This window comes from Anaerobiospirillum sp. NML120449 (genome assembly GCF_023051105.1).
In the GTDB taxonomy this organism is placed as follows: Bacteria; Pseudomonadota; Gammaproteobacteria; order Enterobacterales; family Succinivibrionaceae; genus Anaerobiospirillum.
Map to the genome: position 1 here is coordinate 230,686 of NZ_JALKIL010000001.1, position 57,671 is coordinate 288,356.

The 57,671-nt window shown below is 43.6% G+C and carries 44 protein-coding genes; 38 read left to right on the forward strand and 6 right to left on the reverse strand.

Going from position 1 to position 57,671, the window contains the following annotated elements; translation table 11 throughout:
• The first annotated feature begins 73 nt into the window (after positions 1-73).
• The 6 genes from MXE41_RS00545 (at position 74) to MXE41_RS00570 (ending at position 7,718) form a co-directional block, all read left to right on the forward strand.
• Positions 74-2,296, forward strand: coding sequence for a hypothetical protein (locus MXE41_RS00545; protein ID WP_247098991.1), 2,223 nt, complete (start codon positions 74-76; stop codon positions 2,294-2,296).
• 85 nt (positions 2,297-2,381) lie between these two features.
• Positions 2,382-3,416: a DUF3991 domain-containing protein gene (locus MXE41_RS00550; protein WP_247098992.1), complete on the forward strand. Its 1,035-nt coding sequence runs from the start codon at positions 2,382-2,384 to the stop codon at positions 3,414-3,416.
• 10 nt (positions 3,417-3,426) lie between these two features.
• Positions 3,427-4,479, forward strand: coding sequence for a ParA family protein (locus MXE41_RS00555; RefSeq protein WP_247098993.1), 1,053 nt, complete (start codon positions 3,427-3,429; stop codon positions 4,477-4,479).
• A 9-nt stretch (positions 4,480-4,488) separates the two neighbouring features.
• Entirely contained in the window at positions 4,489-5,607 is a 1,119-nt protein-coding gene (locus MXE41_RS00560) for a ParB/RepB/Spo0J family partition protein (protein ID WP_247098994.1), read from the forward strand.
• A 201-nt stretch (positions 5,608-5,808) separates the two neighbouring features.
• On the forward strand, positions 5,809-6,378 hold the full coding sequence (locus tag MXE41_RS00565) for a hypothetical protein (RefSeq protein WP_247098995.1): 570 nt from the start codon (positions 5,809-5,811) through the stop codon (positions 6,376-6,378).
• A 2-nt stretch (positions 6,379-6,380) separates the two neighbouring features.
• The gene (locus tag MXE41_RS00570; protein WP_247098996.1) at positions 6,381-7,718 is read left to right on the forward strand and encodes a relaxase/mobilization nuclease domain-containing protein; all 1,338 of its coding nucleotides are present in this window, start codon (positions 6,381-6,383) and stop codon (positions 7,716-7,718) included.
• 785 nt (positions 7,719-8,503) lie between these two features.
• Here MXE41_RS00570 and MXE41_RS00575 read toward each other — a convergent pair.
• From MXE41_RS00575 to MXE41_RS00590, 4 genes are all read right to left on the reverse strand, one after another.
• Entirely contained in the window at positions 8,504-9,109 is a 606-nt protein-coding gene (locus MXE41_RS00575; protein ID WP_247098997.1) for a replication protein, read from the reverse strand.
• Between the two features lie 217 nt (positions 9,110-9,326).
• The gene (locus MXE41_RS00580) at positions 9,327-10,289 is read right to left on the reverse strand and encodes an ArdC-like ssDNA-binding domain-containing protein (protein WP_247098998.1); all 963 of its coding nucleotides are present in this window, start codon (positions 10,287-10,289) and stop codon (positions 9,327-9,329) included.
• Positions 10,290-10,306: 17 nt separating this feature from the next.
• Positions 10,307-10,573 (reverse strand): hypothetical protein, encoded by a 267-nt coding sequence (locus MXE41_RS00585; protein WP_247074114.1) that lies wholly within the window; start codon positions 10,571-10,573, stop codon positions 10,307-10,309.
• A gap of 75 nt (positions 10,574-10,648) precedes the next feature.
• On the reverse strand, positions 10,649-12,061 hold the full coding sequence (locus tag MXE41_RS00590) for a replicative DNA helicase (RefSeq protein ID WP_247098999.1): 1,413 nt from the start codon (positions 12,059-12,061) through the stop codon (positions 10,649-10,651).
• A 533-nt stretch (positions 12,062-12,594) separates the two neighbouring features.
• Between MXE41_RS00590 and MXE41_RS00595 the strand changes: the two genes are divergently transcribed.
• The 29 genes from MXE41_RS00595 (at position 12,595) to MXE41_RS00735 (ending at position 46,090) form a co-directional block, all read left to right on the forward strand.
• The gene (locus MXE41_RS00595; RefSeq protein ID WP_247099000.1) at positions 12,595-13,191 is read left to right on the forward strand and encodes a lytic transglycosylase domain-containing protein; all 597 of its coding nucleotides are present in this window, start codon (positions 12,595-12,597) and stop codon (positions 13,189-13,191) included.
• A 173-nt stretch (positions 13,192-13,364) separates the two neighbouring features.
• A complete protein-coding gene (locus MXE41_RS00600) occupies positions 13,365-13,655 on the forward strand; it encodes a TrbC/VirB2 family protein (RefSeq protein ID WP_247099001.1) in 291 nt (96 codons plus the stop codon).
• A 469-nt stretch (positions 13,656-14,124) separates the two neighbouring features.
• Complete coding sequence (locus MXE41_RS00605) at positions 14,125-14,418, forward strand: hypothetical protein (protein WP_247099002.1); 294 nt, start codon at positions 14,125-14,127, stop codon at positions 14,416-14,418.
• A gap of 24 nt (positions 14,419-14,442) precedes the next feature.
• Complete coding sequence (locus tag MXE41_RS00610; RefSeq protein WP_247099003.1) at positions 14,443-16,869, forward strand: VirB4 family type IV secretion/conjugal transfer ATPase; 2,427 nt, start codon at positions 14,443-14,445, stop codon at positions 16,867-16,869.
• A gap of 10 nt (positions 16,870-16,879) precedes the next feature.
• A complete protein-coding gene (locus tag MXE41_RS00615) occupies positions 16,880-17,572 on the forward strand; it encodes a type IV secretion system protein (RefSeq protein ID WP_247099004.1) in 693 nt (230 codons plus the stop codon).
• Positions 17,573-17,580: 8 nt separating this feature from the next.
• Positions 17,581-18,903 carry a type IV secretion system protein gene (locus MXE41_RS00620; protein WP_247099005.1) on the forward strand — a complete coding sequence of 441 codons (1,323 nt, stop codon included), beginning with the start codon at positions 17,581-17,583 and terminating at the stop codon, positions 18,901-18,903.
• Positions 18,904-18,947: 44 nt separating this feature from the next.
• Positions 18,948-20,186: a hypothetical protein gene (locus MXE41_RS00625; protein WP_247099006.1), complete on the forward strand. Its 1,239-nt coding sequence runs from the start codon at positions 18,948-18,950 to the stop codon at positions 20,184-20,186.
• 240 nt (positions 20,187-20,426) lie between these two features.
• A complete protein-coding gene (locus tag MXE41_RS00630; protein WP_247099007.1) occupies positions 20,427-21,509 on the forward strand; it encodes a hypothetical protein in 1,083 nt (360 codons plus the stop codon).
• A gap of 80 nt (positions 21,510-21,589) precedes the next feature.
• The gene (locus MXE41_RS00635; protein WP_247099008.1) at positions 21,590-21,817 is read left to right on the forward strand and encodes a hypothetical protein; all 228 of its coding nucleotides are present in this window, start codon (positions 21,590-21,592) and stop codon (positions 21,815-21,817) included.
• Between the two features lie 303 nt (positions 21,818-22,120).
• Positions 22,121-22,402 carry a hypothetical protein gene (locus MXE41_RS00640; protein WP_247099009.1) on the forward strand — a complete coding sequence of 94 codons (282 nt, stop codon included), beginning with the start codon at positions 22,121-22,123 and terminating at the stop codon, positions 22,400-22,402.
• Between the two features lie 257 nt (positions 22,403-22,659).
• Positions 22,660-23,406: a VirB8/TrbF family protein gene (locus MXE41_RS00645; RefSeq protein WP_247074087.1), complete on the forward strand. Its 747-nt coding sequence runs from the start codon at positions 22,660-22,662 to the stop codon at positions 23,404-23,406.
• Entirely contained in the window at positions 23,406-24,257 is an 852-nt protein-coding gene (gene virB9, locus MXE41_RS00650) for a P-type conjugative transfer protein VirB9 (protein WP_247099010.1), read from the forward strand. The genes MXE41_RS00645 and virB9 overlap by 1 nt, the downstream gene beginning before the upstream one ends.
• A 5-nt stretch (positions 24,258-24,262) precedes the next feature.
• A complete protein-coding gene (virB10, locus tag MXE41_RS00655) occupies positions 24,263-25,480 on the forward strand; it encodes a type IV secretion system protein VirB10 (protein ID WP_247074082.1) in 1,218 nt (405 codons plus the stop codon).
• Between the two features lie 51 nt (positions 25,481-25,531).
• Positions 25,532-25,810 carry a hypothetical protein gene (locus MXE41_RS00660; protein ID WP_247099011.1) on the forward strand — a complete coding sequence of 93 codons (279 nt, stop codon included), beginning with the start codon at positions 25,532-25,534 and terminating at the stop codon, positions 25,808-25,810.
• A complete protein-coding gene (virB11, locus tag MXE41_RS00665) occupies positions 25,803-26,900 on the forward strand; it encodes a P-type DNA transfer ATPase VirB11 (protein ID WP_247074078.1) in 1,098 nt (365 codons plus the stop codon). Before MXE41_RS00660 ends, virB11 begins: the two co-directional genes overlap by 8 nt.
• A gap of 100 nt (positions 26,901-27,000) precedes the next feature.
• Complete coding sequence (locus MXE41_RS00670) at positions 27,001-28,506, forward strand: hypothetical protein (RefSeq protein ID WP_247099012.1); 1,506 nt, start codon at positions 27,001-27,003, stop codon at positions 28,504-28,506.
• 162 nt (positions 28,507-28,668) lie between these two features.
• Complete coding sequence (locus tag MXE41_RS00675; RefSeq protein ID WP_247099013.1) at positions 28,669-30,231, forward strand: hypothetical protein; 1,563 nt, start codon at positions 28,669-28,671, stop codon at positions 30,229-30,231.
• 228 nt (positions 30,232-30,459) lie between these two features.
• A complete protein-coding gene (locus MXE41_RS00680; RefSeq protein WP_247099014.1) occupies positions 30,460-31,983 on the forward strand; it encodes a hypothetical protein in 1,524 nt (507 codons plus the stop codon).
• A gap of 264 nt (positions 31,984-32,247) precedes the next feature.
• Positions 32,248-34,320, forward strand: coding sequence for a type IV secretory system conjugative DNA transfer family protein (locus MXE41_RS00685; RefSeq protein ID WP_247099015.1), 2,073 nt, complete (start codon positions 32,248-32,250; stop codon positions 34,318-34,320).
• A gap of 74 nt (positions 34,321-34,394) precedes the next feature.
• The gene (locus tag MXE41_RS00690) at positions 34,395-34,814 is read left to right on the forward strand and encodes a single-stranded DNA-binding protein (protein ID WP_247099016.1); all 420 of its coding nucleotides are present in this window, start codon (positions 34,395-34,397) and stop codon (positions 34,812-34,814) included.
• A gap of 11 nt (positions 34,815-34,825) precedes the next feature.
• Positions 34,826-35,401: a hypothetical protein gene (locus MXE41_RS00695; protein ID WP_247099017.1), complete on the forward strand. Its 576-nt coding sequence runs from the start codon at positions 34,826-34,828 to the stop codon at positions 35,399-35,401.
• A gap of 12 nt (positions 35,402-35,413) precedes the next feature.
• On the forward strand, positions 35,414-37,249 hold the full coding sequence (locus MXE41_RS00700) for a DNA topoisomerase 3 (RefSeq protein ID WP_247099018.1): 1,836 nt from the start codon (positions 35,414-35,416) through the stop codon (positions 37,247-37,249).
• Positions 37,250-37,464: 215 nt separating this feature from the next.
• Positions 37,465-38,769, forward strand: a complete 1,305-nt coding sequence (locus MXE41_RS00705) for a hypothetical protein (protein WP_247099019.1) — start codon at positions 37,465-37,467, stop codon at positions 38,767-38,769.
• 69 nt (positions 38,770-38,838) lie between these two features.
• Positions 38,839-40,158, forward strand: coding sequence for a hypothetical protein (locus MXE41_RS00710; protein ID WP_247099020.1), 1,320 nt, complete (start codon positions 38,839-38,841; stop codon positions 40,156-40,158).
• A 16-nt stretch (positions 40,159-40,174) separates the two neighbouring features.
• On the forward strand, positions 40,175-41,308 hold the full coding sequence (locus MXE41_RS00715; RefSeq protein ID WP_247099021.1) for a relaxase/mobilization nuclease domain-containing protein: 1,134 nt from the start codon (positions 40,175-40,177) through the stop codon (positions 41,306-41,308).
• Positions 41,309-41,430: 122 nt separating this feature from the next.
• Positions 41,431-42,117 carry a hypothetical protein gene (locus MXE41_RS00720; protein WP_247099022.1) on the forward strand — a complete coding sequence of 229 codons (687 nt, stop codon included), beginning with the start codon at positions 41,431-41,433 and terminating at the stop codon, positions 42,115-42,117.
• 235 nt (positions 42,118-42,352) lie between these two features.
• Positions 42,353-42,631 (forward strand): hypothetical protein, encoded by a 279-nt coding sequence (locus MXE41_RS00725; protein ID WP_247099023.1) that lies wholly within the window; start codon positions 42,353-42,355, stop codon positions 42,629-42,631.
• 66 nt (positions 42,632-42,697) lie between these two features.
• The gene (locus MXE41_RS00730) at positions 42,698-43,855 is read left to right on the forward strand and encodes a hypothetical protein (RefSeq protein ID WP_247099024.1); all 1,158 of its coding nucleotides are present in this window, start codon (positions 42,698-42,700) and stop codon (positions 43,853-43,855) included.
• 636 nt (positions 43,856-44,491) lie between these two features.
• Positions 44,492-46,090 carry a hypothetical protein gene (locus MXE41_RS00735; RefSeq protein WP_247099025.1) on the forward strand — a complete coding sequence of 533 codons (1,599 nt, stop codon included), beginning with the start codon at positions 44,492-44,494 and terminating at the stop codon, positions 46,088-46,090.
• Between the two features lie 317 nt (positions 46,091-46,407).
• Here MXE41_RS00735 and MXE41_RS00740 read toward each other — a convergent pair whose 3' ends face one another.
• Both MXE41_RS00740 and MXE41_RS00745 read right to left on the reverse strand, forming a co-directional pair.
• Positions 46,408-47,904, reverse strand: a complete 1,497-nt coding sequence (locus MXE41_RS00740) for an integrase family protein (RefSeq protein ID WP_247099026.1) — start codon at positions 47,902-47,904, stop codon at positions 46,408-46,410.
• Between the two features lie 162 nt (positions 47,905-48,066).
• Entirely contained in the window at positions 48,067-48,393 is a 327-nt protein-coding gene (locus MXE41_RS00745) for a helix-turn-helix transcriptional regulator (RefSeq protein WP_247073968.1), read from the reverse strand.
• Positions 48,394-51,580: 3,187 nt separating this feature from the next.
• On the opposite strand from MXE41_RS00745, the gene MXE41_RS00750 reads away from it, so the two are divergent.
• From MXE41_RS00750 to MXE41_RS00760, 3 genes are all read left to right on the forward strand, one after another.
• The gene (locus MXE41_RS00750; RefSeq protein WP_247099027.1) at positions 51,581-54,970 is read left to right on the forward strand and encodes an ATP-binding protein; all 3,390 of its coding nucleotides are present in this window, start codon (positions 51,581-51,583) and stop codon (positions 54,968-54,970) included.
• A 611-nt stretch (positions 54,971-55,581) separates the two neighbouring features.
• Positions 55,582-56,274: a response regulator gene (locus MXE41_RS00755; protein WP_246978417.1), complete on the forward strand. Its 693-nt coding sequence runs from the start codon at positions 55,582-55,584 to the stop codon at positions 56,272-56,274.
• 398 nt (positions 56,275-56,672) lie between these two features.
• Positions 56,673-57,077, forward strand: coding sequence for a hypothetical protein (locus MXE41_RS00760; protein WP_247099028.1), 405 nt, complete (start codon positions 56,673-56,675; stop codon positions 57,075-57,077).
• The last annotated feature ends 594 nt before the right edge of the window (positions 57,078-57,671 follow it).

A 57,671-nucleotide genomic window follows, 5' to 3' on the forward strand; every position in this document is an offset into this window, starting at 1 on the left:
GCATAACGGTCAGATCAACCTGCAGAACTGGCTCATCTCACGTCGTCTTGACTCATTAATCACTCCACGCAATGTGGGACGTCACATCCATGCCCTGAAAGAGCAGGAACTCATCAATATTGAGTTGCGAGATGGTAAGCGCTGGATCAGCGTTAATGCCAATACCAGCAGCAGCTTCATTCCTTTTATCTTCCTTGATAACAACACTATGACTTATTCAGAGGCCCTTTTTCTGTCAGGGCTTCTGAACACCTCATGCACCTTTGCCAGGGCTGGTGTTGACTTCGTCCTTCCTAATAACTCAGTCAGAGCCCACTGCGAAAACCTCATTTCTCAAAAGGTATTCTCCCAGGGCAAAATTCACCGCATCATAGACAGCCTTGAGCACAAAGGGCTTATTCTACCTGCTGGTGCTGCTGGTGGTGGCGTTGCCATATCACCTGACATTACTCAGCCTTATGCAAGGCTTTTAAAAGTCAGGGAGTCTCAGAAGGCTTCTGACATTCTTAACACCAGGGCTGTTGCCGAGGTTGTTAAGTATGTCGACACTCCTCTCACCAGAATCATGCGTGCCCAGAAGCTCGATGCAATCCCAGGGTATATCCACAATCCAGTTGACGTCATCGACACCATCGAGGGGATCACCTTTATTGATAAGGATGACCTTAACCAAGACATTCCTTTTTACGAAGAGTCACTGGCTCAGAGCAACACCCTTTTGAACAACGAGCACTTTACTCCTGCATGCGGAGGAGCAGAGTACAACGCCTCGCGCAAACTATCTGAAGTAAAGCGCAATGAGTTCTACAGCATGTCTCAAGAGCAGCAGTGGCAGGTAACTCTCACTGACGCATTCAACAGCACAGAGCTCGCCTGTGAAAGCAGTACTGCATTCAAACTCTCCTCAAACCAGCTCAGGACCATTTTAATTGATGGTATCGCTGGACAGGATGACAGAGATAACCTTGAATCACGCTTGAAGACAGCTGTCAGAGCAAGCCATAACAACAACTTACAGAAGGTAAGAGCCTTACAGTCCTCAAGCCCTAATACCATGAGAGAGATGGTCAATGCCATAAAGATCTATGAGCATCGTTATGGCGACCGTGAGCTCGCTGCTGTTATTAAGGAGCTGCAGGCTCTGACAGATCCGGGCAACACAAATGCGCACACCCCATCTTCAAACGCGCACACTTCTGCGCACACCAGCGGTCAAGGTGCGGACTCTATTTTATCAAATGCGCACACTAATTTTTCAAATGCGCACACTTTGTCTCCAAACGCGCACACCCTGGCTCCAAACGCGCACACATATAAGAACGATATAAAGAACGACTCTAAGAACGCATATACCAACGACAATAAAAACGAGCTAAGTAACGACGCTGTGCCCGGCGCCGGTGGCGCGGACCACAGCGCCGCCCCAGTATCTGGCCTTGGGCAGGCGCTCTCTGAGCTGCAGGAACTTGATTCCATCCAGACAACTCCTCAAGACACACCTCTGTTTGGTGTGGACGAGGCTTTCATCTGGGCAGACAACTGTCAGGCTGCGTTGAACAATCGTCCTGATGAAGTCACTGTTTCCAACGACTATTTAGGCGAGGTGAACGGGTACGTAATCTCTTTCGGTGAGTACATTGCACGAAGGATGACCCTCATAACCAGACATGAAAAGATCCAGGCAGAGATGGACAGCCTGGAGCAGACTCCTGCAACTTATGCCAGAGACAGGGGAATTGAGCTTATTAAGGAAATCCAGGTACTTCGTGACTTATGTCCTGAAGTTGGACCATGGCAAGCCCCTTTCGACATTCCTGGTTATGGCAGAGGCACCGCTATAACGGTTCAGGAGTACAAAGACACTGTCTTAACCAGTCCGAAGACTTTCTGCACATCAGAATCAGTAACAGCTGGCGGAGAGAGGTCAGTAAACCTGCAGCAGGCGAATGAACATGCCATTGCCAATGACACAACTGAATCGATGGTTAATCCATTGCCTGCCAATCAGTCCTCAGTAACAGTTGCTGACACTGAGACAGAAGCTGTTGAACAGCCGTCAATCAATAAAGTCAACTCATTACTCTCCAAACTTGACGGGTTTTACCAGGCTGCACTTGAGCATGAACAGGGCTACCGTGATGACCACGAAACCTGCACTGACATGCATGCGGAGGAAGATGATGTTGGTCATGGACGGGTAACTTCTCCTGATGAATGTGAGTCGATGACCGGCATGGACTTTGTCAGCATCATGACCGGGTTACAGGCATCATCCCACAACAACAGCAAGGACTAGCATTTAATCCGGCGTGGCAGCAGAGCAGCGGGATTAAAACTTCTTCCCGCAGGCATGAATCTGCATATGCTGGAAAGGAGTACAAATGACTAAACTCACACAATCTCAGATTGATATGGCTAACTCAACTGATCCAAGAAGGCTGATAGAAAGTCTGGGATATGTATGCAAAGGTAAGGAGCATGCTTTCAACGTTTACAGCTCCTCAAGTTCCAAAAGTGAGCTTTATAGAGTAGACCGGAATAGAAACACTGGTCGATACGTGTTCTGTGACAAACATGCCAGCCGAGGCGGTGACATTATCAAGCTGATTATGGAACTTTCAAACATGAAGTTCCCTGAAGTAATTAAGGCTCTTTGTCCTGATGCCATAACTGATAAGTCGGCGCTGTCTGAGTTTGTCAGTAAAAGAGCAGCTGAATCTGCTGTTCCGAAACCAGCATTGTATCCACGTATTCCTATGACAAGGGAGCAAGACAAGGTAGATGGGAGAAAGTACCTTACTGATATACGTGGGATAAGCGGCAAAACGCTTCAGATAGCTGAGCAGCAGGGATTTGTCAGATATATAAAAGGCGCGGTCTTATTTTGTGGCTTTGATGAGAGTGGGAAAGTCAGAAATGTAGCCAAAAGAGGGTACTTAAATACAGACATGAACCCTAAAACAAACTTCGCTAACAGCGACAAACAATTCGCAGGGCTGATAAAAGGAGACCCGAAGAGCGTATGGGTTGTTGAAGGCGGGGTTGATGCTCTGGCGTTAATTGATATGGCTTACATGCAGGGACATCCACAGCATCCAACCATCATCATATCCAATGGAGCAGGCGAGAAGAAATGGATTGATACGCCACACCTGTCCAGCATTATCAGGTCTGCTGAAAAGGTGACCATCGTATATGACAACGAAAAAGATGCCCAGGTGGAGGCCGGTACCAACCGGGCACACCAGGGTCAAAAGGAAAAGATAGAAGCTCTGATTCAAAGAGAAGTCAATACTTACAGACCGCCTGCCAAATATGGCAAGGACTTGGCGGATATGAATTTATGTAAAAAGAGAGGTATGGCTGTATCACAAACACCGCAGCCAACCAGGACCTGCAGCTTAGAACGTAGTTAAAGGAGTTTTTATGGTAGCTAAGGTACTTACCATCAGTAATGAAAAAGGCGGAGTAGGCAAGTCATTTCTTGCTGTGCAGACTGCCTTTTATGCCGCATATCAGTGCGGGTGCAAGACCCTCTTCATTGATCTTGACAGTCAGGCTAACGCCAGCAGAGTGTTGATCAAAAACGAGATGGTTACTTTGTCCAACATCAAGCCAGCTGATCTCTTCTTAACAGGTGAGGAGCGAGACATCAATCCAGAGGCAGAGATCGGTGGCGAAGAAAACAGCAATCTTCAGCTTATCTCAGCAATTAACTCAAAAGAAGAGCTAATCAGTCTTCAAGAGAATCAGGAAAGTGAGCTGATACAGATGTACTCTAACTTCGTTGAAGCAATAGGTGTCCTGAAGAGTCAGTTTGATCTTATTGTGATTGACAGTAACCCTAATGCGGATATCAGGAGCAACAGTGCTGTTGGCGTTGCTGACATCATCATCTCTCCAATCCAGCTCTACACAGAGTCGATCCAGGGTCTGGAAGGAATAGTAAATCGAGTCGGGCAGCTTAATAACACTGCGAGAGTTTATTTCATTCCAAACATGGTTGACCACTCGGAACTCCAGGTTCGGACTGCGGAGAAGCTGGTTGCAATGAACAAAGACATGCTACTGCCAATCCATGAGATAAGCGTAACCAGAAATGATGACCAGATTGTTATAGAGGAGTGTGAACTGCATTACGGCGTCATTAAAAGACGCAACTGTTTTGCAGTGGCTCAGGATATAGGCAAAGGAGTATGGATAGTAAATAACAATAAAAGTGGTTGGAGAGAAATCAGAAGGGTGTTGTTCACCATCATGGAGGCGATTGACGTTGACAAAGAGTTCTCTGCTGCAGATGAAGTTGTATTTTCACTTGAGAAGCTTAAGCAAGCACATCCAGATAAATGGAAGCGCCTGCTGAGACACCTTTGGATGTGTGGACATACTTTCGGCTTCACACTGCCTGGCTTGAGCCAGGGCGATGTACAAAACCTCATTGGCCTTAAAGAAACATCACCTATTTCATTAGTTAGCTAAGGAGTACCCATGGATTTATCAAAGTTGAATCTGGACAGAAAGGAAGTAGTAGAGCAAATAGAACTGTCCAAAATCATCAGAGACAGCAAACAGCCTCGTAAGGATTTTAACGAGGACAAAATGCAGGAGCTTGCTCGTGATATTGAAGCAAATGGCCTTTTGCAGCCTATTATTGTGCGAAAAGACAGCCTTCAGTACGTAATTATTGCAGGTGAAAGACGCTATCGGGCTTTCCAGCTTCTGGGCAAAGAGAAAATCCCGGCCATCGTCAGGAAAGTAGAAGACGACAGCAAAATCGGCTATCTGCAGATGAGTGAAAACATCAAGCGTGACGAACTTAAGTACTATGAAATTGCTGACTTCATAACCTCCCGTATTGAGCTGGGTGAAAAGAAGGGTGAGATAGCAGAGAAGCTTGGCATGAAAGCTCAACGTATCTCTGACTACCTTACCTGGTCAGAAGCCCCTGATTGGCTCAGGTCTTACAAGGAAAACTTCAAGACAATCCGCACATTTTCCGAGTTCGCTAAAGAGGCTGAAAAAAACGGCGAGGCACTCAAAGAGTTCATGGCCTTGCAGGCTGGTTTTAATGATGACAGTGCCGAGCTATTTACCAGTAGCACATTAAAGGCATTCAGAGAGAAGCTGTCATCTGGCGGCAGCGAAACCCCATATGAAAACAGCTCAAACGAGCATACGGCAGAGGCCGATGCAGAGCCAGCGGGGGAAAACTCTGGTTATGACAGCAGCTGGTACAGTGAAGAAGGAGTGGGGATGGGACATGACCCTCAGGAGGCAAGCGAGGGAGAAGACTCCTCCAGAGATGATGTTGATGACTATGAAGATGCATTTTCAAACAACGAAAGCAACTCTTCCCCGTCAGCCAGCTCTGATGACGGTGAGGGGCCAGACCTGGAACGCGAAGCCGATGAAATTCTGAGTAACGATGATGCAAAGACTCGATATCGCAAGCCACTCATCCTTGGTACTATTGATGGTAGAAATGTCGAGTTCCTCTACAAGGTAGTGATGCCAGACGGCTTTATCATGGTTAAGTTTGAGGACTCAGGCGAGGAAGAAGAGCGCCTTGCAGAGGAGATAAAGATAAATAGAGTAATAGAGGGGTAGCAAAGAGAAATTTCCCAATTGGGAAATTTTTAGGCTAGGGCAGGATAGGCAACCTGCGGAAAAGGGCGGCCTTTTCCTTATGGTTGCCCCCTGCACATCCGTGGGACACCAGGGCAGTCATCAACATGACTACTGCTGGTGTGTAAGACACTTTAGCTGGCTAAAGTCGCTACAAGTAGCGGTCACATAAAAGGATATGAAATGGGAGACTCTAAATCTAAAGAGCGCTTACGTCTTTCAGTGCAACTTGGTGAAGGTATGCATCGGCAGTTTGTTGAATATGCGTACAGCAAAAATAAAAAACCCAACACTCTGGCCAGAGAAATACTGACAAGGGCATTAAAGAACAATGAAGTTAAGGCAGAGCCCGCGCGTGAATCTTCCGATTCAGTAAGCCTTCATGTCAAACTGAACAGCGAAGAGGTAAGGGCCTTAGACTTTGTGGCTATGCATTACAACGTATCAAGGCCAAAGGCAGTACTTATCATAATCAGGGGAATGTTGATGGATATGCCGACATTCACCGGCGAAGATAGAGATGTTCTTTCAAGGTCCAATGTGGAGCTTAAGGCTATAGGTACCAACCTTAACCAGCTGGTAAAAGAGTTGAACTCTTTCCGAAAGCATCGCCTGCTTATAAACGAACATAACCTTAAAGAGGAAGTAGCTTATTTTAAAAAGCTAACGCATAACAGGTCTCTGGAGAAGTACATTAAGGAGCATGTAGAGGTCGTCAGACAGATGATTAAAAAAGCGGCTCGGAGGTTCTGAGTATGGATGTTGATAAAAATACGGCTATAAAAATAGCCCGGGAACATCGCGAGTATGTCAGAAGATTCAGAGAGGCTGAAAAGCTGATTAGCAGAGTACTTCCATATCCGGATGAGCCAGATATTTTTAAACCAATAAAAAGGGTCAAGCTAAGGAAGCAGGCGGGGGGAGGTGGTAGTTTCACATATCTCACCAGGGGCTCGGGATGGCGTTCAGGATGGGGGTACAGCTCGTCTAAATCTGCAAGCACCTCTGCCAGATCAGTCTCAGAAAAAAGGCGTAGCCGCACAGTAAATTCAAACTATCGTAAATCCCATATATATAAGAAAGGCACTGGGATTTCAGCAGTACAAAAGGCAAAAGGCATTGTCAACAGCTACAAGGAAGCTGTTATCAAGATAGACAGAGCTTCTAAAGGCATAAAAACTGCCAGTCATCTACATAAGGCCGCCAGCTACATTATTCGCAATGGAAAAGTGCTTCCTGAAGGTCCAGATGGTTCAACTCTATCAAAAGAGCGTTTATACGACCTTATAGACGAGTGGGCTAATGATATGGCTATAGCAGAGAGTAAGGACTCTATTGAGTACGATAATAACGCTCCAGCTGCAGCTCGCCGTTTTATCTTATCAGCGCCTCCGGGGACGAATCACGATGCTATGATGAGGACGGCACGACAATTTGGGCGGGAGTTCTTCGGGGAGAATGGTTTTGATTACGTATATGTTATGCATGCTAAGACTGAAGATACTCCTAATGAACCTGACCATCCACATGTCCATTTTCTTATCAAATCTGTTAACAATCAGGCGCAGAGACTTAACATTAGAAAAAAAGACCTGAAATTTATGAGAGAGCGTTTTGCGGCATTAGCAATGCTTAACGGCATATCAATGAATGCAACGGACCGCGCTGTAAGAGGTGTAGCGAGGTCAAATACTTCTATTGAAAAACACTATATAAACTTAAAGGCCAAAACAGTAAAAGAGGAGCCTGTGTGGACAAATGGTCAACTTGCTGCGAGAGCAAGGATTAAACAATCAGCAGACTCTGCAACCAGAGAGATGATTGAAATAGACGACCCCTCCATAAACAGCCTGGCTAAAGGGCTCCAAGAGCATTTCTCTACATTCTCGAACGAACTCCCGGACGAGATAAGTACAGGAGAATTTTATAAAAGCTTTATTGCAATGAAAAAGAAAGCAGCAAAGGAGAGCAAAAACATGAGGGAAAATACAGAGATTAGAAATAAAGAAAGTGCTCAATCTCAGGCTCAAAAATGGGCAATCGAGCGTCGAAAGAAAGAATTATCCCGCAGGGAAAAAGAAAGGCTGAGATAAGCGTTCTCCCCTGATCATGGCATGACAGCCGTACCAGCCCACAAAGTAATTCTTTTCCCGCCAGCTTAAAGCTACGACTGCTGCGGGAACCCTCCTGTCAGCACCAGCAGCACCATCCACCTTATACTTTTAGACAGGCAAGCTTAGTCAACAGCAGCCTTAAATTAATGAAGGCTCATCTTAGGGCCAACGGGTAAGAGGTGTACTGTAACTGACCAGCTTCGTGTCTTCCCGTGTCAGGATGTCAGTTCCACCAGAAAAAGAAAGCCCTGTACTCGGTTAAGAGCACAGGGCTTTCTTGTAGCGGCCATTTCTTGCCGGGCCAAGGTAGAGTTCTTTATGTTCTGAACTCTGGATAGCGCGAGCGATTATCTCCATCAGTACAGCGTAATAATTCTGGGTATCATTTTATTGCTCATATTAACCCCCTGGGATATAATAATGGGACAAGGGCATTGCCCTATTATTTTTGTTATGTGGCAGGCTAGGGCCTGCAGTTGAAACCCTACTTGAGGTTACACTCAGTAGGGTATTTTTTTATGCCTATAATATCAACTTAATAAATCTGCAGCAGCACACCCTCCTTATGCTTTTAGCCAGGCAAGCTTAATCAACAGTAGCCTTAACTTAACGAAGGGCTCCTCTTAGGGCCAACGGGAAAGAGGTGTATTGTAACTGACCAGCTTCGTGTCTTACCAGTGTCAGGATGCCAGTTCCACCAGAAAAATAAAGCCCTGCACTCGGTTAAGAGCACAGAGCTTCCTTGTAGCGGCAGCGGGCAGGCCTTAGAACGGTATGTCTTTTTCGTCAAATGACAGACTGGCCTTAGGTGTAGAAGTGTCCTTACTTATATTATTATCGATCAGGTTATCCATCCAATCCAGCCATGTAGCGTGAGCATCAGTAAGTGGCTTCGTTGGTTCATTATTTTCATTACTTACATTATTAGCTGGCTGTGTTTCCAGCTCTTTAAATTGATCCTCAGGAAGTACGTCCCGCTCAGGATTATAATTGCTTTTCAGAGCCTCAAGAGCCCTATGTCTGTTGAAGAGATTGCCTTTGTAATAGTACTGAGGGTTGACGGTGAGCTTCTTGCCATCCTTTATCACCACACCGTGCTTGATAAGCCTTTTAAGGGATTTAGAGAGTTTTGGCTGTTTAATACCAACTAATTCAGCGAGCTGCTGCTTAGTCATTTGAGGGACTTCGTTGCCGTAGTCCATGATATTGGTAAGCTTTGTTAACACACAGATATCAGTCTTTGTGATATCAGGAGTCTCAAGTAAGGCATCTAAAGAATCATAAAAAACATAACAGAATGACTCATAAGGTTGTAAGTTGTTTTTGAACATGTTGCTGTAGTCCATAATCTGAGTAATAGTGTCTACCACAAAGAAATCAGTCTTTGTGATATCCGAGGTGGGCTAAAATAATTGTTAATGTGTTATAATAAAGCCACTATATTTCATAGAATAAAAAGGTCCCACGGGAGGGGCCTTTTTTATTGGCTTTTTATGGAAAGGTATTTATTAGGATTTTAAAAAAGCCCTGGCTAATTGAGTCAGGGCTTTTTTATTTATTAATGAGAAACCAAGGTAAATACAGAAACTATCTTGTCAATTCCTTAGGCTTTGCACGAGTGCGTGTTGATTTATCTGGTGCGGTATTTTCAGGAGCAGTTGCTCTCTCTTGCTTCTCTTTTGCATTAGAGCCTAAAGTACGTTCTTCCTTTTGAACCAAATCAGAAGCTCTTGCAAGAGTCTCGCTTTTGATCCCCGCAGTTGCGGCATCCTCCCTGTTTGGTACTCGCTCTTCCTTAACTTTATCTTTAATAGGCTCGTGCTTAACATCTTTAACTGGGTCGAACTGCATTTGATACTTAAACTCTTTAAATGCATCATTGCTGATAAACACAGCCTCCCTTTGTCCCTCAGGAGTCTTCAGGAGATCGAGCCATTCTTTAGCAAATTGCTTATTTGCCTCAGAAATCTTACCTATAGAGGAGTCACCAATGCGTGACATGGTCATCTGATCGCCAATCTCTTTGATTAAAGCAACTCGAGACTCATGACTAAGCTTAGAATATTCATTCTTCGCGAACTCTCTTGGATTTGAGGCCTCATGGTCGGCCTTTGCAGAAGCGAACTGGCTTTGCCTGTCTGCGAAGGGCATATCATTCTTTTCAATTGGAGGAAGATTCAGGCCTTTAAACTGATTGGCATTAAAGACATTAAAATACTTGAATGTCAGTCTGCTCGATCCATCTCTATCCAGAATAAGCAGCTTTGTTGCTTTTTCTCCTTTCATTACAGTGCCACCAAGCTCTTTACCCTCATTGAAGGTAAGCCAGCGAGGATCATCATAACCTTTCTCTCCGGACACCATTTTCAACATAACATTGTTACTTCCACCATAGGGGTAACCAGTTTTTGGGTTAAATGGCTCTTCCATACTGTTTTTGGAGAATGGCAGGTTATCGTTTTCGATAGCGTAACTGAGTTTTTTTGCAAACTCCGCAATAGCTTCCTGAGTTTTGTTTTCCTGAGTTGTTTCTAAATTAGTATCGCTCATACTTAGTTTCTCCTGAGTTAAGAGCAAATATTGTCAACTGCATAGGCAATTTCCTGAGCTCTCTGATTAAGCTCCCAGTCGGCAAGACACTCCTCCTTGTACTGATCAGGATAGATATCGAAATCGGAGAAGAGCTTTTCATACTGCTCGCCTTCAACCTTTACTCCCACAAATGCTTCTTCATCCTTATCCATCCTCAATCTTGCACTTTCAGCAAGAATCATGATGCTTGTCTGCTGGATTACAGCTTCCTGCATAGGGGTGTATTCTCTTTTAATTGGCATGTGTACCTCACTAATGACTAGATTAAAAAACGCAGCCTAAATGGTTCTGTCAGGCTGCACAACGTGTTAAAAGTGTCAGCTATTATCCACAAACTGATAGTACTGACCGACATATCCGAGTATAAGTGTTGCTCCTGCAGGTCCAGATCTATTTTTCTCTACAATTACCTGAACCTGATTAGAGTCATTGCTCTCTTTATGCAATAAAAGCATAACATCTGAGGCTCTGTGAATACCTGTAGAGCCAGCTATATTTTGTGCTGTTGGTGTGGTATTACGCCTGTCGACTGACAAGCCAACCTGAGAAAGAATAAGAATTGGAACATCATATTCTCTCGCAATATTCTTTAATGCATAGCAGACATCATTATAGATTTTAGGGAGATTCTCAAAATCATTCGGTTCTGATGTCATTCTCATTAACTGTACATAATCAATTATTACCAGAGATGGGGGGGCTCCAGTAGTAGAAATTGAGTTGCGGACATACCTCCTTATATCATTAGGCGTGGTTATGGCCTTTTTAGGAGTTATGACATTGAGAAGACTATAGTTTTCAGAAGAGTCAGAGGCATTCTCAGGCTTACGTTCGTATGACTTAATTCTTTGAATTGCCTTAGCCCAATTAGAGGAAGACACAGATGACATGTCTCTTCGCTGTATAAGCCGGTAATCAATCTGACCAACAGAGCTGATTAGACGATAGAACACCTCGTCCATGCTTAACTCAAGGCTGACAAAAAGGACCTCGCCTTTATTTTCAGGTTTGGCCATATTGTGATCAGCAATGTTTAATGCAAAGGCAGTCTTTCCAACACCTGGTCTGGCAGCCAGAGTGTTGAGTGTCCCTGGTACAAAAGCAATGTAGTCATCAAGCTTTTTGAAACCTGTAGGAATCAGCCTTGGAGCTTCTACCTCCTGTAGTCTTCTAAGAGAGTCTACCAGCTCAATTACACCACCTGATTCAAGTGGGGTTTCAGAATTGCTTGTTTTGATAGCCTCCAACCTGTCTTCAGTCTGCTGAATAACTTCATCTAGATTGCGTCCATTAAGTTCAATAGTATCGTGTCGGAGTGATTCTGAAGATTGGATTAGGTTTCGTCTTAAAGATAGCTTTTTAATGCTTTTAGCAATCTCAATTACAGCAGATTCAGGAAAAATTTGACATATCAGGATAGATGAAAGAAATGAATTGTTAGAAAACAACTTTGCTGGGTGTTTTTCTGTAATAAACATTTGGAACGTCGTCGTGTTAAGTTGTTCTACCCCCGTAGACTCTGCAAAGTTATTTATCTCCTCAAAAAATAAACCTGCCTTTTCTCCAGCAAAGTCATCTTTATTTAGATTCAACTTTAAATAGTCGGCGTTATTAAGTAACGAAGGTGAGTTAAGAACATTGCAGAGAAACGTTTTCTCTGCCTCTATATTTACAAGAGTGGCAGATACGTTGACATTAGCGGAATTCTGCTTGTTGTGAAATAGAAACATGGCTATATCTCATAGAAACTATGGTTAATGATCGGATGAATCAAAGTGGTGGACGGGGCTACTTTGGATTCATGTTGATGGCGTGGGCATCTGTGGAATTGCACTTGTGGCGAGGCCGCATCATGAACAGCTCGCGTAAGCTGCATAAGTGCTGCTCGCTAATCAGTGATTGGCAGACGGGAAAGAGCGTAAGGTTAACTGCTGGGCTGCAGTAGAAGAGGTTCTTAAAGGTGGGGGGAACTTCGATCGGGCAGTCATATTTCATAGATTAGACCTGTGAGGACATAGGGCCTGCGAAAAGCGATACGTATCTGTTGCGTAAGGCTTTAGTAATTTATACGTATAAAACGGGAACCAAATTGGTAGCGACAGCATAAGTTGACTATTCGTGATTCTTGATCAAAGCACTCTGCTGCGGCAGGCTGTATCCATTATTTATGCATAAACCTTTGATGCGAATTGGATTTTCTAAATGTGAACCGGCTCAGAGCTCTTGCTCCCATAAGTCACTGCGCCGCATATTTATAGGGTTTATGCTTCTGATTGTGTGGGTACTAATCTCAGATACAAATGCTAGAGAGATTGGACGAAGTGAATTTGAGCAGCTTGCCAGCAAGTGTGCACCAGAGATAGCGCCCGACACTATGGCATCTGTCATTGAAATTGAGAGCGGTTTTAGACCATATGCCATTGCTGTAGTAAATGGTCCGTCTTTTTACCCGGAAACATATGAAGAGGCCCTGTTAAAGATCAACGAGATTGCAACGCAGAATGTATCTTTCTCCGTTGGCCTTGGGCAGATCAATAACAGGAACTTTGAAAGGATGGGAGTAACACCTGAGCAGATGCTTGACCCGTGCTTCAACATTAAAGCCTCTGCTCAAGTGCTGGGGGAATGCTACAGACGTGCGATAAAAGAGCATGACAGTCAGTCAGACAGTCTGAAAGCAGCTCTTTCCTGTTATTACTCAGGAAATTTCATAACAGGGATTAAAGAAGGGTATGTGGATAAGGTGGTTAGAAAAGGAAAGGAGAGAGTACCTTCGATCAAAATAATTCAAGATTTTAATGATAAGCCACAGAGGCCTCTGCTGGAGCAAGCCAGCCAGCCCTCTGGTTTGATTTTGTAGAATTTTTTATACGCAAAACCTGCATATACATAAGTGTTCGTTGTATGAGAAACTCACATATAGTTGTAGTTCTCCGCATAAATCATAGTGTTCAGGTAGTACGTCTAAGATATTCAATCATTACAGACAACATACGCAAATACGAATCGAACTCATTTTTCAGGAGATTTGAGATGATACGCAATTTATACGCAAAAAATTCACTTTTAGTTATTGGTGCATTACTGTCCTCACCGGCTGCTTTTGCTGCTTCCGGAGGAAGCGGCGCTAATGTAGAAAGCATGTTTCAGCAAATTCTTGACATTCTTCAGGGTGTATCGGTTGTCGTAGTTACTGTAGCCGTAATCTGGGCTGGCTATAAGACCTTATTCAAGGGTGCAGGCCTTATGGAGGTTGCCGGTCCATTAATGGGTGCAATCCTCATTGGCGCAGCTCCTTGGCTGGCTCAAATTCTTGTAGGGTAATATGGTTCAGAAGACACCTTTATTTAAAGGAGCTACGCGCCCAGCCTGTGTATGGGGAATACCTATTAAACCCTTTCTTGGATGTTGCGGGGTATGCCTTCTTCTCGCATTCTGGATATACATGCCGCTGCTGCTCCTGGCGCCGCCTATTCTATTTGTGATGAGGCAGATAGCCATAAATGACGATCAGAAGTTCAGACAGCTTTTCTTAAGCTTTCGTACCAACTTCCTTGGGAGTGGAAATAAGCTCCACTGGAAAGGTGTTTCATCCTTTGGTCCAAGTATTTACAGTGACCAGATTAAGAAAAAGCTATACAAGAAATAATTTATGCAGGTGCCTGTAAGGGCACCTGCTCATATCACATAAAAGACCAGCATATTGCAGAGATTTTAGAATCTGCTCTTGACAAGTACCTTGAAAGAACCTGTCGCTGAAAGCTCACATTCAGGCAGGCCGGAGAGGAAGATTATGACAGTTCCAGAAAAAACACCTGTCAAAGAAATCATGGACCGTTTAAAGGAGCAGTCTGAGAACAGCCCTTTGGTTTGCAGAAGTAAAGGGCACTCTAAGAGTATTACTGGCATACAACAACAGATAATCGACTCTATCGAAGCCAGAATTGCTCAACACTCGGCTAAATCTCGTGGAAATAAAGACTCGCCTGCTGCAATCATATCCTCCCGCCTGCAAAGGCAACTTGAGCAGGGGGCGATAGTTAAAAGAAGCATGAGTGCTAAGAGTAATGAATCGAGAGAAAGGTAGATAAACTTGGTAGGAAATTAAAGAATGGGTGCATCCAATTTTAAAGAAAGTATTGACATGATGCGAGCAGAGGGGGCGATCAATAATTTTATTCCCTTGTCTTCTGTAGTTGCACCTGGCGTTGTTATGGGCAGGGATGGTGAGCTTATCAGCTCCTTCATTGCAAAAGGTATTACTTTTGAGACAGCTGATGATATAGAAATTGACCAGGGAATTAACAACCTAAACATCCTGTACAGAACTATTTCTAACAGCAATTATGCCCTCCAGCTGCACCGCCTCCGCAGGCCCATGCAGGATGAGCTTAACTGCTGTTCAGAAAAGGGATTTGCTCATGAGTTATCAAAAAAGTATAACGAAACAATCGGCAAATCTCGTCTGGTGGCTACTGAGCTCTACCTTACCCTCATAATGAAAAGAAGAGGTAAGCTGACTTCCAAATACAGGTCTAAGGATGAAATTGAAGCTGATATAGCAAAGCAACTTGAAGAGTTTGAAAATGTCTCCTCGCAATTTCAAAGATCATTGAGCAGATTTGACGTGGTAAAGCTTGGAGAGTATGAGTCAAACGGTAAATTATATTCGGATCAGCTTGCATTTTATAACTTTCTTCTTACAGGTAAGATGCAGCCTGTAAGAGTTCCTTATGCTCCATTGCATGAGGCTTTAGGTGCAGTACAGATTTTTGCCGGTGCTGATACCCTTGAAATCCAAACAGCAGATAGTAAGGCATTTGCTCAGTGTATTGAGTTAAAAGACTATACACAAGATACCTTTTCAGGAATTCTTGATGGTCTTCTTTATCCTGATAAATCACATGTTAAGCCTTATGTTTTTATTGAGACGCAGACATTCTGCTTCCTCTCCAAAGTAGAGGGACAGAAATTTCTGCAGATTCAACAGAAACAGCTGCTCGCATCTAATGATGCTGGTGTAAGCCAGATACAGGCAATGGACGAGGCTATCGACGGAGTTATCAATGGCGACTTCTCCATAGGAGAGTACTCATACAGCCTTATGGTATTTGGAGATTCTGTTGATATTGTCAAACAGAATACTCAGGATGCGGTTAAGAAGCTTCAGGACGAGGGTTTCCTTCCTATCGTGTCTACACTGGCTTTACCAGCTGCCTTCTTCTCTCAGTTACCTTGTAACTTTGACTATCGACCTCGTATTGCCAGAATTACCTCGAAGAACTTTGCTCACCTGGCACCCCTTCATAACTTCGACTCGGGTAAGCGTAATGGAAACCCATGGGGCGAGGCACTCGCGCTTCTGACAACTCCTTCCGACCAGCCCTACTACTTTAATTTCCACACTTCACCTGCTGGCGAAGACTCCTTTGATAAGAAGACACTTGCCAACACAACCATTATTGGTACATCCGGCTCCGGAAAAACCGTGTTATTGAACTTCCTGATTGCAATGGCACAGAAGTACCATAATGATGGCTATAAACTCACAACTGTCTTTTTTGATAAGGACTGTGGTGCAGAGATTGCCATCAGAGCAATGAAAGGCGGCTATCTTTCAGTTAAGAATGGTATTCCAACTGGATTTAATCCTTTTTATCTGGAGAAGACAGAGGCAAACATTCAGTTTCTCATCTCCTTCATGAAGCTGCTGATAAAAATGGATGAGCAGCCTATTTTAATCAGTGACGAGCTGGCTCTTACAGAAGCAGTGCGTGCTGTTATGGATATGCCACGTGAATTAAGGCGTATAGGTATCATCCCGCAGTTTCTGCCTCAGGGTCTTACCAAGGAAGAAAAAGAGAACTCTTTGGCAAAACGCCTTTACCGATGGATTGGCAATGGTGATCTTGCATGGGTGTTTGATAACCCTGTAGATACTTTAGATTTCGACAGATACCCTAATTTTGGTATTGATGGTACAGACTTCCTTGATAATCCTCAGGTGAGGACTCCGCTGGGTTTCTATCTGCTGTACAGGATGGAAAGTGTACTTGACGGCCGCCGCTTCTTCTTTGTAATGGATGAGTTCTGGAAGTGGCTTCTGGATGATGCATTCAGTGACTTTGCCTTCAACAAGCTTAAGACCATTAGAAAGCAAAACGGATTCGGTGTTTTCGCCACCCAGTCACCATCAGATGTTATCTCCAGCCCGATTGCAAAAGCTGTAATTGAGCAGTCAGCAACGCAGATATTCCTGCCGAATCCAAGAGCTGACAGGGATGATTATATAAACGGATTTAAGGTAACTCCGTCCGAGTTCTATCTTATTTCTCAGCTTGGCGAAGACTCCCGTCTTATGTTGATTAAGCAGGGCCATAAATCCGTGGTTTGCAGGCTTGATCTTTCTGCGTTCCGTAAGGAGCTGAAGATACTCTCCGGCTCTACAGATAATATCCTTCTTGTCGAAGAGCTCATCAAACAATACGGTGAAGCCCCGGATAATTGGCTACCTCACTTCTATGAAAACAACAAATAGGAGAATCATTATGAAGCTTAAAAAACTTGCTGCCGCAGTAGTTGTCTCGGCATCCCTGTCACTCTCCTCCCCGCAAGCCAGTGCTGACGGTATTCCTACCCTAGACCTTTCGGCTATTGCACATATGGTTGATCAGCTTAACCAAATGAAGGCTCAGTATGCAATGCTTGAGTCTCAATACAAACAGCTTCAGGCTATGACTGAAAAACTCGAGGGCTATAGCGGTACCGGTGAAGACATAATGATGAATGTACTCGAGCAAGTATTTCCTGAAATTGCAGATGTAATATCTGATCTGGAAAACGGCCAATATCCTGACAGGATTGATGAAATATTCAAAGAAAAAGGCTTTGATAAAGCCTGCACTATCAATGGGTTTGCTGGTCCAGACAAAAGTTTATGTGAGCAGCATTATAAAACTATTGCAGCAACAAGATACCTTTTTGAGGAGAGCGCTAAAAATGCCAACAAGCAATCTTTAGAGCTCACGCGTCTTGCTGATGAAGTAAAGAATGCCAAAAGCGTGAAAGATGTCGCAGATTTACAAATACGCATCTCCGAGAAACAGGGACAAATTCAACTAGCTCAGTTTAAAGCTGATCAGTTAGCTCGCCAGATTGACGCAGAAAGAGAGGCAAGAGCAGAGCGTGTTGGTAATCAGCTGCGCGATGAGCTATTTCGTAGTTACAGGAATACAAACTAGGATCTGATATGGATGCATTTTCAAATTTTGGTGCAGAAATACAGCTGCTTATTTCTGATTACGGTTCTAAAGTAAGCTCATCGCTAATAGACTTACTGACTCCAGTAATTTCAACTGGCATTGTACTGTTTTTTACTGCACGAGGATTTCTTGTACTTAGTGGCAGAGCTCAGGGCACAATCCCTGATGTTATTGTTGATGCCGGAAAAATTAGCTTAATAGCTTTTTTCGCCCTTACAGGCGGTAATTACCTCTCATATGCTGTGAGTTCAATGCAGGGACTTGAGACCTTTCTGGCAAAAGTTTTAAGTGATGGAACAGAGACTAGCCCTTGGGGCGTTATTGATAAATTCTTCCAGCGAACATATGAATCATGGCAGGCAATGGAGGATTATACGTCCTCAAAGTATTCTGGATTTGACTACATTAGGCATGCTGATGTTACCCTCCCTTTATTGGGAGTTGCCGGAGCCTTTCTTGCTGCAGGTACAATTTTATGCATTGTTATAGCATTACTGCTGGTAATCGCTAATTTTTCATTTGCATTAATGGTTGGCTTTGGTCCGTTATTCATATGCATGTTAATGTTTCCAGTTACCCGTTCATGGTTTGATGGATGGTTTAGGACAACTATCAACACCCTTTTTGTCGGTATATTTGCTAATGCAATTGCTGTTTTATCGGACACTGTATTAAAGAGTTACACATCTAAAATATTTAGTCTTGTAACATCCGGTTCTAAAACAAGCGCCGGTCAAATTATTCAAGAAGTCCTTATCTTTATATGTATTATTATTGCTATTATCTACCTTGTAAAAAATGTAAATAATCTGGCAAGTTCGTTAACCGGTGGCTCTCAGCTTGCTGTTCCAAACGCGCGCGATTTCACTCAGGCTTCTAGAGATTTATCTAACATTTCTAAGAATCTGAGCAAAGGATTAGGAGGGGCAGTTGGCGCAGGCGGAAAGGTACTTGGTGCTACAGGCAGATCTATAGCTAAAAGAGGTACTAATGCAGACGGAGAGAAAGAGTGGCAGGCTGGATGGGCAACTAAAACTGCAGGATGGGCAGCAGGACATGTTGTAAATAGCATTTCAACGGGATTAGGGGGGCCTCAGTTGTTCCATAGAAATGCCAAATCCTCATCAGATTCCTCAAAAGATGAATCCAGCACAACCCCTTTGGCAACTAGTATTAACAGGGGCGGTACCGGTGGAGGTGCAGCTAATGACGAAAGCAGCTTTAACTCCAGTCCTTCGACGAGCTTACAAAATCACATACGAGGCAGCTGGGGACTTGGATCAAGTAATAAGAATGACAAAGCTTCATAGACTGGCTGACACCACAGCAAGATAAGCATCCATCCCCGCAAGCCATGACAAAACAGCATTTGCCGCTGCTGCTGGCTCAAGCTGCAGCGGTCAGTGCAAACATCAAAACGCTAACTTCAAACAGGAAATTTGATATGACCTCTTCAGATACAAGATTAGAAGACAAGGAAATTCAAACCCATAACGACCTCTGCTTGACTCGCTTCTTGGTTTCAAATTATGCCGATTTTAATAGATATGGTATGAACCAAAATGTTGTGTTTGGAGATATTGGTCTTGAATACAATTCTTTAGATAAGAACTTTTTTAAATATTTTAAAGATGAGCTTAAGACACATGACGTCTTTGGCGAGCCTGATTTGGCTACTCCATCATTTCATTTAGATGATGACATGATGCATATTGCTTTTTCGTTATCTACATTTGATGGTAAAGAGCATAAAGACTTCCTTAAAAGAGCCAATAATCTTATTGAACAGATGCCGGAGGAAGTAGATAAGTTCTGCCAGGCATATGGACATAATTCATTTAATCCTGATAACCCAAATGCTCCGGTTACTCCAGAAAGGCTTCAAGATGCAAGAAAAGGCTGGTTTTTTATTACTGAAGAATGCAGACAGATGGCCATGCTTGATACCCTTTTGGACAGATATGGCCAAAATTTTGTTCGTGCAGCAACAGAAGTAATGGACGGCCTTGATAACGATAAACCAATGCGCAATGAAGATTGCTCGCGTATCAGATCCATTGAGAACGTTGGTGAAATCTTTGCTGCAAAGGCAACTGAGGTCGAAAAACAGATAGACATTAGATATGCTGCTTTTAACGACATTCCTGCTCATGAAACTCAGGGGTTTGCCGATTTTAAAACAGATCCTGTTGCTGCTTTTGAACGCATTAACAAAACTGTAGGAGGTTCCAGCGAACTACTTGAAGTCTCCCTGAAAAATCTAACCAGTAAGAATGCTACAGAAGATGATAAAAAGTCTGTCAAGTACTTAGAGGACCTTTTATTATCATATGCTCGTCATGATGTTGACCGACCATCGGCAGAGCCTGGTCTGAAGAATAATGTAGATTTTGATTACCGTACTCTTCAGGTCTATGAAAATACTAAAGAGTTTCTGCAGGAAAGACGTCTGGAAAGAACTGCCGAAAAGGGCTCAGCCACTCAAGAGATTACTTCCTTCAGCGAATTAGCTAAATCAATTGCCAGCAGAGCTGATAATGCACAATCTGGAAAATCAGTATCATCAAAGCAAGAGTCCAAATTAGCAAGATAAGTCCAGGACTTGAAGTGCAGACAAAGCCACCTCCTCCCGCAGGCAGTGAAGAATACCTTCATTCATTTAAAGGAAGTTACCACTGCTGCAGCTGGCGCAGCTACAGAAGTCTGCTGCTGGACAGGATGGCAGGCGGGAAAGAATCGCCCGCAAGCCATAACGAGGCTATAGCCCTAAGATATATATAGAAGCTGCTACTACTTGAGAAGCAGCTTCTTCTGTATGAGTTAGAGGTTATTTATGAGACCTGTTTATTTTGATATTGACACTTTAAAAGAAAATAAGACGTTTCAAAATTTCGCTAAGGAGGCTTTGGACAACTCTCCAGAGCTTTCTTACTTAAAAGGATTAAAAGATACAGATACTTATAAGAGTTTTCCTGATGAAAAATTTCTCAATAAGTTAGGTGACGCTGCTGCTGGCTACATCGTCAATACTGAAGATGGTATTGAAACACTACCCTATGATCACTTTAGTATTCATAGAATAGAGAATATTGCTACATGGAGAGATTTAGAAGCAAAAAAACATCTCGGTCTTAATAATTATCAGGATCTTGTTGACAGATATCCTATAGATTTACCCTCTGTGCAAGCTGATGAGAGAGGAAGACAAATTGAGGCGGATACTTTAACGCCTAGCGGGTATTTGATTGATAAGGCAGTTGAAGACTGGATGAATATCACGAATCAACTGATTGTGGATGCTGCAAAGGGTCATTTCAAAGATATTTTTGGGGACTTTATTATATATCTCTCCGCAAAAAGTCCACCTCTAACTGAATTAACAGATAAGCGAGATGAGCATGGATTTCCAACTTACTATCGCGATAGGGTTGAAACAATGGGAGAGGCCGGCCTTCATCTTCCAATGAAGAGCATTTCTTCATTAAAACGTGAGCTTGTTTTAATGTTTGCTGAATGTGATGCAAATGTCGCTAAAATTACTGGAGAGTTTACTGACCCATACAAGCTTTTAGAGCCGGGCAAAACCAGGACAGATACCGATAATGTACTGGCAGAGGTTTTTGATAAGGCTGGAATTAGACCGACTGTAGTTGAAGATTTATCAAAGGGTACAAATGACTCTAAATCTTCTAAACCCCTAAATTCAAATAGTGGCAGAACCCGTACTTATCTTAAAGAGTGCTTTACTGCTTATTTTAAGGAGAATGCCGGGCTTTACAGGAATGAGGACAACAGGGAAAAGCATGACTCCAGGATTGCCAGTTTCAGTGACCTCGCGCAAGCTATTGTAGATAAGAAGTTTGGAGGGGCTGACAAGTCTGATGTGGTACAGCCAGCGTCAAGTAGAGAAAGGTAAAGACAGAGCGGTTATGTTTAACAGGTTTGGCTATGCTGGGAAGCCCCTGCTGAAAGAACATATGTATTGAGTGATTTTATATGTTTACATTAAATGATATTTACAATGATGATGCTCGTACCTGTATTAATGATTACGTTTCAAAAAGAATTGACATTGTTAAGAACTTCAGGAAGGAAGTCCTGGATTCTATCAACTGCGGGGCAAAGCCTTTTGCTTTTATTGATGTGCAGCACAACCATAAGTTAGCAGGACAAGATACTGTTTTAAAAGCAAACATGCGACGCGTGTCAACGATGGAGCGTTAATGTTTGCAGTTCAATATCTGGGATAGTTAGGTCAAGGGTGGTAATGCTCTGCATTTACCGCCCTTTTATTACATAATGCATATAGTAAATGTAAGGAGTTGTTTGTGCATTGGCAAATGCCTGACGACTCCTTTTATGTCTACGCTACCTGACATAACCAAAGATGTGATATCTGATACAAACCGGAGCAATCACGTAATTATATCAGCCGTTTAAAACTCAGAAACATTGATTAATAGTCGGTATATGAAATACAATAACAAGCATAAGGTTATTTTCTTTTCGTAAGCACGGTAATTAAAAATGAATAAACTACCACCAGAAACGCAGGAGGCTTTTGAGAAGCTTGCTGTGTACAACAAGGCCTTATTATTCTTAAGTTCATGCGCTCTTGAAAGAATTAAGAACGATCATGCTGCTTTCAAGATGTTTACAAGGTATGTGGCTGACACAGATGTAACAACGCTTCTTGCCGATTACAAAGAGGGTGTACTGAGTGAAGAAGAGTCGACAGAATTACGTAAATTACTGGCCGATTTTGAGATTGATATGAGAGCTCTTGATGCTAATGGTATTGTCTATTAATTCGACCAGTCTGAATTTTTTGGCATAAATTAGTGCAGAGCTAATAATGGCTCTGCTTTTTTACAACATGTATATACGTAATTAAGGAGCTTAAATTGATTAAGATGTTGATACCGTTTATTTTTCTGGCAGGTATTGCCGTAGCTGGTTGTTCAACTTCCCCTCCACCACCACCTCCTGAACCGGAGGGTGACAAGGTTGACATAAATCCGGTTGAATTCCAGCAGCAGTACAACAACTTTCTATGAGTATGACATATGGGTATTTTCACTAAAGGTCAAAAGAATATCGAAGAGGTCTCCTCCCCGCAGGCTTTACCTTCTGTCTCAGACAATGGAAGAGATATTATTAAAAGTGGTTACACATGGGAGACTTCACGACTTCATGAAGTTTACAAGTCAGAGCAGAGAGCATGGACTGTTGCCAAAGTGATGGGAGCAGGTTTCGTGCTGTCCTGTATCAGCATTATGTTGCTTATGCCTCTTAAGACTGTTGTCCCGTACGTTATTAAGGTAGACAACAGTACTGGCATGAGTGAGATCCTGAAAATCGCAAACAAGCGAGACATACCAGCCAGTGAAATGATGCATAAATACTGGCTTTCTCAATATGTTCTGGCAAGAGAAACATATGATTGGAGAACCCTGAATCAGGAATATACTAAAGTACGTGAACTGAGCCTGCCGAATGTGTTTCAACCATACAGTTCACAGTTTGGAACTCATGAGGACAGTATAGAGGTTCGTCTTAAAGACAACTATCGTATTCTTGTCAAGCTTAATTCTATCGTTATCAATTCTGACTCAATTGCTACTATACGTTTTGTTAAAACTGTCTTTAATAACAAAACTAATACTGAGGAGAGTTCTCAAACATGGACAGCAACTATCGGATTTGAGTACTTCCCTACATATGAAGTCAAAGAAGAGAATCGCCTGATTAATCCATTCGGATTTAAAGTTACTTCATACAGAGTTGACCCTGAAATAAGTGGAGTTAAGTAATGCTGAGACTAAATACTATTATTGCAGCCTGCTCCACTGTACTGGCTCTTTCTTCCCATTCAGCTGTTGCTCTACAGGTACCAGAGCGATCTGCACTGGACCATAGAATTCAGCACATAAAGTACTCTGATCAGAATGTTACCAGGATCAATGCAGCTAACGGCTTTATCACTACCGTTATCTTTGCCCCCGGAGAGAAAGTAGTTAACTACGGCTCTGGATACTCCACTGCATGGGAGTTTGCGACTGCTGAAAATCAGTTCTTTCTTAAGCCTAAAGATAAGGAGGGAACGACAAATCTTGTTATAGTCACTAACAAACGCATTTATAACTTCGATGTTTATCTGGTCAATGACAGCAAAAAGGCCACTTATAAACTTACTTTTAAATACCCGGAAGAAAATAAAAGCCTCTCTGAGCAGGAGATGAAGAAGAACAGATTGAAAGAGGCGCTGAAAAAGCCAGACCCTAATATTGATACCAACCCTCATCTTAAGAACTGCTATTACTCAATGAATTTTGGTACCACTAAAGGGTCAAGACATATTGCTCCTGTAATGGCTTTTGATGATGGCCTTTTTACCTATTTCAAATTTAAGCCTAATACCGATTTTCCTGCAGTGTACAGCGTCAGCTCTGATGGTGAAGCTCTGTTGAACAGCCATATTGAGAACAACACTCTAATTATTCACGGTGTGTACCCTGAGTATCGTTTTCGAGCTGGTGCCGATGTTGTGGGCGTCTATAACGAGCACTTCGATAAAGGTCTGGTTCACACATCTACAAGGCATGACAGCACTGTTGAAACTAACAGCACTGTAAACGGCGTTTCAAGGACAATCGTGGAATAACTTATATGAGTGATGTTAATAAGGATCAGGAGGCTGCCAGCTCCAAGTCCAATGGGGTGCCTTCTGTAGCTGGCCGTCCAAAGGCTGCCAGGGGATTGAAATTGGTTTTGATCTGTGTTGCTTTACTTCTCCTGGTCGCGGTTATCGCCTGGGCTACCCATATGAAAGGCTGGTGGGGCACTACCTCGATTGAGGAGGCTGCAGAGAAAAATTCTGACGCCAACACTGCAGGTCTAACTGCAACTAATAGTTTGACCCGTGTTAATGTCAAGGACATTCATCCAGATCCGGAACCGGAGCCAAAACCAGAGCCTGCTGAAACAGCACAGCAGGCTACAGCCAAAAAGGAGCTGCCAATGCCATTGCCAATGCCTGCTCCTGAAACAGCCAATATTGGCCCTGATGGTAAACCAATACCAACACTTGAAGAGCTTAAGTTTGCAGCACCAATGATGGGTACTATAGATTCTGCTGAAGCTGCTGTAAGGCCTGCTGGTGGATACCCTGGAGCTGCCTCAGCTGTTCCTCCTGTTCCAGCGGTACCAGGTGCCGGAGCATTACCGGCTCCTGCAACACCTTCATTGAGCTCAATGATGGACTCTGTATCAACCCCTTCCAAGACAGCCAGACTGATCAAAAACCAGAGCCTGACTCTTTCTAAAGGAACTGTTATTGAATGTATTCTGGAGACCAGAGTAGATACTACAGTTCCAGGTATGACCACCTGTGTTGTACCACGCAATATTTACTCAATGGATGGAAGAACACTTCTCATTGAAAAGGGTACTAAAGCGATAGGTGAATATCAGGGCGCTGTACAGAACGGTCTTGCCCGTATTTTTATGTTGTGGACTGAGTTACGTACCCCTAAAGGTGTTTCAATAGCAATTAACTCCCCTACAACAGATAATCTTGGCGGAGCTGGTATGGGTGGTGCTGTAGATTTTCACTGGTGGGAACGATTCGGCAATGCCCTTCTGTTTTCTATGGTGTCGGATGGTTTCCAGTATGTAGTTAATACAGCTAATCGCAATAGTAACAATGGTGATGTAACATACAACAATACCACTGATGGAATTGATGAAATTATTAAAGAGGCGATGGCTCAAAGTGGCAATATTCCTCCTACCTTGATTAAAAACCAGGGAGAAAGAGTAGCCATTTTTGTCGCTCGTGATCTTAATTTCTCAAACGTTTACAACCTCTCTCTTTCAGATAAGTAGCAGCTCTGTCTTTCCTGCTCATCTGAAATATCATTTTCTTAAGGATTATATATGTCCCGTGTTATGACCAAAGAATCAATTAACCAGAAGATTGTAGCTCTCAAGGAAAAGGAAGCTCGCTTCCGCGCTCGTGCTGATGAGATTGCCAAACAGATTGTGCAACTCAACAACAAGCTTAATGACGTTGATGCAAAGCGTATTTATGATGCCCTCAAGAACTCAGATAAAAGTGTCGAAGAGGTACTGAATTTTATGGGAGTACCATTAGATTATGACTCTGAGTTTAACGAGGACGCAGAGGGCGAGGAGGGTGATAACGAACATGAATAAGCCCGCAATCGAACTCCCAGGCTCTCCAGCGGCAGCCAAACGTACTGCCGTTGATTACATGCTTGCGCCTCTGCATGAATTTTTTAACGATCCGTCCATTACAGAAATCTGCATTAATGAACCTTATATCGTCTTTGTGGAGAAGAGTGGTCGTTGGGAGCAGCATCGCGTAGATGCTCTGAGCTACGACTTTCTTAAACGTATGGGTGTGGCTGTTGCCACTTATGCCAACACCATGTTCAGCGATGCGTCACCAGTTGTATCTGCTGTTCTTCCAAATGGTGAACGTTCACAGTTTGTTATGCCTCCTGCCTGTAAGGATGACACTGTATCAGTAACAATCAGAAAGCCAGGTAAGACTGTCAGAGCTATGGATGACTATATTTCTGGCAGCTTCTTTGATCATATTGTTCCTGTTCAGGAGATGAATGATGTAGACGCCAACCTCTGCAACATGTATCACCAGGCAATGATTTGCAACGACCCTGAGGAAAAGGCCAGATTAAGGGCCAATTTCCTTATCAAATCAGTTGAAATGGGTAAGAACATCGTTATTGCAGGTGAGACTGGTTCAGGTAAGACCACCTTCATGAAGGCTCTTATGCAGGCTATCCCAGTTGAAGAACGCATTATTACTATCGAAGATGTTCCTGAACTCATGTGGGGCCTGCCTAACCACAAGAACCAGGTAAACCTGTTATACCCGTCAGAAGCAACAGAGAGCAGCACCATTACTGCTGCTTCCCTTATGAGGTCCTGTCTGCGTATGAAGCCAGACCGTATTCTGCTTGCAGAGTTACGTGGCGGTGAGACGTTTGACTTTCTGAATGTGTGCCTCTCAGGCCATGGCGGAACAATTACCAGCTGTCATGCCGGTACGTGTAAAGGAGTGTTTGATTATCTTGGACTCAAGGTAATGCAGTCTCCGGTGGGACAGTCTTTACCATTTGATGTCATTATGAAGCTTCTGTCGGATGTTCTTGACATTGTTGTATGTATTCATAATGACAAGAAGAACGGGCGAGGACGCCATATTACAGAGCTCTTCTTTAATACTTACGAGCAATTAAATAAGAAGCAGCGTACCTAGTAATTCAACTTACCCGCTACAATCTGACCTGGCGTATCAATGCGTCAGGTCGAGGCGGCGGGCTGAGCTGTCTTCTACTAAATATACAACAGGAGATATTATGCTAGATGACAATAAATATGGTTATATTCATGTAAGAGATCCTCTCTCGCCAGAGAAAGGTGGTTTTTTGGAAGCTTTAATGGAAGGCTACAAGCCTTTTAAACTTAATAAACGGTTTGAACGCTATTGTGAGCAAGTTGGTTTTTCAGGAGCTGAAGATCTTGGCTTAGATCAGGATATACGTAAGATTAATGTCTCTAATAAATATAAATTCGAATTCCCTGTTGCTGATTACAGCGATGGGAGGACCAGAGATTTACGTGTAATAGCATACGATATTGCCATGCAACGCGGACTAGATCTTAAATATGGTAATAATTTTGAAGATAGAGCAGCCGCAATAATGAATAAGGACTTCAGGGTCGCGCATGCAATTACTAGAAATTTAACCACGAGACCTGGATTAAGGCGCGAAGAAGATTTCTTTTTAATTTCTCTTGATGAGTTACAAGATAAATCATTAAGCAAAGTTCTCGACCATTTTGGCAGAGAGTATGCCTCTGCAAAGAATGCCATGCCTGTCTTTAATGATGATAAATATGCTCCAGTATTTGAAAGAACTGAAAAACTTCTTAACCACTTTGAGATAAAGTTACATCATTCTATTTTAAAAGATAAACACCCTGGCTCGAAGGCTATTACTATCGACAGAGATGAAGTGTTATACAGGGCACGGTACCGTGAATATAAGGCTCTTTGTGACTCTGGGCATGACATTATGTACGTAACGTTCTATAAAACCAACCCTTATGGTAAAAGCAATGTAAACATGCCTTATCCAATAAATTTTCGTTCAACAGATGATTATTTAAAAGCCTGCTCACATTTAGTGGGGGATCGTGCTCTAAGATCAAGCTTAGAAAAAAATAATAACAACCCCCTTATCAAGATAAACAAAGATGAACTTGCCTCCTTACAGGAGACTAGATGGAAAGATGTCGCAATTTATGCCGCAGGCCTCATGATTGCCGCACAGGCTGGTATTCCCTTATCAAGAATGGATCGCCGAAGATTTCATGAGTTCAGGATAGATACTGACAATAGCAACTATAACTATACAAGAGATCAGCTTGGACTAAAGAGCGCTTTCGATGTTGCTGCCAGGGTTGCGAATGCTGTAAGGGATATTGACCTTACAAAAGATCAGCACACTGAGCCACTTAATAAAGGTCTATGGGATTTCTATAAACAGGACCATGAGAACCTGGCTATTCAAAGGCATACGCCCACATTGGCTTTCGTTGACTCCGTGCTGGATAAGCTCCAAGGAGTGAAATCTGAGGATGTTCTTAAAACAATTGACAACCTTGTACAGACACGTGTTGCTGCTGTTGCTGAAAATAAGAAGGACGCAATAGATATTGTGTATACGAGTCAAGACCTGAGAAATGACCTTGCCCAGGCTACAGGAAGAAAGATTGATTATAACTTTTATAAAGATGTATCTAACCTATCCGATGCTCTTAGAGAACAAAACAATTCTTCAAACACCAGGGAAAGATAACTTGCGTGTATCTTGACCTCTCTCCCCGCCTGCCGTGATTACCTCTTCTGGCATCTTATTCTTAATCAAAATTAAGACAGCATGCGGAGGTGGCGAGCAGCTACTGCTGGCATAAGATTAAGGCAGCCATTGTACGATGACAAACAGGTTAAAGGATATGTTATGAATGATTACGTTTCTGAGCTGAACATGCCTGTTCATGTAGAGGAACCTCTCTCACCAGAGAAAGGTGGTTTTTTGAAAGCTTTAATTCACGACTACATACCTAGTACAGATAATGAACGAATTAAAAACTATTGTCGGCATTATGGTGTTACAAGTATTGACGATCTTGGCTTAAACCCGGATATACCTAAGATTAATGTATGTACTGGAATGAAAGTCGATTTCCCTGTTGCTGATTACAGCGATGGGAAGACCAGAGATTTACGTGTAATACCATTCGAGATTGCCTGTCAACGCGGAATGATCGGACAACACTCCATCTTGCGTCTTAAAAATAAAGCAGCCAAAGTAATGAATAAGGACATCAGGGTCGCGAATGAATTTACTGACTGGTTCATGACGGATAGATTAGGACGCGAAGAAAATCTCTTTTTAGTTTCCCTTGATGAGATAGAAGATAAATCATTAAGCAAAGTACTTGACCATTTTGGCAGAGAGTATGCCTCTGCAAAGAATGCCATGCCTGTCTTTAATGATGATAAATACGCCCCAGTATTTGAAAGAACTGAAAAACTTCTTAACCACTTTAATATACAATTAGAGCATTCTATTTTAAAAGATAATCCCCCTTTCAGGGGTTTTAATGGATTTGAAACAGACGCGGTATCCGAGGCTCGGTATGATCAATACAAGGCTCTTTCTGACTCTGGGCATGACATTATGTACAGTGCTTTCTATAGTCCAAAGACTTCCTACTTGCCTTATCTAAAGGCTGTAAAAATGCCTTATCCAATTAATTTTAGTTCAACAGATGATTATTTAAAAGCCTGCTCACATTTAGTGGCCGATCATGTAGTGGCCGATCATGTTCTAGGATCAAGCTTAGAAAAAAACAATAACAAACCCCTTGTCAAGATAAACAAAGATGAACTTGCCTCCTTACAAGAGACTAGATGGAAAGATGTCGCAATTTATGCTGCAGGCCTCATGATTGCCGCACAGGCAGGTATTCCCTTAACAAAACGTGACCGCGCAAGATTTCATGAGTTTAGGATAGAAACTGACAATAACAGCGAAAACTATAAAAGAGATCAGCTTCGACTAAAGAGCGCTTTCGATGTTGCTGCCAAGGTTGCGAATGCAGTAAGAGATATTGACCTTACAAAAGATAAGCACACTGAGCCACTTAATAAAGGTCTATGGGATTTCTATAAAAAGGACCATGAGAACCTGGCTATTCAAAGGCATACGCCCACATTGGCCTTCGTTGACTCCGTGCTGGATAAGCTTCAAGATGTGAAATATGTGGATGCTCTTAAGACACGAGTGAATCCTGAGGAAGTTTTTAAGACAATTGACAACCTTGTACAGACACGTCTTGCTGCTGTTGCTGAAAATAAGAAGGACGCAATAGATATTGTTTATACGAGTAAAGACCTGAGAAAAGACCTTGCCCAGGCTACAGGAAGACAGATTGATTATAAATTTTATAAAGATATCTCTAAGCTAACCATTGCTCTTAGAGACCAAAACTATTCTTCAAACACCAGGGAAAGATAACTTGCGTGTATCTTGACCTCTCTCCCCGCCTGCCGTTATTACCTCTTCTAGCATCTTATTCTTAATCAAAATTAAGACAGCAAGCGGAGGGCAAGTAGCCGCTGGATGGGCCGAAGCGCTCCTTAACGTTGTCATGAGGCTGCCAGTCACCACAGGTGGCCAGCAGCTGCTGCTGGCACAAGATTAAGGCAGCCATTGTACGATGACAAACAGGTTAAAGGATATGTTATGAATGATTACGTTTCTGAGCTGAACAGGCCTGTTCATGTAGAGGAACCTCTCTCACCAGAGAAAGGTGGTTTTCTGAAAGCTTACATGCAGAATTACAGTTATTTAGGGCATTCAGCAAATTATATTACTGGATATAATCCACCTATATTTGATCTCGGGCTTAAACGAGAGTTACCTAAAATTAATGTCGTAAATCAAGAACATGTCATGTACCCCCTGGCTGATTATAGCGATGGCAGTACCAGGGACCTGCGTGTAATACCATTTGTTATGGTTAAAGAGCGTAATCTGGAGTTTAAAGATGAAAAAAAGCTTATCTCTAAAATCGGTGAGTTATTATTAGAAGAACCAAGAACACACAAAGATATTATCAACGAGAGTGGATCGTCCGTATTTTTAGTATCACTTGATGAAATCAAAGATAAATCATTACGGACTGTACTTGATCATTTCGGCAGGGAAGCCGCCTATGAAAATAAAGCCATGGCTGTCTTCGATGATGACAAATATGCTCCTGCGTTTGAAAAAATAGAAAAACTACTTAACCACTTTGGTATAAAATTAGAACATTCTTTTATAAACGATAAAGACCCTTATAAAGACAAAGATGAAAAGAGCTGGTCTGCTGACCATCGCGAGCCTTTAACATCAGGACATGCAAACCTTTATAAGAAGTTTCATGATAGCAACTTTCCTGATAATAAGACTGTAAAGATGCCTTATCCTATTAATTTCCGCTCAGAAAATGATTATTTAAAAGCCTGCGCGCATTTAATAGGGGACTGCATTTTTGAGTCAAGTTTAAAACAGGCTGCCAAGGAATTAGATAAGTCAGAGAGTAAACTGCTGTTTGTTAACAGCAGCCCTCTGCAACAACCTCCTGAGCAGCCTCTTATTAAGATAAGCAAACATGAACTTTCCTCTTTAAAAGATAATCAATGGAGGAATATGGCATGTGATATTGCAGGCACCATGATTGCTGCACAGGCTGGCGTACCGGTGACACAGAATGATATAAAGCGATTCAGTGTTGCCAGAATAGAGATGGATGAGAGTGGCAGAGACTATAAAAGCGATCAGCTCGGAGTAAAGCGGGCCTTTGACGTGGCTGCCCGGGTAGCGAAGCTGGTAAGAGATATTGACCTTGCAAAAGATCAGCAGACTGAACCACTTAATAAAGGTCTATGGGATTTCTATAAACAGGACCATGAGAACCTGGTTATTCAGATGCACACTCCTTCGATGAGCTTTATTGACTCCGTCCTGGATAAGGTACAAGGCACTAAGTCTGAGGATATTCTTAAAACAGTCGACAGCCTGGTACAGACACGTGTTGCAGCCATTGCTGAAAATAAGGACAAGGTCACTGATACTGTTAATAACAGTAACAATTTAAGAGAAGACCTCAGTACAGCTGCAAAAAGCAGCCTGGATTTATATGAACATTTCGACCTTCAACCTGTAAGGTTAGTCGATATGCTTAAAGAACCTGATAATTCTTCAAAGTCCAGGGAAAGATAACTGGAGAGTGACATGAATAAAAAGAAAGCTGGCCAGGCTGTCTTTATTGTGGCAGCTGTTGCGTTACTATGGGCAGGCTTGACTTACGGATCTGGACTCCTGTTTTTTAAACTCAATAAAATGCCCCTTAATTATGTCGGCCTGATGACAATCTGGGACTATTTTGCTGTTTATAAAAACCATCCTCATAAGTTCTTAAGAGTATCTGTACAAATATGTGCTTTTGCTCCTTATATCATTGCCCTTATAGCCGGAGGAGTAATTGTGTTTACAAATCAGAAGAAAAAGACACTTCACGGTGACGCCAGGTTTGCAACACTGGCCGAGGTCAGGCAGGCGGGCCTTATCGACCCTCCTAAGGGTCTTGAAAAGACCATCCTGGTAGGTAAATTTCAGAACCATTATCTAACCTATGGCGGCTTCCAGTTCGTAATGCTCGCTGCTCCTACACGATCTGGCAAGGGTGTTGGTGTTGTAATTCCTAATTGCCTTAATTACTCAGACAGCCTGGTAGTGCTCGATATTAAGCTGGAAAACTTTGATATTACAGCCGGATACAGAGCAAAACATGGACAGGAGGTCTACCTGTTCTCCCCGTTTGATACCAACGGAAGAACTCACAGGTATAACCCTCTTGCCTATATCAGCGATGACCCTGCTTCACGAATGGGCGATATTGATGCTATTGCTGCAGCCTTCTACTCAGGAGGTGATGAGAAAGACAAGTTCTGGAACGAGCAGGCCAAGGACCTCTTCCGAGGACTGTGCCTTCTGGTATTGGAGACGCCAGATCTCCCAAACACCATTGGCGAGATCCTTAGACAGGCAAGCGGAAAGGGAAAGCCATTTAAGGAGCATATTGAGGGCATGCTTGCTGCTGCTAAAGAAAAGGGATTTAGCTATTCATCAGGCTGCAGGGACTCTCTGGGCCGTATTCTTGGCAATTCTGAGAACACTCTGTCCAGCATTGTTGCAACCTTTAATACACCTTTGCTTATTTTCCAGAATCCGAGAGTGGACCAGGCAACATCAGCTAATGATTTTGACCTGAGAGATGTCAGAAGAAAACGAATGTCAATTTATCTTGGCGTTACCCCTGACAAATTAAAGGATGCTGCAGTTTTAATTAACCTTTTCTTTGACCAGCTGCTTAACCTTAACACCCGTGTCCTGCCGCAGCAGGACAAAAGCCTGAAGTACCAGTGCCTTATGATCATGGATGAGTTTACCGCTATAGGTAAGGTCAACATGATTCAACAGGCAATTTCATACCAGGCCGGTTATAACATGCGCGTACTTACCATTATCCAGAACAAGTCTCAGCTGGAAGATAAGTATGGAAAGTCTGGAGCCATTACTTTAATGGCTAACCATGCTCTCATGATTATGTACGCACCTTCGCCTGTTGTTCAGTCTGATGCTAACGAGTACTCAGAGATGCTTGGCTATGAGACATTTATCAGTAAGAACAAATCACATTCATACAGTGGTATTGGCGGTAACGGATCACGCTCTGTAAGCGAGAGTGAACAGAAAAGAGCACTTATGCTCCCGCAGGAAATTAAGGAGCTCGGTCAGTGGCGTGAGATTGTTTCAATGGAGAATTGCAAGCCAATCCTCTGCGACAAGATCAAGTACTTTGAAGATCCGGTATTTACTGAAAGAATTAACTGGGAAGCCCCTGAGATACCGGTTCATGATGTAAACGAATTTATTAAGAAGTTTGGTCTTGGAGGGGGCTCTGATACCTCCAAAAATGACATAGATGTCGAAGCCCTTATGAATGATATGGTTGCCAAGTATGAGGAGCAGGATCGTGAGATTTATCATGACCTTTTTGTTAAGCCGATACTTGAAAAGCAATCACAGCAAGATCTTGAGCTTATGAACAAGTTTAATCAGGAGGAGACTATTAAGTCTGAACCTGAATCGAGTGAGTCCGATGATCTTGCAGCTGCTGCCTCCGCCCTCCCGGCTGCTGCTGAAACAAAGTCCGAAGCCGCTCCGGCATCGGGTACTGATAACGATACAGGGGCCCAGGCTGCTGCTGAAACAGAGTCCGAGGCCGCTCCGGCATCGGGTTCTGATAACGATACAGAGTCCCTGGCTGCTGCTGAAACAGAGTCCGAAGCCCCTGCAGCATCGGGTACTGATAACGATACAGAGGCCCTGGCTGCTGCTGAAACAGAGTCCACAACTGCTCCAGCATCGGATGGCGCTACAGGGGCTAATATAAAGGAAAAGGTAAAAAAACCTCTTATGGACCTTGATAACTCAGATGAAGAAAAGCACAGTTTTTCTAAGAACTTCATCTTTGTTGATGACACAAATGACTAGGTCTAATATACTGGCTTGTAATCATTTATCCCGGTTACATGGCATCTTAAACAATTATCTTTAAGGAGAGCTTTATGTCTGATAACCTTGAAAATGTAGAGAACTATAGAATTATTATTTTTAATAAACCTGAGCATAAAAACATTACACCCAAGTCAGGAGATAATGCTGGCAAGCAAGTTGGCCTGCTGACCTTCAGGGGCTTTCATCCTGAATATGTTGAAAACTCTGATCAGAAGTTTGTCTCTACCTGGTATCAGATTAACTGCTTCAATGAAAACTCTTTCCCGCTTGCTGAAATACTAGCTGATGGAATGGCTGTATCTGTGTCAGGAAAGGTTAAAGAGGACAGTTACACCACCAGTGATGGAGAGGTTAAAAAGTCTTTAACTATCAATGCAAAGAAGATACTGCTTGATCTGCTGCAGCCCGGTATTAAAGGTATTACCTTTGAGAAAGCTCAAAAAGACAATACATACATGAAAAATAAGTAGAGAGTACACATATGAAAAGGGTCAAACACATCTTTGCATCTATAACCGCAGTCGCGCTTTTTTCAGCTCCAGGTGCTGCTTTTTCAGCTAATCCAGGCATTATGTCGGATCGAAATAATGAGTGCGCAATCTATCTTTGCCTTCCACAAGGGTTTCCTGGCCCATCCTGCAAAAAGCCTCATGAGCTGTTTCTGGAGCGAACTACTAAGGCAGACAGCCGCGGAGCTATTATTTATACTCCGCTTCCTCATATAAGCTACTGTCAGGAAAAGATTCCTGATGATCTCGCGCAGAAAGTAGATCAGGCTCAAAATTCAACTGTAAGCTACGAAACAGCTTTTGAAGTACATATGCCTGCTTTTAATAAATGTACAAGATGGTCTGCTAAGAATGAGGTCACGGAAGTCTCATATTGCCAGGCTGTAGCAACAACTCCAGCTCGTGTCTTTGAAAGTAAAGAAAAGCGCCATCCATACGAGACTATTGAGGTCGGCGATAAACAATATACTAAACACTTAGCGCCTACACGCATTTATGTTGATGTTCTTGTCGATGGTGAAATTGTAGGCAAGAGATATATTAAATAAAGGGTGATCAAGGTGAGACTTTTCATTGCTGAGAAGCCTTCTGTTGCCAGATGTATTATTGATGCTCTGGGGCTTAGGTCCAAGGAGAAAGGCTATTATATTGCGCTTAATGGTGACCGGGTCACATGGTGTTTTGGCCATATGCTGGAGCTGGCTGAGCCGGATCACTACCTTGGCTCAAGCGTCCCGGTTAACAGTAAGAATAAAAAGATATGGCGCTACGAAGATTTACCCGTCTTTCCTCAAAGATGGGTAAATATCCCTAAAAGCGACAAAGCTGCACGCAGTCAGCTTACAACGATAGGCAAGCTGATTAAAGCATGCTCAGTTGTCGTCAACTGTGGGGACCCTGACCGTGAGGGACAGCTGCTTGTTGATGAAATACTCGAACACTTCAAATACAAAAAGCCTGCTCTTCGTTATCTTTCAAGTGCTCAGGATATGGCTTCTGTCAGGAAGGCTCTTTCGTCTTTAAAGCCGAACAAACACTATGAGGGAATGGCCAATGCTGCAAGAGCAAGGCAGCGGGCCGACTGGCTTATAGGCATGAATCTTTCCAGAGCTTTTACCCTCTCGGCCGCTAATGAACTTGTCAGTATAGGAAGAGTACAGACTCCTACATTAAACCTTGTTGCTGCTCGTGATAAGGAAATAAGGAGCTTTGTCTCTAACACATTCTTTAAAATTAAGGCTCAGCTGGAATATGACGGTATTAAGTTTATGGCTGACCTTGATTTGGATGGACTGGGCGTTCTGGATAAATCAGGCTACCTCACTAATGGGCACTCTGCTCAGGCTCTGCTTGATAACCTTAATAAGTGTAAAGAAATCAGGGTTACTGAAGTAAAGGAGGATAAGACCGAGCTTCAACACCCTCTTTCGTTATCATTGGCCGATATCCAGAAGTATGCGGCTGATAAGTTTGGCTTCTCGGCTTCGAAAACACTTGAGGTTTGTCAGTCATTGTATGAGACACACAGACTTACAACTTACCCAAGGTCTGACTGCTCTTACCTTCCTGAAGCTCAGCATAAAGAGGCTCCTGATGTTTTAAAAGCCCTTTTCCAGGTAAACCCGGACCTTTCAGATCTGATCTTAAAAGCCAACCCGGATATCAAGTCCCGTACCTGGAATGACAGCAAAATTACCGCTCACCATGGAATTATTCCTACAACTCAGGTTTTAGATAAATCAAGACTCAGCGAGGACGAGCATAAGATATACTCTTACATAGTAAGAGTTTACCTTGCTCAGTTTTTTATCAAGCCTGTGGTATCAACAACAGACATTAAAATGGCTGCAGGCCCTCTTGTTCTTAAAGCTTCTGGCTCAGTACTGCTGAGAAGTGGTTACAAGCAGGTACTTAATCAAGGCTCCACACATAACACTCAACGTCTTCCCGCATGCCGTAAGGGTGATACAGTGGAGCTGGTAACTGCCACTATCAACAAAGACAGAACGCGTCCTCCTGCTGCTTATAATGAGGGTAGCCTTATTAAAGCAATGGAGAATATTTCAAGTACCGTCTCTCATCCTGACCATAAGAAATATCTTAAAGACGGGGATGGTATTGGTACGTCTGCAACCAGGGCCGAAATTATTGAGGAGCTTAAACGTAAGGGCTACTTGAAAGTTGAACGCAAGGTCTTAAAAATAACTGATAAAGCACTGAAGTTTCTCACACACCTTCCAGATATCATAAAGAACCCGGTTCTTACGGCAATATATGAGTGCAATTTCAGTGAAATTGAAAAAGGAAAAATGAGTATATCTGACTTTGAAAATAAGGTTGTCAGGCCTTTTGTAGTCAAGCAGGTTAATCTTGCTAAAGGCACTAAAATTAAATGATTATCCTTTAATTACGTCTTAAGGGTGGAGGGTTTATTTGCTCTCTGCCCTTTTTAATACCATAGTTCTCACAAAGCCATAGTGGAAACTCACAGCTGAGCAAGCAAAACATTTCTCCCGGCCTGCCATAATAAGCGTCTTCGCTAAATCATCCGGGAAGTCCGCAGCTGCTGGTGCAGAACACAGCGCATGATTGAAAACAAAGGAGCTTTGATATGCTTATTTCCAAAGATGACTATATATGGTTAGAAGATGGTCTTTGTCCTCCAACAATTAAGTTCCATATAGATAATGCAACTTTTCTTGTAGATACGCTAGGACGCTATGAATTAGATAATGAGGGCAATTTGGCACTCGAACTTCCTGTTGTATTACCAGTAGTTGAAAACTTTATCAGCTGCTTGCCATGCGACCCAATGATTTATGATGATCCTGAATCCAGATTTTTACATGTCGAGTTACCATTAGCCAGCTTTAACAATGTGCTGGACACTAATGGTGAGCTTAAGATAAGAGACCCTCTTCATCCGGAGAATGGTGGCTATTTAGAAGTCTTCAAAGCGTGCAGGTGTCACAACGGAAAAGCAGATGACTGGAGCCCAAGGTTTGATGTCAATATCGCTAAACCATACATGTCAATTACGCCAACTGATATCAATAAGGACAATAATCATTACAAAGCTGCTTTTGATAAGCTGGAAAACTGGCTTAATCACTTAAATGTAGAGTTAATTCTTAACGATAGTGAAAGGCACGAACGTTACCCTTCACCGTACTTTCACTCACACAGTGAGTTTGGGGTATCTCCAAAATCTGACAACCAAAAACACTACGTCTCTTTCCCCACTATGGATATGTTTAAATCTGAAAACGACTTCCTAAGAGCAGGGGCTATTGTTTGCGCACAATTTACTATTAACAAAGTTTTTCACGGCAGTAAGGACAAAGATCTGAAATTTATCAATAAATTAGAGGTAGTTAAACACAATTCATTTCCCCGCAACATTAAAGGAAAAACAATTGATAGCAGAGCTCATAATTTAGTGATGGCATCCTCCGCAATGATGATCACAGCCCAGCTCGGTGTTACTTTAGATAAAACTGATTTAGCACATTTTTCTAATTGGGACAGAAAGCTTGTATTTGATACAACTGAGAACAGGGACAATCTAAAGAGCATTATCAAAGATTCAGTGGACAGCTACCTGTATCAGAGCAGACTAATAAAGGAAGAAGATTACAACTCGTTAATAGAACTTTCATCTCGAATTCCCGCATATCTAAAGAATCTGGATGTTGATAAAAACATAGCCTCCTCCAAAAACGAAGCAAGCCTCTGGGAAAAGTTCTGTGAATCTCGGAGCAATAATCAAATACAAGACAGAAGCATTACATCAAATGATGATAGTTTTAGAGCAAAACTCAATGATTTAGCAAAAGCAATTACAGCCAAAAAGTCTTCTGCAGCATTAGATACACCATCGTCAAAAGCAGCAAAAAGCGTAACTATGGAAAGATAGTAAGCCGCAGCAATATGCCTCCCCGTATATCGCTGCCGAACCATAAAATATAGTGATAGGAGAATTGATGTGCAGATTTCAAAAGCTGATTATACATGGGAAGAAATAACTGCCAGGTCCCCAATAATAAATGTTCATGCCGGAAGGAACAAATTTAAAATTGACTTAGCTAACACATATTTCGGTATAACTAACGACGGATGCTTGATGGTTAAAGAATATGGTATTCCTATTAGAGGAGGGGCCTATTTGTTTGCAGGCGACAGTCTGACCTTGGGTACAGGAGATGACTTACCTGGACGGGAATTTAAATTTTCGTTGGCATGTTTAGATAAAGTTCTCAACAGGAACAATGGCGAGCTGCTGATAAAAGACCCTCTTAATCCAGAGAACGGTGGTTATCTGGAGCTTTTTAAGGAGTATAAGCATCATAATGGCGCAAAGGATGACTGGACTCCTAAATTTGTTAATTACCTTACTCGTGATATTAAGCAACCTAATGCTCTGAATACAAACGAAGTAAGAGCAGAGCTTGAGCCTGCTTTTAACAAGCTTGAAAAATGGCTGGATCACCTGAATATCAAGTTAGATTTTACAGATAATTATTCCGACCCTACTATAAGGCTTCAATTTCAGCCATTAAATTCCAGACTGGACTTTGGCTTTAATGAATACGATGGCAGTAATTTTGTTATCCCCTCACCAAAATACTTTAAATCTGAAAATGACTTTTTAAGAGCTGGGGCAATTATCTGTGCCCAGGTCGCCACAAGAGAGCTTTTCCATGGCGGAGGTGATCCTGACGCCTTTAAATTTATGAACGAGCTGGGTTTCGTTAAATGCAAAGAATTAACAGACTCTCGTAATAAATGGAGCTCTGAAGCTTATACCGATAGAGCCAGTAACTTAGTTATGGCATCTTCCGCAATGATGATCACAGCTCAGCTTGGCGTTACTTTAGATAAGAAAGATTTGTCAATATTTTCAAATTGGGACCGCAAGTTTGTCTTTGATACAAGAGCAAATCGGAAAAACCTGCAAATTAAACCTTTTAAACCAAAAGACAGAATTCTTTCTGTCATGGAAAGATTGATATCAGAAAAAGACTATGACACTCTTATAGAACTTTCCTCCCGAATACCTGTTTATCTTAAGAACATAGACTTAAATAAGGCCATAAGTTCTTCGGCCAATAGACCTGGCCTGTGGGACCAGTTCTGTGAATCCTGGAATACACAAGCACGTGCCAATAGGGATACCATTGCTGTTCAAAACAGCATTGATGATAAGTTCCGTGACTTAGCAAAAGCAATTACAGCCAAAAAGTCTTCTGCAGCATTAGATACACCTTCGTCAAAAGCAGCAAAAAGCGTAACTATGGAAAGGTAATACGTCAGGAGAGTTTATGAGCACAAAGGAAATCCGGGATTTTGAGCGTGCTCAGAAGAGACTGGAAAAAGCACTTGAAGCTCATTTCGAGCACAACTATGAAGACGACCCGCTTTTTAAGCCAATCAAAAAAGCCAGACTGCAAAAGCAAAGCGGTGGCGTTTACCTGCATCTCACAGGTTCTAAAAAGGCAGGCGGGAGAAAGGTATCTTCGGCAGGAACCAGGGCTTCCTCGTTCAGGCGAACACCTGCTTACAGCAAGGGCTCCGGCCTGAGCAAGGTATCCAAATTTGAGGGCGTTGTGCACAACACGCCAGAAGCAGTAATTAAGTTCGACAAACCAAGCCGTGGCATCAAGACAGGCAGACACCTCAAACAGGCGGCCTTGTACATTGCCCGCAATGGGCTGGTAGATGTCGAAAACAACGATGGTTGGGAGCTCGACAAGGAGGTGATGGAAGCCATGGTTGAGGGCTGGGAAAGTGCTGATGGTTTGCCAGCAGACAAAGATGACCCGAGATACACAGACAAGCTTCCAGCTGCGGCCAGGCGCATGATTCTTTCAGCCCCTCCTGGTACTGACCACAAGGCACTGACGAACACTGCCCGGCAGTTCGGGCATGAGTTTTTTGCAGTCAACGGATTTCATTATGTCTTCGTGCTCCATGCGAAAACTGATGCTACTCCCAATGAGCCGGATCACCCGCATGTTCACTTCCTGATCAGAGCAGTGAGCGACGAAGGGAAAAGATTAGACGTGCGTAAAGACGATTTTCGGCTAATGCGGGAGCGTTACGCCGCGATTGCCAGAGAGAACGGCATTGAGCTGAATGCCACGAGGCGCATCGAACGCATGAAGTACGGAAGAGGCAAATCAAGCGAGCGTATTCACCTTGAAAGACGAACCGGCCAGATAACACGCCAGGCTCCGCCAACAGCCATACAAAAGGCCATGGTTGATGCTGCTGAGCAGCGAATGAAAGAGGTCAGTGACGCCGCCAGCGATCTGGTGAGGACAATCGACGCCCTGGAGCAAAGTGGCCAGCAGGTGCCCGTACCTCCTTCCCGCCTGCCCCTTAGCAAACGGACCATAGCCAGATACAAAGCGGCACAAGCTCGTGCACGTGCAGCGCGTGTATGCAGGAGTTGAATGGCAGACAAAACCACCTCTTCCCGCAGGCAGTGAAGTTTACCTTCATTCATTTAAAGAAAGTTATTGGTGCCGCAGCTGCTGGCTGCAGCAACAATTATAGTTTCCCCAGGAGTTTGTCTATGAAATTTGACTATCTTGCTTTAAAGCATAATGTTGAAAGGGAGTTAATAAACAGCATTTCCTCCCACAATCAGCCCTATGCACACGGATATTCTGATAATGTTACTAAACCAAGGCAAGGATACCTTGATGCGTTTACAGGATTACTCTGCTCTGTGGCAAATGAAGAGCTTGATGTATTAAGCAAATACATGGAAGATAAGACAGATAAGAGGCTGATAAGAATAAACCAGCTTGATTCTGTTAGAGGCACTTTAAGAGTGGATTTTGATATCAGTTCCGATATCATAATGCTGTCAGGCAGAGATGGGAGTCAGGATGCTTTTATAAGCATGGACTTCCTGCAGAGCTCGGTAATTGGTAAACACCAGGATAAAGTACCAGAGGATATAAAAGCTTTAAAAGATATGAAGTTTGAAAATGGGATTACAGCTGTTCTTGCTAACGATATAACTCTACTGGATATGCGGTGGCAAATTACAGGTGAAGATCCAAAGCCAGAACATATTAAAAGCATTGCTAATAAATTACTTGCTATCCCCAGGCAAAGTATTACCAAAATTCTTAACAATTCCTGTAATATAGCCTCTGATATGGCAAAAGTTATAACAGGCAAAGATCTAAATAAAAACGCAGATAAGTCAGCTGTTGCGGTTAGAATTGCAATGAAAATGTTGGAAAAATAGCAATAATAACCGGTTAATATATTTAATCTTTGAAGTATTTGCTGTGCCTGAATCCAGGTCTTTAGTTGACGTTTTTACTATATAACCACATGACCCTTGTTTGAGATTATTTATTAAAATGAGATATAAGTCACATGAGACGCTTGTCATTTGTTTTATTCTTTGATACTATTATCCTAACAGTTCAGCAGATGTCCTGCTGAACACAACGACGTAATTATGAGGAAGAATTATTATGGATAAAATGACTATTGATGAATTCCTTGATGAGTATGAGGCAGTCACAACCGCAGAGGAAATACTGGCAGCCCAAGCGTTGAAGAGACTGAAAGACGAACCATCCTTAATTCCTGAATTTGAAGCCGTCTCAGACTTCGGAAAAGGAGTAGTACTCAGGAATAATTTGATTCCTAAATTTGAGAATAATGAGCTTGATTGTCTCACCAAAATACAAATGCTCGACAGCTTGGCCAAATTTGAAGCCTATATGCGAGTAAAGACGACAGTCTCATAATTTTTTTTTTTACGCAGACATTACTTGTAATGTCTGCTTTTGCTGTATTAACTTTTTTATTTCATTATGACCATGCAATTAAATAGACACGCACAGAGAAACACTTATCCTACTGTTCTTGCTACGATAGAAACTACGGCAGAAAATCTGAGCTATTCAACATACTCAGAGGAACGTTTTTTGAATTGTGAGAAGATTCTTAAGTCGTTTGAAAGTCAAGAAAATTCCTACTCCTATGATCGTCTAAATAGCCCCTCTACTTCTTTCTTCGACGCTGATAAGGGCGATTTAATGCCCTCTACTATATCCTCCCAGCTTCCTGTCGATAAAGGCCCATGGATTTCTTTCGATAAATTAGAACAAATAAATAGAGAGAAGCCAATACAAAACTTTGAAAACGTTCCAACACATAAAATTTTCAACCCTGAAACTGGAAAGACATTAAATCTTGTTGGCATTCAAGATTTAGATCTTGAATATACAAAAGTGTCTGAAAGAAAACAGGATACTTTTACCGAAATTCACAGAACAGTTCAAAGTTATTATCCGGATTTTAGACCTACAGGCGATCGCCTCTCTGCTACCGGCGCGGTTCAACAATTATATAAATTAGGCGACGTAAATCAAAGCTTATTACCTATTGAAGATTCGGGAATTCATGAGTTACCGAGATATCAACAAAAAATCGCTCATATATTAGCAGCCTACTATGCTGCTGAAAAACTCGGACTTCCCGTAACAAAACAAAATAGATTTAACACATATGACAGGTTTAACGCAGCCGGATCAGAAACTTTATTAACAGACACTGTAAGATCATTACTCAAGGACGGTGTCGTTTCAAAGGATCAACTTAAAGTCGCAAATTATTATGCCCAGAAACTTGCTGATGTTCATGTCAAGCAAGTCAAAGAGATTGGGGCTTTAAATAAATCCAATGTCAAAGATGTCAAAGATGTCAAAGATGTCAAAGATGTCAAAGATGTCAAAGATGTCAAAGATGTCAAAGATGTCAAAGAGTCAATAGCTGATAAGTTCCAGAAATACATCAATGCAGCTGTAAAAAATACAATCCAAATATTCCCAAAGCTGGTTGAAAAAGTTGCATATGTTTTAGAAGCACCGTATAGAGATTTTCAGAAACTCGCTGAAAATGGTCCAGGGAAAAACGCTAATACAAAACAAGAAAAGACCAATGATGTGAAGAAAGGTATGGAACGTTAATATTCTGACCTCACGTCGCTCATCATTCGTGTGTTTTATTCCTCAATTAACGTCAGCTGCCTAATAGGGCAGTTGCTTTACCGTTAGATTGTACTTAACAGTGTAGTCATATGTTCAATAGGGCCTTTCTGCCCTATTTTTTTTGGATTCAACAGATGAAATATGTATGGTGCTGCTTCCCAGCTTTATCCCGACGAGTGAGTGCAGGCAGTGAAGTTTGATGCAGCTGGTGCCACGGAGAGGCCTGTAGGCAAGAATGAGCTCTGCAGCAAGAGCTGCACATAGTCTTACGGGGAGAGGGCCATTTAAGACGGGGGATAAAGTCGCTGATACACTGGACGGGAATTCGGCAACAATACACCTCTTTCCCGTTGGCCCTAAGATGAGCCTTCATTAAGTTAAGGCTGCTGTTGATTAAGCTTGCCTGGCTAAAAGCATAAGGAGGGTGTGCTGCTGCAGATTTAGCTGGCGGGAAAAGAGAAAGTTTGGGGTAGCTGGTGCTGCTTCCCAGCTTTATGCTTGTGCATTAAGCACATACATGGAAGATAAGGAGAGATATAGACTCTCCACCATACTGACCACACGCTGTGCGTGGGGAAGCCGATTCTATCTGTTTTATCTAAGGAGTTAGCTTTTATGGACCATAAAGTTAAAGATGAATACTATCGCATTTATAAGTTACATAAGCTTCATTACCAAAACTACTTTGGTGACGAATACTATAAAAATGAAGTCTATGTTCGCCTTGCTAAGGAAATCATGGACAGCTATGAACTTCCCGACATATTGAAAGAAACTCCTGCATATAAATCATTTCCGAACCAACTCTTTGATGACATGTTAAAAACAAATGTCAGAAATAAAGTCATGGGTAATTTATTTGTTCCTAAAGGTCTCTTCTTTAATGCGACGTTGGACTTGGTTGGTGAATACAAGAAAAACAACAAACTGGACAGCTTTATACTCAAAATAATGCCTGTCACTCGAGGAACAGAAAACTCTCCAAAGAAAGAAAAAATAGCAGCCGCGATTAGATCATGGGAGGCAATTTCTTCTAAATTAATACGTGAAACAACAAAAGACTATATGGTAGCCGTTTTTGGCAAAGATCTTAGCAAACCTTTTGAGAATATTGATCGTGATAGAGCTACCTCACAGATCGAAGAAGCAAAAAAGAATTTAAAGCATTTTTCTGAAGCTCTTCGAATCGCAGGACATTTCTCTACGCTTTTCGACCATGAACCATCAATTTCAACAGTTATTAATAACTTTATAGAGGTTCCAGACATGGAATCATTAAATAAAATAAAAGATTGCTTTGATAGTATTAATCCTGACACTTTTATAAACGGGTACTTCACCAGCTTTATGAATAATCCTTGCCCATTTGATGTTAGTAGGGTTAGCGATCAAAAATATCTTTCTATCCTGGAGACTACCCTGCAGCTAAATACTGATGATTTTTTTAATTCTCGGGCATACCAAAACTTAAATAAGATAACGGAACTATGTTTTAAGGACAATATTTATTATCAACACCCTTTGATACCGGAAGTATGGGAGCATAACAAAGATGCAATGAACAGAATCACAAGCAACATTGATAGCGCATGCCTCCCCGTAGAGTTAAAAAATTATATTCGCGAATTTGCAAAAAACCCCTCTCGAGAAGCTTTTGTTGATACTGCCTATTACATTGAATATAAGCTGGATAATAAACTGATCAAGGATAAAATCAAGAATTCATTGGATGATGATTATAGCTCTGTACCAGAGTACTGGGTTAAGTGTCATAAGGGTTTTAGCTCAGCTCTCCAAGTTTTATCTGCTTTCAAGAAGCTGGCTCAGTCAGATATGCGTGTATATGGAGCCATGGATAGTTTTTCCAATATAAATAAGGCCGAAAACGAAATAAGCACATCATATAGAGGTTTAAGGGATGAACTTACTTTATTAGCCCATGATCTTCCTGGCAGTCTTGAAAATCTTTTCAATAGTAATTTAAAGGACCCAAATGACTCCACAATATTTAGAAGCTTAGATGGATTCTTTGAGAGTTGCAACTCGGCCTTATTAAAGATCACGACTGGAAGAGAGGCTTCAGATATGAGTAAGGATTCATCTTTTGGCGATCTGGCAAAAGCTATTGTTAAATCACTCTCAGAAAAGAAGATAAAAACAAAGAATGTCACCCCTGAAAAGGATGAGGTTGCAATATGCTCTAAGGGAAGGTGATCTTTTCTTGACTGAATTGATTTTAGGCATAGCCTCATGAGAATAGACCTCTTTCCCGTAAGCCCTAAGATTATTAAGTTAAGGCTGCTGTTGATTAAGCTTGCCTGGATAAAAGCATAAGGAGGATTGTGCCGGATTGGATGGTAAGCGGGAAAGAGTGTTACCAGGCGGTAGGTAGAGCCCCTTCATAAGGTGTCAGAAGCTGCCGGAAAGTCGCCCTCCTTCCCGCAAGCTATGATTAGTTTCTTCGTAAGATCTACCAGGAATACCAGCAGCAGTGCAGATGGGCACAACACGGCATTCTGCTGGCTACGCAATTAGACAAACTTAAACTCCGGTATAAGCGAGCAACAGTATTTCCCCCATGCACTCATCACTTTATTTCTTTCCATAACAAGAGTAGATCTGTCATAAGCTCCCCGTAATGGGTCGTTCCGTGAGTGAAGCAGGCAAATTTCTACTGCCTCTTGGTTAAACTTACTTAGATTACCCAGTTCATCACTCTTACTCCATGTCTTAAAAGTAGACCTTGCTGTTCCGTGCTGAGTTATTACCCTTGGCCTCCCAGCCTCATCAAGACAGTTTTTGTCTACAAAAGGTTCAAGACCTTTTCCTGTCTGGGCTTTATTCAAGTTAAGAATCAACGATCTGAAAGCATTGTCTGACAGACAGTTTTTATTGGTCTTCTGCTTGAAAACAAAGCTATCGCTATCAGCGCCATCTGCAAAGAACGACTTGTTAATGTGTTTTGCAAGCGCTACTGCTTGCGGAGAAAGAATAATAGTTCGTATTCTGTCCTTTACTTTTGACTTGTCGTTCTCAAGAGGTATGTGCCAAAGACAATTGTCAAGATCAAGCTGCTTCCATGTAAGCATCCTTACTGCTTGAGATCTTGCAGCAGTAAGTATCGAAAAAATAAAGCACATAGCTGATATTGAGCCATTCTCCCAAAGAACTTTGACGAAGTACGGTATCTGCTTAAAATCAAGACAGGGATTGTGCCCTGAACTTGCTTTCCTCTTCCTATAAGGAGCCATAAGAGTCTTTAAATGACTCTTAAACATAAGATCATCGTAGTAATTGTTCGCAGTTGCCCAGTCAATAAAGTTGATGATAAAGTTGTAGAGTTTGCTGCTTAGACTTGCATGCTTTGACCAGATAGCCGAAATGCAATTATTAAAATCCGTAGCCTCAATACTGCTAAGAATTGTAGATGGGTCTATCTTATTGAAGATGTGATTTTTAACCATTCCCTTTCTTTCAGAATAACCACGTCTATTGTTTTCAAAAGCCTGCATTGCTTCTAAATAGTCAAGATATTCGTATACAGCAGCTTCAATTGTTATTATTTTGCAGGTATTACTATTACTCTCTTTATTCTTCGCCTTAACAACATCATCATCAGCGTTGCTGGCAATACTTCTTACCTGATCTAATTGATACTGAGGATTTCTATTGCTTCTATTGGAAAAATATAGCTCTTGTCCATGAAGAGATTGCTCCATGCTTAGAATGTCGGTACGAAACCTTGCATGATTTACCTTCTGCAGGATCTTAGGATCCAAGCCCTTATCAAGACAGTCCTGGTATTTGTAAGCGTCATCAATTGCCGTTTTTATATCTATATGATGAAAGTTACCGATTTTGATATAAGATTCTTTATTATCAAACTTGTATCGAAAAACATATGTTTTTCTTGCTCCTACAGAAGAGATTCTTATTGAAAGCCCAGATACATAACCAATGGCAAATGTCCCGCACTTATCCATATTTTTGATGTCTAAATACGAGAGTTCTGTAGCAATTTTTGGCATAATTGATTGACCTCTTCACTAACTGTGCTAATATACAACTTGACGCAGTACGTGAATCTAACATGCGCCTGACAGGCGCATGCCAAAAGCTTGATGCATCCGATACAAGTCAGGAAACATCTGTCTTTTCTCCGCGTTGAAAGCGCCTGGCGGGCGTATATATTACATGTTTGTAATTCTTTGATCATGAACTGTTCTCCTGGAATCAGCGGCACAGACAGGTGTCGCTCTAGCTCTTTTCCTTGGGGTAACTCTCAAAGAGTTTATGAAACATTTCAGATCATCTCGAAGAGATGGCATCATATCGTCAATAGAGATATACCCTTGAGAAAACATTATAACAACAAGGGATGTTTCTAAAGTTGGCTCCCGCTTAGAGTTAAATATTTTATCTAAATGACTCTTCTGGATCCCACAGCAGGCTGCCAATTTCTTTCTGGTAGGAACATCAAGTTCTTTATACCAGTTTGTGCATTTAATAACAACCATAATAACCCCTTTAACTCTGTTCCATGGTAGAATAGTGCCATCAAGGATAAACTTGGTTAAAGCTTTAGCAGATTATCCACTGTATAATAGTTTTTTTAAATAAAAAAGACTGATCTTTGTGATGAAGTTAAATTTCTTCTTAATATTCACAAATAAGTCAGTCTTTTTTTGGAAAAAAAAGGGATTTTATTATGGGCCGTCAATCGTGTATCCAGCACCACATCTGTGATTTACATGCGGTTTCCTGCATACCTTCCTTTCTGCTGTTCACCTTTTCGATATCCAACTGAGTATCCTTACCACCAGTTTACACAAAAGCAAGTATCCTCATCAAGACCATCATGTCAGCTTTGCGCTGCCCGCTGAGCGTCCCCCTGTTTATGGCGCCAACTGCGCTGCCCCTGAGCACAGCCAGCCAATCGAAAAGCCAATAGGCCAGCGCCGCTCTTCCCTATCGGCCAGTCAGCTACTCACATTGTCATGTATTGCTTATCTGTATGAGACTGTACGGTAATAGATCATTCCTGTAAATAAGCTGACCGCATCCCTCTTCTGCTCCTTACATGTCTGCACCTGGCAGCCGTTGCCCCGCAGACCATTCTCTTTCTTGCCGCCCGATCCCTGGTTGCTTATTTATTGTGGGAGCGAGCTGACTTATCTGCGTCTGGTGCGGCATAACGCTTAGGGTATGTCAGAGCCTGCACGAACATGGGCCAAAGCAGGGGCTGGATCGTCACTGCATGGAGTGTAAACAGGTGCTGGGATTTGGAGTGTGTCAAAGCAGCTTGTACATGCTAGCCGACGATCCGTGCATCCGACCTGCCATCCGTTTATCTGTCCATAAGTCAATTCAGTTGGCCATACATGCAGCACTGTGGTAAGTCGTAAGGCCTGATGGGCCTAAAGTCGTTCGGCTGGCAGGGATAGTCCAGCTGTTTGTGTTGCCTCTTTATTTACAAGGTGTTCAGCTACATGAACGGGGCTGATATATAGATGAGCTAAATGGCCGGAGCCCGGGCTGATTGTTTACATTTATGTGGTTGTTCAGGGAAATGTCGGGCAGTGATGTAAACAAAATGTTGGTGTCTGGCAAAGGCCGGGAATTGCTGCAAACAAAAGGTTGGCGTCTGGCAAAGGCCTGGTATTGCTGCAAACAAAAGGTTGGCGTCTGGCAAAGGCAGAGTATTGCTGCAAACAAAAGGTTGGCATCTGGCAAATGCAGAGTATTGCTGTAAACAGAGTGTTGTCAGCTGACGAAGTGCTGGAGTGATGTAAACAAAATGTTGGCGTCTGACAATGGCCGGGTATTGCTGCAAACAGAATGTTTGGGGCTGGCAAAGGCCGGGTATTGCTGCAAACAGAGTGTTGTCAGCTGACGAAGTGCTGTAGTGATGTAAACGGAGTGTTGGCAGCTGGCAAAGACTGGTTGCTGTCATAGGCAGGTCGATTTTGGGAATTCCCGTTATTCACCGGACTTCCATCCGATGTATGGAGTCAACGCCTTGACCGGTGCTGCCCGTATTGACTGGCCATTGCCTGGTGGGAAGAGTGCGGGGAGTTTGAGGTGAGTGAGATATATGGGAATTGGTAAATGCTGTCAGAGGATGTAAACAGCATGTTGCGGATCGGTCCTGAGAACATGATTGTTCATCGACAGTTTTATGGCTTTAAATAGCTTATTCAGGGCAAAAGCTGTGTTTGGGGCTCATATTGATGAACCTGGTGCAATATTTGGGGTGGGAGAGCTGTTTTTTCAGTAAAAATGTAGGGGCTGAATGTAAACGATGTAAATTTTTTTTACAGACAGGCTCAGCAGGATGAGCCAGTGGCAGGAGTCTGTAAATGGCTTATATTAGGGGGTTCTCTGTTATCCTGGTATTCAGGCAGTAATGGTTTTAAGACCATAGTTTTTGCCTGTTTATTTTTATTTTTATATCTCGTTTACACGCTTTCAGTGAATCTTAATACACATTATATATGTGCTTTTCTACAATGCACTCACTAGCTAAACGCTAACCAATGCTAGAGCAAATGAGGCCTTGGTGTTCATTTCTCACATGCTGTAAAGGGCTGCAGACTTCTAACTCAGTCTGAGCAGTCCGGCACCTGAGGGGCCTCTTTTTTCTTTAGCAGAGCTAGTTTGTCGTGAGCCTGCTTGCTGTCAGTGGTAACTGCTCTGTGCGTAGACTTTGCAGTCAAACTTCATGATGAGCGGCAGGACGTTCTTCAGCTCTCAGCTCGCGGCTTCCTTGTCATAGTACACCCTCCTGAATAAAAAATTTCATTTTCCCCTCAAAATTATTTATCTAGGCACTCGCCATCCATCCCTTATATACCTTTTTTTCTTACACCTTTCCCATACAAATCGCATTGTTCAAAATGTGTCATTCTCATCTCTATATTTACAAATGTATCGTTTTGAGCTGCTGACGCAATTTTCCCTTCTGTATACATACATAAAGTGCTAAAGTGCCTGTTTCCTTTGGACCGTTCCTGGTTGCCTGCTCATGACAGGCTGCTCCCCACGGCGGACTGTTTGAGAGCCTGTTCAGTGCAGTACATTCCAGTACAGTACAGATACCATTATTGCGATACTCAACTGTTCACTGCCTCATCCATCCTGTTTATATTGTTTGCATCAGGCTTACCTGAGCGGGACAGTCGTTGTCGTTGCTGTTGCCGCTGCCGTTGCCTGTGGTCTGTTTGCACAGATGTCTAAGGGCTCTCTGTTCCGGGCGGGAGGCGCTTGTTGCCCGGCTCAGAGCTGGTCTGTGGTTTAAGTGGGGTAAGCGGGCCGTCAGGTCATATGTTTTCATGGAGTGGAGTGTGTAAATACAGCGTTATCAGCTCGTGCTGTGATGTTCGCAGTCCCGGTGCTGATTGTGCTTAACAGGTACTGCCTTTACAGGGTATGTGGCTGACCTTATTATGTGGTCATAAGTATCCTTTGAGGCCGCAGTTAAGGCTCAAAAGGAGCAAAGTGTCAGGCCTGTCTCAGGTCTTTGCCTGACCTTGTCTGCCTGTAGTGGCACTGTAAGGCCCGCCCATGCAGGCGCAGGGGCAATTCCCAATGACTGATTCCATGTCAGCTGCCGCCGCTGTCTGTGCGGTCGCAGGGTATGATGGTCGTGTGCCCTGTGTGGCTGGGGCGGGCCTGAAAGATACGGATTTTTATACAGAGGTGATTATGTCATTCAGCGGCAGGAACAAACGTCCTCAGAACCTCGAGGAACTTAAGCTCAGAGAGCTTGAGCAGATGGAGGCCGGTGCTGTACGTCCTGCCGATATTGATGACTCTGATGACTTCCGCATTTCCGATATGGATGATGCCTACAGCTGCCTTATTCCGGCCGGCAATTTTGCAGGTCCGGCTGACCAAAAGGGAGCTGAGTGCGTGTCTGCCGGTCAGGGGATGAGTGATGGATCTGTCAATGGAGATGGTTCACAGGGCTCCATGAAAATGAGACGAGACAGGGCTGAGGCACTGTCAGACAGTGATAATGACTATGCTGGTGCCGGTAGTGATGATGCTGCGGGATATGGGGACGGGGGAGATGATTGCGGATCTGCAGACAGCGATGACTCCCAGGGGGCCAGCATCATGCCGCGCCGTAATGAGCGTGGCAAGCTCAAGATCTTCCTTGGTGCGGCACCGGGTGTAGGTAAGACCTTTGCCATGCTCTCTGAGGCTGCTGAAAAGAGCCGTCAGGGCGAAGATATTGTGATTGGCTGGATTGAAAATCAGAACAGAGCTGATATTTCCAGTCTGGTCAGCAATTTTGAAATCATCGAGCGCATGAAGGTCAGCGCCAACGGCTTTGCCTACGACAAGCTGGACATTGCACGTATTATCATGCGCCGTCCTGATACTGTGCTCGTTGATGTTATGCCTGTCACCAATCCGCCTTATTCTGTGCATAAAAAGCGCTGGCAGGATATAGATGAGCTGCTTGATGAGGGCATCAATGTCTACTCCACTCTCAATATTGAGAATCTGGACAGTATGAAGGATATTGTGTCCCGTGTTACCGGTATTGAGGTAGCTGAGACCGTTCCTGACAGCATTTTTGATCGTGCCGATGAAATCCGCCTTGTCGACTTTACTCCAGATGACCTCATTGACCGTCTTAACTCAGGCAAACTGACCATGACCGGGCCTCTGGAGAAAGCCCATCACAATTACTTCAAGAAGAGCAACCTCATTGCCCTGCGTGAGCTGACCATGCGAATTATGACCTCACGTGTGGACAGTGATGCCAAGCTCAGCCGCCATATAACACCTCACTCATCAGTACGTGACACTAATTTCGGCCTGCTGCTGGTTCTTGAGTATGTAACTGACTTTGATGCCATACGTCAGGCTGCCCGTATTGCCCATACTCTTTCCGGAGGCTGGCACTGCATATGGGTTAAGAAAAATGAGCTGAGCTCACGTGAGCGCCTTGCCATCAATGAAATGCTTAACTTTGCCCAGTCACTTGGTGCTGTTACCGATACTGTAACCGGATCCTATGCTCAGGCTGTCAGTGGCTATGCCCGTTCGCATAATCTGTCCATTGTGGCCATTATTCCAGCGGGAAAGTGGCGTTTTTCCCGTGTGTCCCGCTCTCTCAAGGAAATTGCCCCTGAGCTGAGCATTCTTTCTCTGGCCTATCAGGTCAAGGTGCCCCCACTGCTGCACCGCTTTACCAGTATGTTCCGCCGCAGTGACGGCCGCAGTATGGGTATATGGCAGGTGCTGCTGGGCAATCTCGTTCTCACAGGCATATTCTACCCTCTGTATGGCATGGTACACCGTACCAACTTTGCCATGGGCTATATGCTGCTAAGCTTTTACTTCTCAGTACGCTACGGCACCATTGCAGCCTCGCTGTCGGCCTTTGTTTCCATCTTCTTCTTTGACCTGTGGATGGTAGAGCCACGCGGATCGCTCATTGCCCGTGATATTCAGTATTTCTGGTCATTCCTGGTAATACTGATTGTAAACATGGTTGCTGCCCGTCTTATTTCTCACCGCCAGGAAATGACCTTTGAGGCCAATATGCGTGAGCAGCAGACGCGCATGCTCTATGAGGCTGCCCGTAACATGGCCTCAGTAGTGGATGAACGTGCTGTATTCAATATCATGACCTCAACCATGCACTCCAATCTGGGCATTGAGTGTGAGTTCTGGAGCTACCATGAAAAGGATCAGACTCTTACCCGCCAGCAGGCCCGTCTTGATAATGTTGATGAGAAGGTAGTGCACTGGTGTCTGCAAAACAGAAAAGAGGCCGCATTGCTGCCTGATCTGAATTTTACCTGGCCTGGCAACGAAAGAGTGATGCCACCGCTGCGCGCTGACGACAACAATATTTACCTGCCTCTGGTCATTCCTACAGCTGTGTTGGGCGTGGCCGTGTTGCAGCTGCCGGTAAGAGAGCGCTGGTCGGATCCGGGCACTCAGCGTGTGATTCTGGCTCTGATGAGTCTTACCGCTCAGACACTGGAGCGTCTGAGCTCAGTGGAGGAGTCACGCCAGACATTGATGAATATGGAGGCTGCCCGTCTGCGTACCTCACTGCTGCAGTCTCTGTCTCATGATCTGCGTACTCCGCTGACATCGCTTATGAACAATGCCGAGACTCTGCTTAACCGCATCCGCAAACAGGATATGACCGCAGCCGAGATGGAGGCCCGCGAGCTCGTGGACAGCTCCCAGCGTATTGTTACCCTGATGAGCAATCTCATTGAAATGGCCCGTCTGCAAAATGATTCGGTAACCCTCAAGAAGACCTGGATCCCGGCTGATGAGCTTATAGGCATGGCCAAGGCCACACTCAAGGACAGACTCAAGCGCTATGAGGTAAGCACAGCCATTGATCCTGAGTGTCCGCTGTTCTATGGCGATCCTGTACTGCTCGAGCGCGTGCTGGCCAATATCCTTGATAATGCCACCAAGTACTGCCCAGAGGGCTCAAAGATTGTCATCAGCGCAGCCCTCAAAGATGGCAGAGTGACCATGGCCATTTCAGACAATGGTCCGGGCCTGCCTGATGATGGCTCAGCCAGCAGGATCTTCGATCCTTTCAAACGTGGCCAGAAAGAAAGCCATGTAGCAGGTGTTGGTCTTGGTCTTGCCATTGTTAAGACCATTGCCAGTGTCCACGATGCTGAAATCACGGCATCACGCTCAGACATGGGCGGTGCCTGCTTTACCCTGGCTCTGCCATACGTGGCTCCTCCAGAGCTTGATGACGAGGATCTCATGCTCAAAAAGATTGAGGCCTCTGGTGATGCCGACATAGACAGCCCGCTCAGCAAACAGCCATCAAAGACAGCAGCCTCAGCACCATCCACCACCGCCGCATCATCTGACGCTGCGGCAGCCGCTTCTGCCGGAGCAGCCAGTGATGTAATGAGCACCGATGACCCTGATGATGTTGCTCTTATGAGCATGAGCGCTACAGATGACTCGTCAGCTGCAGTCACAGATGTGCCATCTGAAGCTGCACAGGCTGCAGCCCGTGCCGCCCCTGAGGCCGCCGGTGGCGGCCCTCGCAAGAAAGGTAAGTGGGACGATATCATCATTGGTTAGGCAAAGACAGCGTCCCAGCAGGAATTCAGCCTTGCACTGCTCCATGCCTCCCTCAATGCATCCTGACATGCTTCCCGCCTTGCATTGACCAGATGCTGCCTGCACAGGAGCCTGTGCCCTGACCTTTGCTGTGCGCTGACGCTGCTTCTGCTGAAGCTGTATGGTCCCATAGCGGCACCGTCAGCAGCATCAATTGACTGGGCGTCCTGCCTCCATGCCTTAAGCACAGATGAAGCTCTATGCCATAAGTAAAGCATGAAAGATACATGATCTGAACAGGCGTGAGGTATAAGACATCCAGGCGCCATCCATGCGCCTGGCATGCGACAGATCTGCACGGCACTGCATACTGAAAACTGCAGGGCTGATGAAAGCAGGGCCGGGCTTTGTGCCGTAAAGTTGAATTTCTCTGTGAAATAGCCGTGTAAGTGCTGCTGGTCGGGGCGTACAGTGTGATGAGCTTTGAGAATTAGGCCTTAAAAGTGTTTTGTCGGTGCAGGCGGCTTTAACAAAAGTCGACTGACGTGATACATTACAGGGGCTGCACCAGCATAGCCCGTGAGGCCGGAGCTGCTGTGGCGTGATTAATCTACTGCTCAGGAGACAGGCTTATGAGCGCTACTATTCTGGTTATTGAAGATGAAGAGCATATTCTCAAGACTTTATACACCGTGCTTACGGACGAGGGATATACAGTCTACACTGCCAGTACCCTTAAACAGGGCAATATAGAAGCGGCTACCCGCACCCCTGATCTGGTAGTTCTCGATCTTGGTCTTCCTGATGGCGATGGTCTCTTTTTAATCAAGGAGCTGCGCAATTACTCCATGGTGCCTATTATCGTGCTCTCCGCCCGCTCTGATGAGCAGCAGAAGGTGCAGGCCCTGGACAGCGGCGCTGATGATTATGTAACCAAGCCTTTTGGTATTTCCGAGCTGCTGGGCCGTATCCGCGTACAGATGCGCCGTCAGACCATACTCAAGGAGCATACCGACAATTCCATTATCAACCTGGGCACCAACGTAACTGTTGATACCGTTAAGATGATCGTTACCAAGAACGATCAGATGGTGCACCTGACCAAGATTGAAATGCGCCTGCTTACAGCAATGATTGCCGAGAGTAACAAGGTACTGACCCAGCGCTACCTTATGCAGCGTGTCTGGGGCGCCGAATATGTAGAGCACCCTCACTATCTGCGCATTTATATGGGCCGTCTGCGCGCCAAGCTCGAAGATGATCCATCCACACCGGCCATTCTTATCACCGAAACAGGTGTAGGCTACCGCCTGGTCATCAACTGATAACAGCCCAGGCCCCTGCAAATTACCTGACCATGCCAGACCTGCACAGCAGACCTGCAAAGCAGGCCATACCAGGCCATGCCTGGCAAAGGCACGCTGTGGCTATCCACAGAGCGATCCTGTACCGGCACAAGACCAGTGCAGAAACTGCAGTATGGCAGTACCTGATGGAGCCAGACAGATCAGCATGATAGCGCGATCTGCAACTGCGTCAGATTGAGTTAATGCATGGCAGGCCTGATGAGAGTGGAAGCGCCAGTGAACATGACAGCATGGCGCAGGACAGATAACCGCCCGGCATATGCCGGGTTCATTTTTATGGCAGTTGCCGCCGTGGGATTACCTGATGAGTTCAGGTTGCCCGGCTGCACAGCAACAGTATTCATGGATTTATTAAGATGGAAGATTATCGTCCCATCATGCTCAATGGCTCATATATGGTAGCCCTCTATGCCGTGGCCTATATCAGTGCCCCGCTTACTCCCCAGAGCATACTTGAATATGCAGTGCTCGCTGTCGCCTCAGCCTGGCTGCTCTACGGCATGATGCTGCTTCATAAGGAAAAGCGCCGTCCATCAGCCGTATTCTTTGGTGCTATTGCCCTTATTCCATGGGCCTTTTACGGCGAGCTCATGTATATCAATGCCAACAAGGAAGGCATTGAGCCAGAGGTCTTTGAGAGCAATCTCAAGCACGCCGTAATGGTCTACCAGAGCTTTAAATACATGATTATGGCCTGCGCCGCCGGTGCGGCAGTCAAGGGCATGTGGAACGCCCTGCGCAACTTCGGCTCCACCAGGTGACCCAGGCCCGGCACCCAGACCTGTGAGCCGCAGCGCCAACATACAGGGAAGTGCCATGATGCGCCATGAAGTAACTTAAGCAGCTGAAGCATCACACAGCAGCTGAATCATAACGCAGTAGCTGAATCATCACGCAGTAGCAAGAAGCAGCTGAGGCAGCACGCAGTAGCATGAAGCAGCTTCAGCTGCACGCAGTAGCATGAATTATCCGTGCTGCATTACAAAAGGCATTGCATGGCACAGCGTGACAATGCAGTGTGTGACAGGAAAAAACGCGGCTGGGAATAGTCCGGAAGCATCATCAGCTCACCAGGACAGGCTGCAGCTGACATGACTTACCTTGATAGCCATTAACATAAGACAAAGAAGGCAGGAGTATTCCTGCCTTTGCTTTATCTGCAGCATGTAAAGTGAAGAAGCAGCTGCAGTGCTTTTGCTGACTCTTATGCAGATGGAGAGGGAGAGGCTCTTGAGGAGTCAACCGCATCGTCAGCTGATACAGGGCTCCAGTTAAGCCATCTGGCATACTCCAGTCAGCTTTCAGTCAAGCTTAGCCAACGGCAGGGCTTACTGATATCAGGCGACTGCGCAGCA

What these genes read in the sequence shown, in the direction of transcription:
- MXE41_RS00750 (WP_247099027.1), top strand. Translation starts at nt 51,581, where the DNA reads ATGTCATTCAGCGGCAGGAACAAACGTCCTCAGAACCTCGAGGAACTT.
- MXE41_RS00645 (WP_247074087.1), top strand. Translation starts at nt 22,660, where the DNA reads ATGGGTATTTTCACTAAAGGTCAAAAGAATATCGAAGAGGTCTCCTCC.
- virB9 (WP_247099010.1), top strand. Translation starts at nt 23,406, where the DNA reads ATGCTGAGACTAAATACTATTATTGCAGCCTGCTCCACTGTACTGGCT.
- MXE41_RS00590 (WP_247098999.1), bottom strand. Translation starts at nt 12,061, where the DNA reads ATGTTTCTATTTCACAACAAGCAGAATTCCGCTAATGTCAACGTATCT.
- MXE41_RS00570 (WP_247098996.1), top strand. Translation starts at nt 6,381, where the DNA reads ATGGATGTTGATAAAAATACGGCTATAAAAATAGCCCGGGAACATCGC.
- MXE41_RS00730 (WP_247099024.1), top strand. Translation starts at nt 42,698, where the DNA reads ATGACCATGCAATTAAATAGACACGCACAGAGAAACACTTATCCTACT.
- MXE41_RS00635 (WP_247099008.1), top strand. Translation starts at nt 21,590, where the DNA reads ATGTTTACATTAAATGATATTTACAATGATGATGCTCGTACCTGTATT.
- MXE41_RS00555 (WP_247098993.1), top strand. Translation starts at nt 3,427, where the DNA reads ATGGTAGCTAAGGTACTTACCATCAGTAATGAAAAAGGCGGAGTAGGC.
- MXE41_RS00695 (WP_247099017.1), top strand. Translation starts at nt 34,826, where the DNA reads ATGAAAAGGGTCAAACACATCTTTGCATCTATAACCGCAGTCGCGCTT.
- MXE41_RS00600 (WP_247099001.1), top strand. Translation starts at nt 13,365, where the DNA reads ATGATACGCAATTTATACGCAAAAAATTCACTTTTAGTTATTGGTGCA.
- MXE41_RS00625 (WP_247099006.1), top strand. Translation starts at nt 18,948, where the DNA reads ATGACAAAACAGCATTTGCCGCTGCTGCTGGCTCAAGCTGCAGCGGTC.
- MXE41_RS00740 (WP_247099026.1), bottom strand. Translation starts at nt 47,904, where the DNA reads ATGCCAAAAATTGCTACAGAACTCTCGTATTTAGACATCAAAAATATG.
- MXE41_RS00715 (WP_247099021.1), top strand. Translation starts at nt 40,175, where the DNA reads ATGAGCACAAAGGAAATCCGGGATTTTGAGCGTGCTCAGAAGAGACTG.
- MXE41_RS00630 (WP_247099007.1), top strand. Translation starts at nt 20,427, where the DNA reads ATGAGACCTGTTTATTTTGATATTGACACTTTAAAAGAAAATAAGACG.
- MXE41_RS00670 (WP_247099012.1), top strand. Translation starts at nt 27,001, where the DNA reads ATGCTAGATGACAATAAATATGGTTATATTCATGTAAGAGATCCTCTC.
- MXE41_RS00620 (WP_247099005.1), top strand. Translation starts at nt 17,581, where the DNA reads ATGGATGCATTTTCAAATTTTGGTGCAGAAATACAGCTGCTTATTTCT.
- MXE41_RS00725 (WP_247099023.1), top strand. Translation starts at nt 42,353, where the DNA reads ATGGATAAAATGACTATTGATGAATTCCTTGATGAGTATGAGGCAGTC.
- MXE41_RS00705 (WP_247099019.1), top strand. Translation starts at nt 37,465, where the DNA reads ATGCTTATTTCCAAAGATGACTATATATGGTTAGAAGATGGTCTTTGT.
- MXE41_RS00675 (WP_247099013.1), top strand. Translation starts at nt 28,669, where the DNA reads ATGAATGATTACGTTTCTGAGCTGAACATGCCTGTTCATGTAGAGGAA.
- MXE41_RS00755 (WP_246978417.1), top strand. Translation starts at nt 55,582, where the DNA reads ATGAGCGCTACTATTCTGGTTATTGAAGATGAAGAGCATATTCTCAAG.
- MXE41_RS00550 (WP_247098992.1), top strand. Translation starts at nt 2,382, where the DNA reads ATGACTAAACTCACACAATCTCAGATTGATATGGCTAACTCAACTGAT.
- MXE41_RS00585 (WP_247074114.1), bottom strand. Translation starts at nt 10,573, where the DNA reads ATGCCAATTAAAAGAGAATACACCCCTATGCAGGAAGCTGTAATCCAG.
- MXE41_RS00615 (WP_247099004.1), top strand. Translation starts at nt 16,880, where the DNA reads ATGAAGCTTAAAAAACTTGCTGCCGCAGTAGTTGTCTCGGCATCCCTG.
- MXE41_RS00760 (WP_247099028.1), top strand. Translation starts at nt 56,673, where the DNA reads ATGGAAGATTATCGTCCCATCATGCTCAATGGCTCATATATGGTAGCC.
- MXE41_RS00610 (WP_247099003.1), top strand. Translation starts at nt 14,443, where the DNA reads ATGGGTGCATCCAATTTTAAAGAAAGTATTGACATGATGCGAGCAGAG.
- MXE41_RS00565 (WP_247098995.1), top strand. Translation starts at nt 5,809, where the DNA reads ATGGGAGACTCTAAATCTAAAGAGCGCTTACGTCTTTCAGTGCAACTT.
- MXE41_RS00735 (WP_247099025.1), top strand. Translation starts at nt 44,492, where the DNA reads ATGGACCATAAAGTTAAAGATGAATACTATCGCATTTATAAGTTACAT.
- MXE41_RS00745 (WP_247073968.1), bottom strand. Translation starts at nt 48,393, where the DNA reads ATGGTTGTTATTAAATGCACAAACTGGTATAAAGAACTTGATGTTCCT.
- virB11 (WP_247074078.1), top strand. Translation starts at nt 25,803, where the DNA reads ATGAATAAGCCCGCAATCGAACTCCCAGGCTCTCCAGCGGCAGCCAAA.
- MXE41_RS00595 (WP_247099000.1), top strand. Translation starts at nt 12,595, where the DNA reads ATGCTTCTGATTGTGTGGGTACTAATCTCAGATACAAATGCTAGAGAG.
- MXE41_RS00580 (WP_247098998.1), bottom strand. Translation starts at nt 10,289, where the DNA reads ATGAGCGATACTAATTTAGAAACAACTCAGGAAAACAAAACTCAGGAA.
- MXE41_RS00690 (WP_247099016.1), top strand. Translation starts at nt 34,395, where the DNA reads ATGTCTGATAACCTTGAAAATGTAGAGAACTATAGAATTATTATTTTT.
- MXE41_RS00660 (WP_247099011.1), top strand. Translation starts at nt 25,532, where the DNA reads ATGTCCCGTGTTATGACCAAAGAATCAATTAACCAGAAGATTGTAGCT.
- MXE41_RS00605 (WP_247099002.1), top strand. Translation starts at nt 14,125, where the DNA reads ATGACAGTTCCAGAAAAAACACCTGTCAAAGAAATCATGGACCGTTTA.
- MXE41_RS00560 (WP_247098994.1), top strand. Translation starts at nt 4,489, where the DNA reads ATGGATTTATCAAAGTTGAATCTGGACAGAAAGGAAGTAGTAGAGCAA.
- MXE41_RS00720 (WP_247099022.1), top strand. Translation starts at nt 41,431, where the DNA reads ATGAAATTTGACTATCTTGCTTTAAAGCATAATGTTGAAAGGGAGTTA.
- MXE41_RS00680 (WP_247099014.1), top strand. Translation starts at nt 30,460, where the DNA reads ATGAATGATTACGTTTCTGAGCTGAACAGGCCTGTTCATGTAGAGGAA.
- MXE41_RS00640 (WP_247099009.1), top strand. Translation starts at nt 22,121, where the DNA reads ATGAATAAACTACCACCAGAAACGCAGGAGGCTTTTGAGAAGCTTGCT.
- virB10 (WP_247074082.1), top strand. Translation starts at nt 24,263, where the DNA reads ATGAGTGATGTTAATAAGGATCAGGAGGCTGCCAGCTCCAAGTCCAAT.